52 protein-coding genes, 1 tRNA gene and 1 pseudogene (2 of these 54 cut by a window edge) are annotated in these 57,671 nt (G+C 41.3%); 35 read left to right on the forward strand and 19 right to left on the reverse strand.

The genetic code is table 11. The features are described 5' to 3' along the window. The 6 genes in view from NO991_RS12665 to NO991_RS12690 are tightly spaced (each overlapping or abutting the next) and all read left to right on the forward strand, a layout consistent with a single transcriptional unit that may run on beyond the window. A protein-coding gene (locus tag NO991_RS12665) for an RDD family protein (RefSeq protein ID WP_054553212.1) crosses the window boundary here: on the forward strand, positions 1–694 show its 3' portion. Its footprint begins 35 nt before the window's first position; the window shows 694 of its 729 coding nt (coding positions 36–729); the start codon falls outside the window, past its left edge; it ends in the stop codon at positions 692–694. Further along, entirely contained in the window at positions 691–1,641 is a 951-nt protein-coding gene (locus NO991_RS12670) for a stage II sporulation protein M (protein WP_187490205.1), read from the forward strand. The genes NO991_RS12665 and NO991_RS12670 overlap by 4 nt, the downstream gene beginning before the upstream one ends. Further along, on the forward strand, positions 1,631–3,091 hold the full coding sequence (locus NO991_RS12675; RefSeq protein ID WP_138599014.1) for a hypothetical protein: 1,461 nt from the start codon (positions 1,631–1,633) through the stop codon (positions 3,089–3,091). Before NO991_RS12670 ends, NO991_RS12675 begins: the two co-directional genes overlap by 11 nt. Further along, entirely contained in the window at positions 3,081–4,229 is a 1,149-nt protein-coding gene (locus tag NO991_RS12680; RefSeq protein WP_371352087.1) for a DUF4350 domain-containing protein, read from the forward strand. Before NO991_RS12675 ends, NO991_RS12680 begins: the two co-directional genes overlap by 11 nt. Further along, positions 4,226–5,209 carry a MoxR family ATPase gene (locus NO991_RS12685; RefSeq protein WP_199529221.1) on the forward strand — a complete coding sequence of 328 codons (984 nt, stop codon included), beginning with the start codon at positions 4,226–4,228 and terminating at the stop codon, positions 5,207–5,209. Before NO991_RS12680 ends, NO991_RS12685 begins: the two co-directional genes overlap by 4 nt. Beyond that, entirely contained in the window at positions 5,206–6,525 is a 1,320-nt protein-coding gene (locus NO991_RS12690; RefSeq protein ID WP_235373033.1) for a DUF58 domain-containing protein, read from the forward strand. The genes NO991_RS12685 and NO991_RS12690 overlap by 4 nt, the downstream gene beginning before the upstream one ends. A 69-nt stretch (positions 6,526–6,594) precedes the next feature. Here NO991_RS12690 and NO991_RS12695 read toward each other — a convergent pair whose 3' ends face one another. Further along, entirely contained in the window at positions 6,595–7,071 is a 477-nt protein-coding gene (locus NO991_RS12695) for a DUF4234 domain-containing protein (RefSeq protein WP_138599010.1), read from the reverse strand. Between the two features lie 208 nt (positions 7,072–7,279). Between NO991_RS12695 and NO991_RS12700 the strand changes: the two genes are divergently transcribed. After that, the gene (locus NO991_RS12700; protein WP_228482643.1) at positions 7,280–7,486 is read left to right on the forward strand and encodes a hypothetical protein; all 207 of its coding nucleotides are present in this window, start codon (positions 7,280–7,282) and stop codon (positions 7,484–7,486) included. On the opposite strand, the gene NO991_RS12705 is transcribed toward NO991_RS12700, so the two are convergent. Both NO991_RS12705 and NO991_RS12710 read right to left on the reverse strand, forming a co-directional pair. Further along, a complete protein-coding gene (locus tag NO991_RS12705) occupies positions 7,483–9,597 on the reverse strand; it encodes an EAL domain-containing protein (protein ID WP_371352126.1) in 2,115 nt (704 codons plus the stop codon). The genes NO991_RS12700 and NO991_RS12705 overlap by 4 nt on opposite strands. 176 nt (positions 9,598–9,773) lie before the next feature. Beyond that, positions 9,774–12,494: an insulinase family protein gene (locus tag NO991_RS12710; protein WP_371352088.1), complete on the reverse strand. Its 2,721-nt coding sequence runs from the start codon at positions 12,492–12,494 to the stop codon at positions 9,774–9,776. A 194-nt stretch (positions 12,495–12,688) separates the two neighbouring features. Here NO991_RS12710 and sixA point away from each other — a divergent pair, with 194 nt between their 5' ends. From sixA to NO991_RS12730, 4 genes are read left to right on the forward strand one after another with little or no spacing between them, the layout of a single operon-like run. Beyond that, the gene (sixA, locus tag NO991_RS12715; RefSeq protein ID WP_054553202.1) at positions 12,689–13,165 is read left to right on the forward strand and encodes a phosphohistidine phosphatase SixA; all 477 of its coding nucleotides are present in this window, start codon (positions 12,689–12,691) and stop codon (positions 13,163–13,165) included. Positions 13,166–13,214: 49 nt separating this feature from the next. Then, on the forward strand, positions 13,215–13,565 hold the full coding sequence (locus NO991_RS12720; RefSeq protein WP_054562122.1) for a RidA family protein: 351 nt from the start codon (positions 13,215–13,217) through the stop codon (positions 13,563–13,565). Then, positions 13,549–14,025, forward strand: a complete 477-nt coding sequence (locus NO991_RS12725; RefSeq protein ID WP_371352090.1) for an ASCH domain-containing protein — start codon at positions 13,549–13,551, stop codon at positions 14,023–14,025. The genes NO991_RS12720 and NO991_RS12725 overlap by 17 nt, the downstream gene beginning before the upstream one ends. Next, on the forward strand, positions 14,022–14,756 hold the full coding sequence (locus tag NO991_RS12730; protein WP_371352091.1) for an SDR family oxidoreductase: 735 nt from the start codon (positions 14,022–14,024) through the stop codon (positions 14,754–14,756). Before NO991_RS12725 ends, NO991_RS12730 begins: the two co-directional genes overlap by 4 nt. Position 14,757: 1 nt before the next feature. On the opposite strand, the gene NO991_RS12735 is transcribed toward NO991_RS12730, so the two are convergent. The 3 genes from NO991_RS12735 to smrB form a co-directional block, all read right to left on the reverse strand. Beyond that, the gene (locus NO991_RS12735; protein WP_371352092.1) at positions 14,758–16,074 is read right to left on the reverse strand and encodes a sensor domain-containing diguanylate cyclase; all 1,317 of its coding nucleotides are present in this window, start codon (positions 16,072–16,074) and stop codon (positions 14,758–14,760) included. Between the two features lie 232 nt (positions 16,075–16,306). Continuing rightward, a complete protein-coding gene (locus tag NO991_RS12740; protein ID WP_054553198.1) occupies positions 16,307–17,227 on the reverse strand; it encodes an AEC family transporter in 921 nt (306 codons plus the stop codon). A 24-nt stretch (positions 17,228–17,251) separates the two neighbouring features. Beyond that, positions 17,252–17,809 carry an endonuclease SmrB gene (gene smrB, locus NO991_RS12745; protein ID WP_054553197.1) on the reverse strand — a complete coding sequence of 186 codons (558 nt, stop codon included), beginning with the start codon at positions 17,807–17,809 and terminating at the stop codon, positions 17,252–17,254. Positions 17,810–17,910: 101 nt separating this feature from the next. Between smrB and prmB the strand changes: the two genes are divergently transcribed. Next, positions 17,911–18,846 (forward strand): 50S ribosomal protein L3 N(5)-glutamine methyltransferase, encoded by a 936-nt coding sequence (prmB, locus tag NO991_RS12750; protein WP_138599003.1) that lies wholly within the window; start codon positions 17,911–17,913, stop codon positions 18,844–18,846. A 65-nt stretch (positions 18,847–18,911) separates the two neighbouring features. After that, positions 18,912–20,012: a chorismate synthase gene (gene aroC / locus NO991_RS12755; protein ID WP_371352093.1), complete on the forward strand. Its 1,101-nt coding sequence runs from the start codon at positions 18,912–18,914 to the stop codon at positions 20,010–20,012. 85 nt (positions 20,013–20,097) lie between these two features. On the opposite strand, the gene NO991_RS12760 is transcribed toward aroC, so the two are convergent. From NO991_RS12760 to NO991_RS12780, 5 genes are all read right to left on the reverse strand, one after another. Continuing rightward, a complete protein-coding gene (locus NO991_RS12760) occupies positions 20,098–21,243 on the reverse strand; it encodes a lipase family protein (RefSeq protein ID WP_235373027.1) in 1,146 nt (381 codons plus the stop codon). After that, positions 21,233–21,883: a DUF6795 domain-containing protein gene (locus NO991_RS12765; protein WP_235373025.1), complete on the reverse strand. Its 651-nt coding sequence runs from the start codon at positions 21,881–21,883 to the stop codon at positions 21,233–21,235. Before NO991_RS12765 ends, NO991_RS12760 begins: the two co-directional genes overlap by 11 nt. Positions 21,884–22,059: 176 nt before the next feature. Continuing rightward, the gene (locus tag NO991_RS12770; RefSeq protein WP_235373024.1) at positions 22,060–22,614 is read right to left on the reverse strand and encodes a DUF6795 domain-containing protein; all 555 of its coding nucleotides are present in this window, start codon (positions 22,612–22,614) and stop codon (positions 22,060–22,062) included. A 296-nt stretch (positions 22,615–22,910) separates the two neighbouring features. Then, complete coding sequence (locus NO991_RS12775; protein WP_235373023.1) at positions 22,911–23,537, reverse strand: DUF6795 domain-containing protein; 627 nt, start codon at positions 23,535–23,537, stop codon at positions 22,911–22,913. An 87-nt stretch (positions 23,538–23,624) separates the two neighbouring features. Beyond that, on the reverse strand, positions 23,625–24,482 hold the full coding sequence (locus NO991_RS12780) for a LysR family transcriptional regulator (protein ID WP_187490215.1): 858 nt from the start codon (positions 24,480–24,482) through the stop codon (positions 23,625–23,627). A 101-nt stretch (positions 24,483–24,583) separates the two neighbouring features. Here NO991_RS12780 and NO991_RS12785 point away from each other — a divergent pair, with 101 nt between their 5' ends. From NO991_RS12785 to NO991_RS12815, 7 genes and pseudogenes are all read left to right on the forward strand, one after another. Beyond that, entirely contained in the window at positions 24,584–25,234 is a 651-nt protein-coding gene (locus NO991_RS12785; protein ID WP_194442565.1) for a glutathione S-transferase family protein, read from the forward strand. 174 nt (positions 25,235–25,408) lie between these two features. Further along, positions 25,409–26,572, forward strand: coding sequence for a GGDEF domain-containing protein (locus NO991_RS12790; protein WP_371352094.1), 1,164 nt, complete (start codon positions 25,409–25,411; stop codon positions 26,570–26,572). 927 nt (positions 26,573–27,499) lie between these two features. Next, positions 27,500–29,106 (forward strand): annotated as a pseudogene (locus tag NO991_RS12795) (HD-GYP domain-containing protein); the annotation flags it as partial. Between the two features lie 90 nt (positions 29,107–29,196). Beyond that, positions 29,197–29,766 (forward strand): elongation factor P hydroxylase, encoded by a 570-nt coding sequence (locus NO991_RS12800; RefSeq protein ID WP_058586361.1) that lies wholly within the window; start codon positions 29,197–29,199, stop codon positions 29,764–29,766. After that, on the forward strand, positions 29,756–30,898 hold the full coding sequence (locus NO991_RS12805; protein WP_371352095.1) for an ATP-NAD kinase family protein: 1,143 nt from the start codon (positions 29,756–29,758) through the stop codon (positions 30,896–30,898). The genes NO991_RS12800 and NO991_RS12805 overlap by 11 nt, the downstream gene beginning before the upstream one ends. Before the next feature lie 2 nt (positions 30,899–30,900). Continuing rightward, on the forward strand, positions 30,901–31,179 hold the full coding sequence (locus tag NO991_RS12810) for a YfcL family protein (RefSeq protein ID WP_054553188.1): 279 nt from the start codon (positions 30,901–30,903) through the stop codon (positions 31,177–31,179). Between the two features lie 148 nt (positions 31,180–31,327). Next, entirely contained in the window at positions 31,328–32,887 is a 1,560-nt protein-coding gene (locus NO991_RS12815) for an AbgT family transporter (RefSeq protein ID WP_054562105.1), read from the forward strand. A gap of 132 nt (positions 32,888–33,019) precedes the next feature. Here the strand turns inward: NO991_RS12815 and NO991_RS12820 are convergent, their stop codons facing one another. The 3 genes from NO991_RS12820 to NO991_RS12830 all read right to left on the reverse strand — a co-directional run bounded on the left by NO991_RS12820 (position 33,020) and on the right by NO991_RS12830 (position 35,806). Then, positions 33,020–34,825 carry a DEAD/DEAH box helicase gene (locus NO991_RS12820; RefSeq protein WP_138619858.1) on the reverse strand — a complete coding sequence of 602 codons (1,806 nt, stop codon included), beginning with the start codon at positions 34,823–34,825 and terminating at the stop codon, positions 33,020–33,022. A gap of 147 nt (positions 34,826–34,972) precedes the next feature. Beyond that, positions 34,973–35,236: a GrxA family glutaredoxin gene (locus tag NO991_RS12825; RefSeq protein WP_371352096.1), complete on the reverse strand. Its 264-nt coding sequence runs from the start codon at positions 35,234–35,236 to the stop codon at positions 34,973–34,975. A gap of 111 nt (positions 35,237–35,347) precedes the next feature. Beyond that, positions 35,348–35,806, reverse strand: a complete 459-nt coding sequence (locus tag NO991_RS12830) for a TlpA disulfide reductase family protein (RefSeq protein ID WP_248527758.1) — start codon at positions 35,804–35,806, stop codon at positions 35,348–35,350. 328 nt (positions 35,807–36,134) lie between these two features. On the opposite strand from NO991_RS12830, the gene NO991_RS12835 reads away from it, so the two are divergent. Then, entirely contained in the window at positions 36,135–36,584 is a 450-nt protein-coding gene (locus NO991_RS12835) for an Hsp20 family protein (RefSeq protein WP_054553183.1), read from the forward strand. A 39-nt stretch (positions 36,585–36,623) separates the two neighbouring features. On the opposite strand, the gene NO991_RS12840 is transcribed toward NO991_RS12835, so the two are convergent. From NO991_RS12840 to NO991_RS12855, 4 genes are all read right to left on the reverse strand, one after another. Next, on the reverse strand, positions 36,624–37,148 hold the full coding sequence (locus NO991_RS12840; RefSeq protein ID WP_054553182.1) for a hypothetical protein: 525 nt from the start codon (positions 37,146–37,148) through the stop codon (positions 36,624–36,626). Next, positions 37,145–38,311 carry a peptidyl-prolyl cis-trans isomerase gene (locus NO991_RS12845; protein WP_371352097.1) on the reverse strand — a complete coding sequence of 389 codons (1,167 nt, stop codon included), beginning with the start codon at positions 38,309–38,311 and terminating at the stop codon, positions 37,145–37,147. Before NO991_RS12845 ends, NO991_RS12840 begins: the two co-directional genes overlap by 4 nt. A gap of 17 nt (positions 38,312–38,328) precedes the next feature. Beyond that, positions 38,329–39,342, reverse strand: a complete 1,014-nt coding sequence (locus NO991_RS12850) for a phospholipase (protein WP_371352099.1) — start codon at positions 39,340–39,342, stop codon at positions 38,329–38,331. A 117-nt stretch (positions 39,343–39,459) separates the two neighbouring features. Next, positions 39,460–41,010 (reverse strand): cryptochrome/photolyase family protein, encoded by a 1,551-nt coding sequence (locus tag NO991_RS12855; RefSeq protein WP_138598990.1) that lies wholly within the window; start codon positions 41,008–41,010, stop codon positions 39,460–39,462. 105 nt (positions 41,011–41,115) lie between these two features. Here NO991_RS12855 and NO991_RS12860 point away from each other — a divergent pair, with 105 nt between their 5' ends. Continuing rightward, the gene (locus tag NO991_RS12860; RefSeq protein WP_199529210.1) at positions 41,116–41,907 is read left to right on the forward strand and encodes a DUF4124 domain-containing protein; all 792 of its coding nucleotides are present in this window, start codon (positions 41,116–41,118) and stop codon (positions 41,905–41,907) included. Here NO991_RS12860 and NO991_RS12865 read toward each other — a convergent pair. After that, on the reverse strand, positions 41,898–42,362 hold the full coding sequence (locus NO991_RS12865) for a globin (protein ID WP_138598988.1): 465 nt from the start codon (positions 42,360–42,362) through the stop codon (positions 41,898–41,900). The two genes, NO991_RS12860 and NO991_RS12865, sit on opposite strands and share 10 nt — an antisense overlap. 243 nt (positions 42,363–42,605) lie before the next feature. On the opposite strand from NO991_RS12865, the gene NO991_RS12870 reads away from it, so the two are divergent. The 13 genes from NO991_RS12870 to NO991_RS12930 all read left to right on the forward strand — a co-directional run. After that, positions 42,606–42,682, forward strand: a tRNA-Met gene (locus NO991_RS12870). A 289-nt stretch (positions 42,683–42,971) separates the two neighbouring features. Next, a complete protein-coding gene (gene rimP, locus NO991_RS12875) occupies positions 42,972–43,427 on the forward strand; it encodes a ribosome maturation factor RimP (protein WP_054553177.1) in 456 nt (151 codons plus the stop codon). 38 nt (positions 43,428–43,465) lie between these two features. Then, positions 43,466–44,965, forward strand: a complete 1,500-nt coding sequence (nusA, locus tag NO991_RS12880; protein WP_054553176.1) for a transcription termination factor NusA — start codon at positions 43,466–43,468, stop codon at positions 44,963–44,965. 25 nt (positions 44,966–44,990) lie between these two features. Continuing rightward, the gene (gene infB / locus NO991_RS12885) at positions 44,991–47,648 is read left to right on the forward strand and encodes a translation initiation factor IF-2 (protein WP_054553175.1); all 2,658 of its coding nucleotides are present in this window, start codon (positions 44,991–44,993) and stop codon (positions 47,646–47,648) included. A 110-nt stretch (positions 47,649–47,758) separates the two neighbouring features. Continuing rightward, the gene (gene rbfA, locus NO991_RS12890) at positions 47,759–48,163 is read left to right on the forward strand and encodes a 30S ribosome-binding factor RbfA (protein WP_054553174.1); all 405 of its coding nucleotides are present in this window, start codon (positions 47,759–47,761) and stop codon (positions 48,161–48,163) included. Next, positions 48,163–49,107 carry a tRNA pseudouridine(55) synthase TruB gene (gene truB, locus NO991_RS12895; RefSeq protein WP_054553173.1) on the forward strand — a complete coding sequence of 315 codons (945 nt, stop codon included), beginning with the start codon at positions 48,163–48,165 and terminating at the stop codon, positions 49,105–49,107. The genes rbfA and truB overlap by 1 nt, the downstream gene beginning before the upstream one ends. Before the next feature lie 110 nt (positions 49,108–49,217). Then, positions 49,218–49,487, forward strand: a complete 270-nt coding sequence (gene rpsO / locus NO991_RS12900) for a 30S ribosomal protein S15 (protein WP_054553172.1) — start codon at positions 49,218–49,220, stop codon at positions 49,485–49,487. 242 nt (positions 49,488–49,729) lie between these two features. Continuing rightward, complete coding sequence (pnp, locus tag NO991_RS12905) at positions 49,730–51,859, forward strand: polyribonucleotide nucleotidyltransferase (RefSeq protein ID WP_054562096.1); 2,130 nt, start codon at positions 49,730–49,732, stop codon at positions 51,857–51,859. Positions 51,860–51,987: 128 nt separating this feature from the next. Continuing rightward, positions 51,988–52,866 (forward strand): lipoprotein NlpI, encoded by an 879-nt coding sequence (gene nlpI / locus NO991_RS12910; protein ID WP_371352101.1) that lies wholly within the window; start codon positions 51,988–51,990, stop codon positions 52,864–52,866. Next, entirely contained in the window at positions 52,850–54,052 is a 1,203-nt protein-coding gene (locus NO991_RS12915) for a hypothetical protein (protein ID WP_371352102.1), read from the forward strand. The genes nlpI and NO991_RS12915 overlap by 17 nt, the downstream gene beginning before the upstream one ends. 210 nt (positions 54,053–54,262) lie before the next feature. Beyond that, a complete protein-coding gene (locus NO991_RS12920; protein WP_371352104.1) occupies positions 54,263–57,055 on the forward strand; it encodes a monovalent cation/H+ antiporter subunit A in 2,793 nt (930 codons plus the stop codon). After that, on the forward strand, positions 57,055–57,399 hold the full coding sequence (locus NO991_RS12925) for a Na+/H+ antiporter subunit C (RefSeq protein ID WP_054553167.1): 345 nt from the start codon (positions 57,055–57,057) through the stop codon (positions 57,397–57,399). Before NO991_RS12920 ends, NO991_RS12925 begins: the two co-directional genes overlap by 1 nt. Next, positions 57,396–57,671: the 5' end (the start) of a monovalent cation/H+ antiporter subunit D gene (locus NO991_RS12930; protein WP_371352105.1), read on the forward strand. It continues 1,242 nt past the right edge of the window; only the first 276 of its 1,518 coding nucleotides appear in the window; it begins with the start codon at positions 57,396–57,398; its stop codon lies beyond the right edge, outside the window. Before NO991_RS12925 ends, NO991_RS12930 begins: the two co-directional genes overlap by 4 nt.

The raw sequence follows: 57,671 nt of genomic DNA on the forward strand, positions 1-57,671 counted from the left end.
CAAACTCCCTGAAGGCGTTGATATCGCCATTACTCCCGCTGGCGTTGTTGCCAGAAGCTATGCCTACATTATCGATTTTATTATCCGTAGTTTGGTTCTACTTGCTGTTGGTACTGTATTGGCCTTCTTTGGTGATGCAGGGCAGGGGCTTATCTTAATTGCTTACTTTTTAATTTCATGGGGATATAACATCCTGTTTGAAATGGAAAATGGCCAAACGCCGGGTAAAAAACGCCTTAAAATCCGTGTTGTGCAAGACAATGGCTTACCAGCGAGCTTTTCGCAAATTGTAGTGCGTAACTTACTACGTCCAGCCGATATGCTACCTATAGGCTATTTCTTAGGCCTTGTGGTTATGTTGTTTAACAACCGTTTTAAACGCATTGGTGATTGGGCTGCAGGCACTATGGTTATTTACGACGATGAGTTAGCTATGCGCCCAGAATTATCACAAGGAGAAGTGCATATTCCTACCATTAGCTTAACCACCGAAGAGCAATTAGCGGTGCTTGCTTTTGCAGAGCGTCATGATGAATTATCGGATGCAAGGCGTCGTGAGTTGGCAGCTATTTTAGCTACTCCTTTTTCTGCTGCAGAGCATGAGATTGAGGCGCAGCTTGTTAGTTACGCACGCCACTTTGCAGGTCAAGTTCAACACGATAACGATTACCCGCAGCAGGAGGGTAAGCAATGAAGCAAACTCAATTTGTAAAATCAAATAGTGTCAGTTGGGATGAGTTTGAAGCGCTTTGCGAGCAAAATAGTGCAAAGTCTTTACCTGTTAATTTCCCTAACTTGTATCGCAAAGTCTGTAATGATTTAGCCATTGCGCAAAGTCGTCAATACAGCCCAGTGTTGATTGAGCAAATAAACAGGCTGGTGCAATTAGGACAAAAGCGCCTTTATTTATCTCGAAGCAATCAATTTTCTGAAATATGGCATGTGGCCCGCACGGCATTTCCACGTGCACTGTATGAAAATCGTTTAATGCTTGGCATTAACTTATTGGCATTTTGGGGATTGGCCTTAGTTGCTTTTATTTGGGTGACAATTGACCCTGATGCCGCTTATACATTTTTAGGGCAAGGAACAGTGCTTAATATCGAACAAATGTATAACCCTAGTGGTAGCGTTCAATCGGCTGAGCGCGGCGCATCACAAGATCTGATGATGTTCGGGGTCTATATCTACAATAATATTGGCATTGCATTTCAGATGTTTGCAGGTGGTGTTCTGTTCTGTGTTGGTGCTGCTTTTTTCTTGTTGTTCAATAGTTTTTATTTTGGTGCCGTTGCGGCTCACATTGTCAATGTTGGATTTGAAGGGCCGTTTTTTTCATTTGTAATAACCCATGGCTCATTTGAGTTAACCGCTATCATCATTGCCTCAGCGGCCGGGTGTCAAATAGGTTACGGCTTGTTAAATCCTGGGCAGTATACTCGCGCATATGCGATGAAACAGGCTGCACAAAAAGCACTTCCACTGATTGTTGGCGCATTTTTAATGTTAGTCATTGCCGCTTTTATCGAAGCATTTTGGTCACCCCGTGATATTGCTAACGAAATTAAATATTTAGTTGGCAGCGGCTGTTGGGCTTATGTCATTTTTCGCTTGTACAGGGGAATGCGCTATGGAGCTTAATCGTCTTAGCTTCAATCCTCGCAAGCGCAGTGCTTACGAAACCTTTGATTTAACAGTGTTGCTAGTTAAGCAGCATGCTGTCGCATTGGTCTCTTTGTATTTGATGATGGCCGTGCCCGTATTTTTAATTGTTGGCTTTCTAGTAAACTGGGGCATAGGCGGCTTTGTTGTTTGGTGGCTTAAACCTGTATTTGAGCGACCATTACTTGATTACATGTCAAAAGCGGTTTTCAATCAGCCAGTCAGCATAATGAGTAGCTTAAAGTTACTCAAGCAGTTAAAAATCGCTGATATGCTTGCGCATTTAACCGTTTTTAGGCTCAGCCCAAACAGAGCATTTTTAGCCCCCGTAGAGCAACTTGAGCGACTATCAGGTGAGCGCAAAACCAAACGTAAGCAGGTGTTGTTTGCTTCAAATAAGCCTAAGCAGACATTGTGGATGCTGTTTTGTGTACATTTTGAGTTTATCTTATTGATGGGAATATCGGCACTGACAATTGCACTTGTGCCCCATTCATTCTCTGCACAAGAAGCCATGTACCAAATTTTTGAAGCGCCAATCTGGGTTGAGATAGCGTTTAACTTTATTTATATCTTCAGTATTTCATTAGTGGCGCCGCTTTTTGTTACTGGCGGTTTCCTTGCTTATTTACACCGCCGTGTTGAACTAGAGGGCTGGGATATCGAGCTGGCATTTAAAAATATTCGCACCCGTCTTGCAGGCGTAGTCAGTGCTGTAGCACTTCTTCTGCTGACAACATTTACGCTGCAACCATCAACAAGCTATGCAGAGCAAATCGATAAGCAAGCGGTAAAAGAGCAAGTTACTGCTCTTTATAATGAGCCTAATGTCATCGAAACTGAGACTACGTGGGTGCCAAATATCGAAGCCAAAGCGAGTTCATCAGATAGTGACTGGTCTTGGCTTATCGATGTATTTACTGCCATTGGTGAAGTGTTTGGCGTGTTAGTTTGGGTATTGGTCGGCTTATTAGTTATTTGGCTAGTGTATTACCTGATGCAAAAACGTGGCTTTTTTGCCAACTTAAGCTTGCCTGAGCGCAGTAAAGTGAATGAACAGCCAGTTATTCCAACCTTATTTGCAGAAATTAAAAGTAAGGATTTACCTACTGATTTAATTGCTGCTGCAAAGCAGTGTTTTGAGCAAGGGCAGCACCGCTTGGCGCTGGCGTATTTGCTTCATCATGCGCTGAGTTGGGCGCAGCAACGACATGAAGTGCGCTTACACCGCTCGATGACTGAGCGCGAATGTAAACGTGCAATTGATGCTAGGGTGCCAAATCAAGGGCAAGCAATTTTTGCTCGCTTATTTTCTGCGTGGGTCACGGTCGCTTGGGGCCATAAAACCCCTGATATCGACTTTATCGAGCTGATTGAGCAAATTACAGCTATGACAGCAGAGACTAAGGAGCAAGCCCATGAAGCTTAAGGTTGTGCTTATTGCGGCGCTCGTATTGTTTAGCTTATTTGTTATTGCGGGTATTGCCTCTTTAGATTGGCAGAAAAAAGAAATAGAGATTGGCTTTCATAGTGATGTCGCAAAAGATAACTTTACGATGGCTCAACGGCTACTTAAAGCCAATGGTATCGATTGGAATAAAAACAAGCGCTTGGCAGAGCAAGCTCAAAGTGATGAGTTAAACATAGACCCACAAAGTATCTTAATTTTAGATGAGGCAGTGCTTGCTGATTCTTACCTGTTAGATGTACAGCTGGCTGATTGGGTCGCTGAAGGCGGACGCTTGATTTATGTATTAAACAGGCAACGTGATGAGCTGGCAATTGATAGCACCGTATTTTTTAGTCAGCTTAGTATTAATGTAGAAAGCCAAGAAGATGTGTTTGAATATGATTTTGCAATGCTCAAAGAGGGGCATAAAAATAGTACGCTCTCAATTGATGAAAACACTCAGCTTGACCTTGAGCTAAGCCGTGCCTTTTTTATTGAAAACTGCCCCGGTGTGAGTACCAATAATGATAACGGTAACACCCTAATGTGTGACTTTGCGTTTGGTCAAGGTCGAGTCATTGTGATGCCATCGCTGTTACCTTTTACCAATTACCGACTTCGCCACCTTGATCATGGCAGTTTATTACTTTGGTTAAGTAAAGGGGCTGAAAAAGTAACCTATGTCCCTTACCTAACTTACCCAAATTGGTTTGCCAAATTATGGCACTGGAGCTGGCAATGTGTGGTGACGTTGCTGTTATTAATTGTGCTTGCAGTATGGCATATCAGTAGTCGCATCGGCCGCTCTTATGCTCCTGACTTCGATGTAAAAACCAGCTTTAATCAGCATATTCGAGCAGTAGCAAACTTTTATTCTGAGCATGGTCACGAAGCCGTGTTATTTACTGCTCTAGAAAAAGATTTTTACGCCAAAGTTGAGTCGCGAGTGCCTAACTTTAAGATGCTTAGTGCTGAAAAACAGGCGCAGATCATCGCTAATTTAACTCATTTTGAAAAACAACAGGTGGCAGAGTTGCTTGCGAGCAAGTTGCCTGAGTCAAAAGAACAACGAACAGAATATATAAAACGATTTAAACAATTAAGGAATGCCTTATGAGCACGGAATTAGACACTAATCGCATGAGCTTAGTTGAGGCAGCTGATGCAGTAAAACAAGTAAAGCATAACATTTCGCGTGTGTTAGTCGGTCAAGATGCCATTGTTGAAGATGTGCTTACGGTACTCTTTGCGGGCGGTCATGTGTTACTTGAAGGGGTTCCAGGGCTTGGTAAAACGCTACTGGTTAGAGCCTTAGCAAAAAGCTTAAATGTAGACTTTTCGCGAGTGCAGTTTACACCGGATTTAATGCCTTCAGATGTTGTTGGTCATAGTTTGTATGATATGAAATCAGGTGAATTTAATATCAAAAAAGGCCCAGCATTTACTAATATTTTACTGGCTGATGAAATCAACCGTGCACCCGCAAAAACGCAATCAGCCCTTCTTGAGGTGATGCAAGAGCAACAAATCACCATTGATGGGGAGTCATTATTTATTGATTCACCGTTTATGGTATTAGCGACTCAAAACCCATTAGATCAAGAGGGGACGTATCCACTGCCAGAGGCTGAGTTAGACCGCTTTATGATGAAAGTTGAGCTTGGTTTTCCTTCTCATGAATCGGAAGTTGAGCTTTTAAAACTGAATACACAAATTGTGTCTAATGAAACCAAAGTAGAGCAGCTGCCAGCAGTATTAGATGCTAAGCGTATTGCGGAAATTAAACAGCTTTGTGCAGATATCTTAGTCGACGAACAAATACTTAATTATGCCGTTGATATCGTGCGTAGTTCACGAACTTGGCAGGGCGTGTTGCACGGTGCAGGGTTACGTGCCTCAATTAATATTATTAAAGCCGCAAAAGTAATGGCATTAATGAATGGTCGTGACTTTGTAACCCCAGATGACGTGAAGTCAGTGTCAGTGAATATTTTAAGGCACCGATTAATTTTATCGGCTGATCTGGAGCTGGAAGGAGTGTCATTTGATGAAGTGATCAATGCCATTTTAGCCAGTGTTGAAGCGCCGCGCTCATGAATCGCATCAAGCATAGACCTGCAAAACGCTTAGTACAATTAACAGCTTTGTTGCTGTTATTGTTGTTTGTCTGTGCCATTGCATCGGTTGACAGCTTAGTGTTAACGGCCTTGCTCCTAGTGCCTTTATTGGTCGCATTTTTCGATTATATGGCGGCAAAGTCAGAGCCTTTACTTGAAGTAAGCGCACAAACGAATCTCAACATGGCTTTGTATCGACGCCAACCCTTGCAGATAGTGATTAAAAACAAAGCGAAGCATGCGACCATGCTAGATGTCAGTGTTCATTTGAGCAATGCAATTGAGCTGCAAAAGCCACAGCAAACGGTGTTTATTGATGCAATGCAACAAGCAAAGCAGAGCTTTACATTACGCGCTCACAAGCGAGGAGATGCGCAGATCAGTGCCATTGAACTTAGGGTTGGGTCGCCATTTGGCCTTTGGCAAACAAACTGGCTAGCTGCGCAAGCGATTCAACTAAAAGTGTATCCCGATTTTAGCCGTGTGACTTCAAAGCAGCATTTAAATGGCGTAGTGAATAAGCCTATTTCAGGGTTAAAACTCACTAAAAAGCGCGGTGATGGTATTGAGTTTCAGCAGTTACGCGAATACCGCCAAGGTGATAGTGTTAGACAAATAGACTGGCAGGCGACTAGTAAGCGTCGAAAACTCATTTCTCGAGAGTATCAAGAAGAGCAAAACCAACATGTTATAGTGATGCTCGATGCCTCTAAAAAAATGGCCATCGAAGCCAATGAAGGTAGCCACTTTGATCATGCTTTAAATGCATTGTTACTGCTGTCGCATACAGTTTTAAAGCAAGGTGACTGGTTTAGCATGCAAAGCTTTAACCAAAGCCTGCGCTGGTTACCTGATGTAAAGGGTGCGCAGAATGTATCACGGGTAATGAATCACTTTTATGATCTATACCCAGATAAGAGCAGCAGTGACTATTTAGTGGCTGTGAATCAATTAATCGCTAAACGCAGTAAACGTTCTTTAGTGTTATTAGTTACCACCCTTGATGAGCAAAGCATTGATGAGTTAATGCCTGCAATAAAGCTATTACAAAAACACCATTTAGTGGCACTTATTAATATTAATAACCGTGCTGTAAATGAGGTGCTCGAAGAGCCTATAGAAAAGTACGAAGATGCAACCAGCTATTGTGCAGCTTTAGCACTGTTAAATTCACATAAAGCCAATATGGCAAAGCTGAAAAAACAAGGGGTGATAGCCATAGACTGTAACCCTGAGCAGTTACTGCCGCATGTGCTTAACACCTATTTAAATGTGAAGCACTCCGGGGCATTGTAAAACCCTAATAGCAACTGGCAATAAAAAAGGCATTGAATTCAATGCCTTTTTTATTAAATAACGAAACGATTATTTTTGATTATCAATAGCTTCGTTAATTTTGTATTGGAAATAAATAACGTTAAAGAAAAACGTTAAAATACCACCTAAATGAACTGGTTCATTGCTACCTTCATTAATTAACTCTTTAATCGATGTACGAAGAGAGAAAATTAATACAATGGCAACAACAAACGAAATCAGTGACACAATACCACCAATTTCAGGTGAAACTCCTGCAAAAGACAACACAATATTCACAATGTACAAAGCAACATAGCCATAAACTAAGCCTTGGCTTATCTGGTTTTCTGCTAATGCATTGGCTTTATTAGTTCGGCTCACTAACCAATAAACACTATAGATACCAAATGTGAAAAGGCATAAAAAGAACACGCCCCAAGCAGAGAAGCGGTCAAAGTTTAAAATAGGTTTATTACCACCGTTGTTTTGCTGAGTAAGCTCAGCTTCTGGTGCTTCATAGATGTTAGCTGATTCTTCAGACATAACGATTCCTCATAATTATTTTTTATATTCCTTTGTGCTGATAGCACGCATCGATAATAACAGTGAGGTTGCTTTTTGTACATCATTTCAACAGCCTAGAAAGTAAAGCTTTGTAACATAAAGGCCAGTATAAATTAGCCTTATAGAGGTTATAGCATGAGTGAAGTTTTAAAGCTTGCTGAAATTATGTACACTGCCGCTGATTTTTATGAGGTGCTGTGTGTTATTTATCTTTTTGAGTTGTGTATTTATTTTGGTGATGTATTTAGAGTCTTTGTCTAAAGGAATGCCGGTAAAGCGCTGGATGCTGTTAGGCGGTGTGCTTGGGCCTGTTGCTTGGTGTTTATTTAACATGCACTACCGCCGCGCATTTGTGCGTCACGTTGGTCATCAATCGTGTGGCTGGCGACCTTAAGCTTTTGCTGTTTTTAGTAGGCTCGGCGCAGATTTATCGAGTTGCTTTTGTAAGAAGGCGGTAAATTCTGGCTGTGATAGTGGCTTTGAGTAATAGTAACCTTGTACCGTCTGACATTTTAACTGCTCTAACATCATGACTTGTTCGGCTTGTTCAACGCCTTCTGCAACCACATGTAAATCAAGGTTATGAGCAATGGTTACAATCGAGTCGACCATATTCCGGCCACGTTCTGTTTGCATGTCGTCAATAAAGGCTTTATCAACTTTCAAAGTATTAAGCGGGAACTGTTTTAGATAAGCTAACGATGAGTAGCCTGTACCAAAGTCATCCATTGCAAGGTGAATACCTCGGGCACTGAGTGAGCGCATGACAGAAATAGCTTCGTTTGGGTCGTCCATAACCGTACCTTCGGTGATCTCAAGTTCAAGGAAGTAAGAGGGCAGCTCATTTTTTTGCAAAATCACATCAATACGGGTGGTTAAATCGGGCAAGCTGAACTGTTTAGCGGATAAGTTCACTGCAACACGACCGTTGAATAACCCTTGGTCAATCCACGCCTTTACATCGCGGCATGCTTTGTTTAAAACAACTTCACCAATTTCGATAATTTGCCCAGTTTCTTCAGCAATAGGGATAAACACACCTGGACTAATTACACCTTTTTTCGGGGTAATGAAGCGTACCAAGGCTTCCATACCATCTAGTTTACCTGTACGAATATTCATTTTTGGCTGGTAGTACACTTCAAAGTGGTCTTCTTTTAGACCGTAACGCATTAAATTTTCGATTTGTAAGCGTTTAACCGCTTCACGGTTCATTGTGTCGTTGAAAAACAGATAGCTATTACCTTTTTTCTTAGCGTGATACATGGCTGTATCCGCATTTTTAAGTAATAACTCGGGGGTATTACCATCTTCAGGAAACAGCACAATACCGACACTTGAGGTGATCACCAGTTCATGGCCTGCCATATTAAAAGGTGTAGCAATTGCGGCTAAAAAGAGTTTAGCCATGCGAGTGATAGTATGAATATCGTTGGTGCCCGACATTACGAGCGCAAACTCATCCCCGCCAAGACGGTAAAACACATCTTTTTCGCGGGTTAACTTATTCAAGCGCATCGCAAGCTTAGACAATAAGCTATCACCAAGTTGGTGACCCAGAGAGTCGTTAATCTTCTTAAAGTTATCTAGGTCAAACACTAACAAAGCGTGATGATTATCTTGCTTAGCGAGCTTTTTCAGATTGGTGAAAAACAAGTTTCGGTTAGGTAAGCCCGTTGTACGGTCACGGTTTGATAAGTTATGTAATTGTGATTCCGCTTTTTTACGCTCAGTTTCATCTGAAAAAACAACTACGTAGTTACATATTTGATTGTGCTCATTTTTGATTTCATCAATTGAAATTTCAATTGGTAACAGCTGTCTTTTCGCATTGCGAAGTTTTACCTCTTGCTGCCAGTGTTCTGTCGCTTTTACGGTGGCTTTAATTTCATCTACATAGCTTTGGTCATAGCCATTTAAGGTAAAATCTTTCTTTAAGTATTGCTCTCGTGTACCACCAAATAGTGTTAAAAAACTCGGGTTTAAGTCAACCAATTTGAAGTTTTTATCGTAAATAGCGATGGCGTCAGTTAGCGACTCAACGCATTTAGCGAATAGGTTTAAACGTGCTTCTGTTGATTTCAGCTGAGAAATATCTCTTACAGTGCCAGTCATACGCAAAGGGTTGAGGTTTGCGTCTTTTTCGATGATCTTGCCGCGATCTAGTACCCAGTGCCAACGACCAAAGCTGTCTTTAATGCGGTAACTCGCTTCAAAAAAAGCGGTATGCTCGGCGAAGTGTTTTTTAAGGGCTGTTTCGACGTGTTGTAAGTCGTGTGGGTGAATTAATTCGCGATTAGGGGGAAAGCCGCTGCTACTATTTGTATCTGAAGTGTATTTATCATTAATTCGTAGCACCTCGCCGGTTTTAATATTCCAGTCCCAGAGGGTGTCACCACTACCTTCTACGGTACTTTTTAAACGATGTTCTGAGATACGAAGTTGCTGTCGAGAGCGTTTTAGTTTAAAAATTATGAATAATAAGTATGGCAATAACAGCATCATGATAGCACTTGGAATAAGCAACAATGTGCTCTGTTCAAGCTCTATGGGGCTGGCGGATGCAGAAAAAACCCCAGCCATACTTATTGTTAAAAAAGCAGAAATCATTTTTATTATTTTTGTCATTAATGCATTACTTTAATTCGCAACAATTAATCTAATCTAAGCTCGCGTTCGAGTCAAAGAGAATGCGAAGAAAGGATTGTTTTTGACTGTTTTTTGGCCTTTGGCTCACTTAAAAGTTCTATTCTTGGCCTGTTTTCACTAAAGGTTTCGGTAATATACTGCTGCATTTGAGCAAGGCTTAACTTATCAAGTGCCTCTAAAAGCTGCCGTTGCATATTAAATTCAGTATCGCGATTACCGATTGCCAACCATAAACGTTGCGAGCGTAAGCGTAAATTTTTATCTTTTTCAGCAATATGTGTGACAAGACCCGCTTTGGTATCTAACCATTGCTGCTCAGAAATGCTGTTTACTTGTGATACATAATTATTAATAAATTGCTGGTGACGCTGAAGTATCTCATCAGCACTGTGCTTAGGTGACTGCACATAAAATGCGATACCCGCCCGGGTATTAAACGGAGCATAGCCTGCACCAACTAAATAGCCGAGTTGTTGCTTTGTTCTTAGCTCATTAAAGTAATCTTGATTTATTAAATGGTTAAGTACCATCATTTGCACTTTTTCGCTGGTGTCATCCGTTTGTGCTTGATAGTACAGTACCATTGCATGATCGCTGCAATTTAACATGAAGCGCTGTTGACCTACTTCGGTTATATCGTTTAGTGGTCGCGTTAAATCAATAATTGTGGTGCTGCCAGCTAAGTGCTCAGTCACTTGTTTTTGGAACTTAAGCGCATCAGAGCGTTGCCAGTTACCATGTAAAAAAGACTCAACGTGCAAGGCTTTAAAAAACTCATTTCTAAAGCAATTAAACTGATGGAAACTCGTATCCTTTAAAGCCTGCGCTAAGGCATTCGGCTCTGGGTTCCATGGCATAATTTGCGCACCCAAAATACTAAATAGCTCGCTAACAGGTTTGTTTTGATTGCTGTTTCGCCAATGTCTAACTAGCTGCTTTTTGTACTCAGCAAAACGTTTTGCGCAGATCTCAACATTAAAGAGTGCTTCAAGTAACTCATTAACTAGCTCCAACTGACTCGATGAAAGACCGGCAGTGTGTAGAGTTAACCCGCCTTGGTGAGAGGTTAAGTGATAACTAAGGCCAGCAAGCTCAGCCGGATAAAACTGCTCAGCTACACTGTCCATAAACAAGTCTGCAAATAAGCGGGTAAGGGCCATGTGCTTAACATCTTTAATCGCAAAGGTTGAGTCCATCGCTAAGTAAAAATGCCCTTTTGCCACTCTGAAAGTCGCATCTTGTTTAAACCAAAAATCAAAGCCCTCTCTTTTGACTAAAAGCTCTGGTGATTTAGTTGGCTTTTCTAAAGGCAATAACTCAACCTCTTTGGTGAGGTATGGGTTAGCACTTGGTAAGCACATCTGTGGTAATGGCGTGTTTATTTCGCTTAGCGCTTCTAACCAACTTGTTGAAATGTCCTCTACTTTATAAGGGGTGTTGTACCAAGCTGTAGTGTGCTCAGGCTCAACACCTGGATGAATGAGTACCAAGCGCATGTTATCAGGTGTTAGCCATTGCATGGCAATTTCATGAGCGCAGCGGTTAAAGCCTTCCATTAAATAATCGCCTTGCACATAATTGGCTTCATCGTAATGCTGCATATTAATGCTTAAGTTACTCACCCAATCAATTAAACGTGCTTTTTCTTGGTTATCAAAGGCAATTTGCAAGAGGTTCTTTTTGTCTTGATAAAGACGCGGCAATTTATCGCAGTTTTGGTTAATTAAGCAGATATACTCAAACACCATTTCGACGATATCTTCATAGTATTCAATACCTTCATCAGTCAACGCCATACTGATATTAAAATCTTTGAAGTTACTGCCATTAATGCCACCACCTGCTGAGAGGGCATTGATCCAGCCTTGCTCTTTTAGAATAGAGTACAGCGATCCTTTGCCTTCGTAGCCAAGTAAGTGAGCGATAAAACTAACGGTTTTGTGACGATAAAAGTCATCTATATTTGGCATCGCAAAGCTAATAATGAGCTTTTGCATATGTTTATGTGGCTCAATGTGTAACACCTTACCTAAGTCTTGTTTACGGTAAAGTGGCTGCTCTATGATCTCTTTACTTTTTGGCTGACCTTTTATTTCGCTAAATAACTGTCTTACCCAAGTGGTCATGGTCGCAATATCTTCATTGCTGCAGACCACCAGTGTCATCCACTGAGCCTGATAATGACTATCGAAGAAAGCACGTAGCTCATCACTGATGCAGCCCTCACGATCCGCCAGGGTTTGCTGGTTACCAACCGAAAACTTTGCAAAAGGGTGTGCTGGGTTCACCGTTTCTTTGTGAGCCTGATAAATTCGTCGGCCATCATCTTTTATTTTTAGTTTGAATTCTGCGTCTATGGCATTGCGTTCTTTTGTTGTCTCTTTAGGATTTAGTAGTGGTGCGATAAAAAAACGACTGAACTGTGCTAGTGCTTCAGCAAACTGCTGGCTGTTTATATCAAAGAAGTAGCAAGTGTGCTCAGTGCCAGTCCAGGCGTTGGTGTTGCCACCAGATTGTGATACAAAATTAGAAAAACCGCCCGATTCTGGGTACAAGTCAGTGCCTAAAAAAAGCATGTGCTCTAAAAAGTGCGCTAGGCCTTGTCTGTCAAGAGGATCGTCGAAATGGCCTGCGTTAATCGCCATAGAAGCCGCTGATTTTGTTGACTCTAAGTCTTGCACTAAAAGTACTTTTAGACCATTGTCCAGTGTTAGGGGTTGATATGTTCTGTTATCATTGCGGCTGATATTCAAAAGATGCTCCTGAAAGAGTGCGTTAATGTCCTAACAACAGATGATATTTTCAGGAAAGCTAAAAAGACAGAGCTACGAAAATCTACCTGAATATCATAAGCGGATGTTTAATGTATCTAGTGATGATATTCTAATATAGCGAACAATCAAGCAAACTGGCTACTGTTTTATATTCTTTAATCGGTTGATTTTTTATGAAAACAATCTTAATCATGCGCCATGGCGAAGCTACGCCAATGCAAGCAGATGATGCAGCAAGACAACTGACCGAGACCGGTCACCAAGAAGCTAGTCGAATGGGGCAATGGTTAGCAACACATCATAAACCGGATGCTCTGTTGGTAAGTCCTTACATTCGTGCTCAACAAACAGCTGCCGATGCTACGCAACATATTTCGTTACAATTTAATGAAACCTGTAACGACATTACCCCTGATGGTGTGCCGCAAGTTGCTGCTGATTACCTCGAAACCTTGATTGCTATGCATCCAGACTGCAATACCTGGTTGGTCGTTGCTCATATGCCTATTGTTAGCTATTTAGTTGATCAGTTAAGTCCAGGCCATATGCCTATTTTCAATACCGGGGCGATTGCTGTTATCGAATATGATGAACACAAACAGCGCAGTCACTACCTTAGTATTCACTCGCCAAATAACGTCGAAATCTAACAGTGGATTTGCTAAATTAGCGCTACTGTTAATTTTTTAAGTTCTTACTATGACAATCGAACGTTTACAAACCGGTGCCCGAATGAGCCGCATCGTTAAGCATAACGGCACAGTTTACTTATGCGGCCAAGTTTGTGCTGATGCCGAAAAAGATATCACCGAACAAACTCAAACCATGCTGGATAAGGTCGAAGCGCTACTTATTGAAGCAGGTAGTAGCAAAGAGCACATGCTAAGCGCCACAATCTACTTGAAAAGCATGGAATACTTTGCACAGATGAATGCAGTTTGGGATGCTTGGGTACCACAAGGTCATGCGCCTGCTCGCGCTTGTGTTGAGGCAAAAATGGCGCGTGACGCACTACTTGTAGAGATTTCTGTCGTTGCAGCAGTTAAGTAACGAGCAGCGTATCGCGCAGTTGATTGCTCGCTTTAATGAGCAATCAGGCCGCGCAGTGACTGAACTACCAAGTTGGCATTTTTGTGACAATGAGCAAGATGCTAATGAATGCGCATTACTGGTTTTAAATGGCGTAAAACAAGCCACAACCCCTTCACTTTATTGGTTTAAAGCCAATAATGAAACCCTTCCTGAAGTTGGTGATTTAGCTATTTTTACCAATTGGCAGGGACAGCCCCTCGGCATTATTGAAACCGTCTCTGTAACCATCACCGCATTTAATCAAATAAGCGCCGATTACGCCGCATTAGAAGGTGAGGGCGACAAAAGCCTTGAGTACTGGCAGCATGTGCATTGGGATTATTATCAGCGAGAGCTCGCAGGTACAGGCTATCAATGTCACCCTGAGATGCCGTTGGTGTGTGAGCAGTTTAGATTAGTTTTCAAGGAGTCAGAATGAATACGAATCCAGTGGTTCTTATTACCGGAGGCGGCCGCGGTATAGGCGCAGCGACAGCAAAGCTATTTGCTAAACATGGCTACGATGTGTGTATTAACTATAAGTCAGATCACGCAAGTGCAGAGCAGGTCGCTGATAAGCTAAAAGAGCTTGGTGTGAACGCCTATTTGTTGCAAGCTGATATAGCCGATGAGCAACAAGTTCTCGCCATGTTCGCTAAATTAGATACTCAGGTTTCGCGGTTAGATGTATTGGTTAATAACGCAGCGATGATGATGCCGCAAATGCCGTTATTAGAGATGGATGCTAAGCGAATCAACGCTATTTTAAGTTGTAATGTTACAGGCGCCTTTCTGTGTGCGCGAGAAGCAATAAAGCGTATGGACAAAGGCAGTATTGTGAATGTTTCATCGGGTGCTTCACGCACAGGTTCACCAAATGAATATTTAGATTATGCCGCATCAAAAGGAGCGCTTGATACCTTCACGATAGGCCTTGCTAAAGAAGTAGCGAGTAAAGGTATTCGGGTTAATGGGGTAAGACCAGGCCTTATTTATACCGATATGCACCGCGATGGCGGTGAAGCAAACCGAGTTGATAGGTTAAAATCTAAGTTGCCGCTAGGGCGTGGTGGTGAAGCAGAAGAGGTCGCCTCAGCGGTTTACTTTTTGGCAAGTGAGCAAGCCTCATTCACAACAGGCAGTTTTATCGATGTATCAGGCGGGCTTTAAGTTAAAAAGCTTTACGCACACGATTGCGGCCTTGCTGCTTTGCTTCATACAACGCTCTATCAGCATCAGCTACAATGCTCTCAAGTTTTTCAGCTCTTTGTGCTTGAGTAACTCCGAAACTTGCCGTCACCTTTAATGATTGACTATTTACGGTAAATAAATTTAACTCAATGTCTTTTCTAATTTTTTCAGCTAACTGGCTCGCAACCGATAGACTTGTGTTAGGCATAAAAATAATAAATTCTTCACCTCCCCAACGGCTAGCAACATCTTGCTCTCCTAAGTTGCTTCTGAGTATTTTTGCTACCTCTTTAATAACCTTATCTCCGGTATTATGACCATACAGATCATTAATGTTCTTAAAATGATCAATATCAACCATGATTAAAGCGAGGCTATTCTCTTTTTCGGTATGTTCTTCAAACCAGTGGTTTATTTTGTCTCTATTCGCTAGTTTTGTGAGTGGATCTATGTTTATTCTTGCCTCAATACTTTTACGTTGATAAGCAAATGCAGCATAAATAAACAATAATAAGAAAAACAAAATTGCAGCCAATTGAGCGCTGTGACTGAAAAATGCATAGTTAATTTCTGCTTGCCTTTTAGCCATAGGCGATATTAAAAAAACTCGCCAATCTAGCTGGGGCAAGTTGAATTGCGTAACAACATGATCATCCTGTTCTATTTGGATAATGATACTGCTCAAATTCTCCATGTTGGCCAGCTCTTGTGCCGCATTTTTGAACCAACTAAGTTCATTTAAGTTAACAATATCAGTAAACTGTGCTTGAAAGTCTCGATGAGAAGAAAGCACCACCTCGTCAACGTTATTGACAAAAAGTAAGTCGTAGCCATGTGTAGCTTTATATTGTTGAAAAGCTTCCCAAAATGACTGAAGACTTTTACCTACACCTATAAAGCCTAAAAAGTTGCCTTGCTCAGAATAAACTTTGATATCTACGTATAAATGTACGTTCTCGCGGTTTCCTAAGATAGCAACGGTATCGCCTTGCATTGCTTTTACTTTTGGATACCACTCGATATTCTCTTTTTGTAAATCAATCGTTGTGCCATCAGAATTAAATTGCATTTGTTGTTGCTCACTTGCTACAAAAACGAGCATATTTAAATTTTCCTGAAGCTGTTCTAAGTGGTTTAGAATGGCGGCTTGGTCTAGTTCACTATCAGTAAGTAAGTTACTTAAGCTTCCTGTGCTCGCTAAGGCTTGAGCAGTATGAACAGGCTTGTAGAGTTCTTCGACAACCAATGAAAAAACAGGGGCAATAGACTGTTGTTGTAAGCGACTTTGTTCAGCCACTATATTACTTATAGTGAGATAAGATGCGTAACCAATGACGAAAATGATGCAAATTAAAATGCTATATAAGTTTCGTTGATGCCGTAAAATCGTTTTCACTGAAAGCCTTTCTAAAGTGGTGCTTATAAATTTGTGATTAGTTAAAAGACGATGTTGTGCAATTATAAGTCAAGTTCATTATAGCGAATATATTAAATACTGCTTTTTCAATATTTTTAGTAATGACTTCTAGCTAGAGTAATACGTTTAACCAAGCACTAAAGCTCACTACACTCAATACTGTTGAAAGCACGACGCTACTTGCCAGTGTCGCTTGGTGTTGCTTAATTTGATTGGCGATTAGATAAGCGTTGACCCCTAAAGGAGAGGCGCTTAAAAGTACTAACACGTTCAGTAATGATTGCTCTAGGTTGAATACGCTGCCTGCAAAAAAGTAGACCCCGCACGGTAACACTAAAAGCTTGATGATGGTTGCAATGAGTGATGCTTGTAAGTTGTCGGCCACTTTATAAAATGCAAGGTTTGCCCCTAATACAAATAACGCACAGGCAATGGCAGGTTTCGCAAGTAGACTCAGGCCATTTGCAAAATCATCAAAAAGTGTAAAGCCAAGTAGGTTAACAGCCAAGCCGCTACTGATGCTTAACACGACTGGATTGAGCAGCATGTTTTTAGCAAATGCTCGCCAAGAGAATGTTTGCTGCGATTTAGCGCTGAGCAAAAAGGTGAGGGTAAACAAAAGTGCGCTATGAAAAGTGATGATCATAAATACAATACCGACCATCTGTTGCCCAAGTGCTGCAATAATAATAGGCAAACCTACCAGTACCGTATTTGAGTAACTACTGCCAAGGGCAAATACAGCATGACGTGACGGCGCAGATTGCTTGCTAATGAGGTAGCGGTCAATAACATAGCCGAGGGCGTAAATGGCCAATACCGGGATGTAAAAACTCAAAAAGCCTGCAATAGATACACTATTTTGTAAATCGGCTTGGGCCATATTTAAAAATAGAAAAGCAGGCACGCTAATGTAAAAAGTAAACTTACTTAACCCTGCAATATGCTCTTTCGATAAAAACGTGCTTCGCGAGCTGATATAGCCACTTAACACGATAAAAATCAGTGGAAAGATAATCGAAAAAATATGCACTTTAGGCCTTATGACAAGAAGACGTTAGCGTCTGAACTCATCACTTTGTGGAAGATTAATTAAAATAAGTACCGCACCTTTACCACCAAATTCAAGAGGCGCTTGGTGCATAGCAATCACATCTGGGTGTTGAACTAAATATTGCGGTACCTTGTGTTTAAGAATGCGCTCACCAATGCCATGCACAACACAAGCGCAATAGTAATGCTGTTTTTTACACTCATGAATTAAACCCGCCAACTCATCTTTGGCTAATTCTTTATTTAAGCCATGTAAATCAAGGGTTAACTCAGGTGGGTAATCTCCACGGCGAAGTTGCTTTGCTAAAAAGCTATCGTGACCTGGTTTGACATAACTTACGGTGCCATGAGTGTCGATGTCTGGTACATATTCATCAGAAAAGAAAAATTCTGCCTGATGTTGCTTTTTTTGCTGGGAAAATTGCTTCGCTTGTGACACTTTAGGCTTATTGGTGAATCGAATAGTGTCTTGTTTAAATGCTTTGGCACCACTGATACTCTGACGAAATAAGTCAATATCGTCAGTGCTAATGTGGTTGTTGGCGTGGGGATCTTTTTTCATGGCGGCAGTCTAAACAAAAAAACGCTAAAAATCGAGTAAAAACCAACTGAAAAGACGGTACAATACGCGTCAGAACAGACTTTGAAAGTTAAGGAACATACATGAACCATTTCCAGATAGAAGACGCAATTTTAGACGAGGCAATTGCAGAACTTTCAACGTTGCATGATTGGTTACGTTGGACAACCAGTCAATTTGCCAGCAGTGGTATTTTCTTTGGGCACGGCACAGATAATGCGTGGGATGAAGCAGTTAGCTTACTATTACCAGCACTAAGCTTGCCAATCGATGCGCCAAAAGAGCTTATGCATGCGCGTTTAACCAGCACCGAGAAAAACCGCTTAGCTGAACTTATTGCAGAACGTATTAATGATTGTACGCCAGTACCGTACCTGACCAACACCGCGTGGTTTGCAGGTATGCCGTTTTATGTTGATGAGCGCGTGTTAATTCCACGTTCGCCATTTGCAGAGTTAATTAATAATCGCTTTGCACCTTGGTTAGAAGAGCCAAGCTCAGTAATGCGCATACTTGATTTATGCACCGGCTCTGCATGTATTGCTATTGCACTTGCGCAAGCATTTGAAGATGCACAGGTTGATGCGGTTGATATTTCATATGAAGCGCTCGAAGTTGCTGATATTAATATTAGCGATTACATGCTAAATGACCGTGTACTGCCAATTCAGTCAGACGTATTTAGTGGTGTCCCGGGTCAAAAATATGACCTGATCGTAGCTAATCCACCGTATGTTGATGCTGAAGATATGGCTGATTTACCACGTGAATTCCATCACGAGCCTGAGCTTGGTTTAGCATCGGGTCATGATGGTCTTGATGTTACTCGTACCATCCTAGCTGAAGCTGCAGAGCATCTAACTGATAACGGTTTGTTATTTGTCGAAGTTGGTAACTCTATGGTACATATGGAAGAGCTGTACCCAGGCGCACCATTTGAGTGGGTTGAATTTGAACAAGGTGGTCTTGGCGTGTTTGTGATCAGCAAACAGCAACTTGTTAACTATTTCGCAGATTAACAGCAGATTTTAAAAGCCGAGCCTGAGGGCTCGGTCTCAGTAGTCATTAGGAATGAGGAAAATTAATGGCAGGTAATAGCATCGGGCAACTATTTAAAGTGTCCACCTTTGGTGAGAGCCACGGCGTTGCATTAGGCGGCGTTGTTGATGGCACACCAGCAGGTCTTGAAATTAGCGAGGCCGATTTACAAATTGATTTAGACCGTCGCAAGCCGGGGCAAAGTCGATATACAACACAGCGCCGCGAAAGTGACGAAGTAAAAATTCTTTCAGGTGTGTTCGAAGGTAAAACCACTGGTACTAGCATTGGTTTACTGATTGAAAACACCGATCAACGTTCAAAAGATTACGGCAAAATTGCCGATGTATTTCGCCCAGGTCATGGTGATTATACCTATTGGCATAAGTACGGTATCCGTGATTACCGAGGTGGTGGTCGCTCTTCTGCCCGTGAAACGGCGATTCGTGTAGCGGCGGGTGCAATTGCAAAAAAATACCTAAAACAATTTCACGATATTGAAGTGCGTGCTTGTTTGAGCCAGCTTGGGCCAATTAAAGCTGAAGATTACAACTGGGATGAAGTGGAAAACAATGCATTTTTCTTTCCAGACACCAGCAAGCTAGAAGCGCTTGATGAGTACATGCGCGACCTAAAAAAACAAGGTGATTCGGTAGGCGCTAAAGTTAAAGTGGTTGCTAAAAATGTACCTGTTGGTCTTGGTGAGCCAGTATTTGATCGCCTAGATGCAGAGCTTGCACACTCATTAATGAGCATTAATGCGGTAAAAGGCGTTGAGATTGGTGATGGCTTTGATGTGGTAGAGCAAAAGGGCTCTGAACACCGTGATGAGTTAACTCCTGATGGTTTTACATCAAATCATGCGGGTGGTGTACTTGCAGGTATCTCGACAGGGCAAGACATCATTGCCTCTATCGCACTTAAGCCAACTTCAAGCATTACCATACCGGGTAATAGCATTAATACCAGCAACGAAGCGGTAGAGATGATCACTAAAGGACGTCATGATCCATGTGTCGGTATTCGTGCAATTCCTATTGCTGAGGCGATGATGGCGATTACTTTAATGGATCACTTATTGCGCCAACGTGGTCAAAATCCACATGTAAACCACGAACATGGACCAATAAAAGGTTCGATTGATTAACTTGGTTTGATTTAGCAAAGAACTATAAACTTAAAACGCGGCTTGATTTGCCGCGTTTTTGATTGCAGAAGGTCAATAAAGAAACTTAAATACGATCAATTGCCTGCTTTGCTACCATGTATAGCTTTTTGATCATTAAACCTAATACCCAACGAATAAATTGAGCGGTAAGCTCTTTGACTTCATATGATGCTTTACCAACAAACGCGAGCATATGGCCAATTAACCCTTTTAACTCTTCTGTAAGCTCGACAAATTTAACCACTGATTCATATAGGCAGCGGGCTAAAATATCATAAAAAGTTAACCCGACAGTTAAACCTGCCTGTGCAGAGATGAAGGCGTATTGTCCTGTTTTCTTTAAAAAAGTAATTAAGCCACTGGTAATTACTCGCTGCCAGTTAAGCGAGAATCTAACATTAAAGCGCTGATCATACTTTAATACAGTATGGTTGTAGTGAAGGGGCTTAATTGAGCTTTCCATGCTTGCGTAGTCTTTAAATACATCAACAGATTTGATATACCCCGGAGAACTTCCTTCCATGGAATGAGCCGCAATGTTAAAAGATGCTCCTTCATTCATTGCCGTTTGATATTCGCTAGATGTATGGCTAAACGGCCAAGCAGGCACACATGGGACGGGGTCTGCGCCATGTGTAACGCGATACTGGCCAATATTATGCGCGGCAGAATGTACGGAGTGGTTTAATACAACCCGCGGCGCACCAAAGGTATATAAATTTACAGGAATGCCTTTTTCACTTGCCCAAATTGCCGTAAGTTGTGCGATGGCACCACCAAGGCTATGCCCAACAAGGTGCAAGCACTTAGGTTTATGACTTTTTACATAAGCCTCAAACATGGGCTTCATACTGGTAAATGCTTTTTCGAAACCAGAGTGCACCTCTAAGTTTTTAGGTCCATGAGTAATGGCTACATTTAAATTGGTTAGCCAATCAGAACAGGAGGTAAAAACAGTTCCGCGGATACCTATAATATGATGACCTTTAAATTGTGGGGATATTCCTTGTGCTGTTAATGCAAATCCTGTTGTTCGGTTAAGAAGCTGATTAATTAAGCCACCACTAACGCCTTTGATTTGGTTCGAGGTGATTTCGAAATTCGCTAAAAAATCTTCGTGGAATATATTACTGAATTTGTTTGATTTTCTAATATCATATACACGAGCTGCAACACTGGCTGCTGTGCTTGGTGAAATACTATGGCTCATTTGGGATTTCCTTTCCTGTAAATCTATCCGTTAATTTATTGAAGTCACCTTCATGAATACGGTACTTCGGCTCATTATTCTCAATAATCCAAGTGGGTACATAGTCATCTTCCCATCTACAAATGCTTGAAGCTAAGTAATTGTAGTTAGAACTGCTTTTATCTGGGAACTTAAATTGCACCCATCGATTTGATAATTCACAATTCAAGAATGACAGCTTCTTACTGTACTCTGGAATTTCATTAATCCCAGACTGAGTTGCAACCCATAAAGGAGTTAGCTCATCACCTCTCTCAATAAAAATTTCTTGAGAAACACGGTGCTCAGCAATCAATTTATTAGGTATTGAGGATAAAATTGTTTTCTTAGGAAAGTGAAAGCACCCGTTTTCATCGGTTATTGCAGTGTCGCGATGAACTTTTTCATCTATGTAGATTAATGAGCGAATTATCTCTAAGTTAGCAACAGGTTGACCATTTTCAGTCACGATACCATTGACTTCTGGGCTTAAAAATACTTCTTTTTTCTTTCTGAACCAGCTAAACATATCGTCTCCTTGACCTATAGCTGTGGAAATAATTACACACGCAGAGAGGACTAGAATGATGTGGGTAATTTTATTTGTAATTGATTTTTTCATAAGCAATCCGTGCGTATTTAGGGAACACTAATAGATTGAAAAACAGATGTAAAGTTGATTCTTCCTATTCGTTGCTCGGCGTGCTGCAGTTCCTATTATCTGGTCGGGTAACAGGGGCTGCTGAATTTATTCGACGATGGTTATAGTTATGGTTGCTACGTTTGCTATTTTGAAACTCATAATGCAACTTTTTTCCCTGTAAAACGATCAGTTAAAATCTTAAAGTTTCCATCATGAATCTTATATTTTGCTTCTCCATTTTCAATTATATACGTTGGGATATAATCCACTTCCCATCTGCAAATACTTGTCGCAATTCTATTGAGGTGTTCATTAGTATTATTTTTAAACTCAAATCTCACTAATGGGTTAGTTAGTTCACAATTTAAAAACTTTAGTTTTTCTGTGTATTCTGGAATTTCGTATATGCCAGGCTGAGTCGTCCCCCATAAACCAATGATTGACTGATCATCTTTTTCTATAACAATTTTCTGGTGTATTCTGTCTTCCGAAATTAATTTATTCGGAATAGAGGAAAATATTGTTTTCTTTGGAAAGTGAAAGTGACCATCTTTACCTGTTGTGACTGTATCACGGCGCTCTACACCATCTATATAAGTCAGTGCGTGAATTATCTCTAAGTTAGCAATGGGTTGACCATTCTCAGTCACAATACCATTGACTTCTGGGCTTAAAAATACTTCTTTTTTCTTTCTGAACCAGCTAAACACTTCGTCTCCTTGACCTATAGCTGTGAAAATAATTACGAGCAGAGAAGGCTATAATGATGTGGGTAATTTTATTTGTAATTGATTTTTTCATAAGCAATCCGTGCGTATTTAGGGAACACTAATAGATTGAAAAACAGATGTAAAGTTGATTGTTCCTATTCGTTGCTCGGTGTGCTGCTGTTCCTATTATCTGGTCGGGTAACAGGGGCTGCTGAATTTATTCGACGATGGGAATGGCCATGGTTGCTTCGTTTGCTATTTTAAAATCAGTGACTCAATCTTTTCCCACGCTAATTTTACTTGATGTTACGTTCAGTTAAGTTATTAAAATCACCATTATTAATTCTATATTCTCTATCTCCGTCATATAACCAGTATGGCATATAGTCCGTTTTCCAACGACAAATACTCGATGCGACATAATTCAAATGCTCGTTATTATTATTTTTAAATTCAAAAGCAACGCGTTTATTAGTTAACTCACACTCTAGGAATGCTAATTTTTTACTATACTCAGGAATTTCTTTAATTCCTGATTGGTTTGCAACCCATAATGGAATTAAAGTACTTTCGCTTTCAATAAAAATTTCTTGAGAAACACGATGCTCAGCAATCAATTTATTAGGTATTGAGGATAAAATTGTTTTTTTAGGAAAGTGAAAGTGCCCATTTTCATCGGTTATTGCAGCGTCTCGATGAACTTTTTCATCTATGTAGATTAATGAGCGAATTATCTCTAAGTTAGCAACAGGTTGACCATTTTCAGTCACAATACCATTGACTTCTGGGCTTAAAAATACTTCTTTTTTCTTTCTGAACCAGCTAAACATATCGTCTCCTTGACCTATAGCTGTGGAAATAATTACACACGCAGAGAGAGCTAGAATAATGTGGGTAATTTTGTTTGTAATTGATTTTTTCATAAGCAATCCGTGCTTATTTAGGGGGACACTAATAGATTGAAAAACAGATGTAAAGTTGATTGTTTCTTTTTTATGCTTGTTAGAATTTTAATAAGGGGAGTAGGCTGTGTTTGCTATCAGTCCCACAATCTGTTTTAACTGCTCATGACTGAGAGGGTTGTGGGCATGATTACCATATAGCAGGACGATATCAATGACAGGCAGTGTCGGTAGGGAGTTGTCGCTCACCTCTTCCACACCTGATTGCATGCTTATTCGTGCCATACTGCTAATTGCCAGTCCCTGTTTAATCAAGCCATGTAACGCTCCCGCTGAGCCACAACAGGCAATAATATTAAAACGACGCTCGGTTTTTAATAGACCCTCAATACTGGCTTGGTGAAACTTACAGTCTCGTTGAAACAAGGCGATTGGAAGTGGGGTTGAATCGTTAATCTCAAAAGCAGGGCTTTTCACCCACACACCTTGGCTTGATTGCAATAAGTAGCCTTCTTCGCTGTCTGGCGAGCGAGTGGCAATCACCAAATCGAGCATACCTTGGTCTAGTTTGGCTCTAAGCTCAGTACTTGGGGCACAGCTTATTTGTAGATCCAGCGCATTAAACTGTTGGTGTAAAGCATCAACAAGCTCTGGTAGTAAAGAGTGGGCATAGTCGTCAGGACAACCAATGCGCACACGTAAATTGCCAGTGCCAGCTTTTAATTGCTTAAAGGCTTCATCATGAAGCGCTATCAATTGCTTTGCATAACTTGCTAGCTGGTGGCCTTGATGGGTTAGCACCAGTTGACGGCCTTGCTTTTCAAATAGCGGACTTGCGAGGTCTTGTTCCAGCTTTTTCATTTGCATACTTACTGCAGATTGGGTTCTGCAAATTTGTGCTGCAGCGCGGGTGAAACTGCCTGTATCAACAAAGGCGCAAAAAGTCCTAAGGGCATCAATATCCATAATGTATCAGCATTTCTTATAGTTAACATAAAAACAATTGGCGAGTAATTGCCCAATTGCTGTTTTATAGTGAGTCCAATCTAAACGTTAAAGGAAGTACAATGCAATTATTTATTGGCAATAAAAACTACTCAACTTGGTCATTACGAGCGTGGTATTTACTGAGTAAATTCAATGTTTCTTTTACAGAACAACAATTAGTTCTAGATACGCCTGAGTTTTATGAAGCATTAAAAAGTAAGTTTCCCGTGCAAAAAGTGCCGGCCCTTATTGATGCTGAGTTAATCGTGTGGGATTCACTCGCTATTTGTGAATACATCAATGATGCTTATCTAAATGGTGCTGCTTGGCCTAGTGAAATAGCCCAAAGAGCAAAAGCACGCAGTTTAGCGGCTGAGATGCACTCTGGTTTTGCTGCACTTCGTAATGAAATGCCAATGAATATCCGCGCTAAAAGGCATGTTGAATTATCAGAACAAGCTAAAAAAGATATTGCCCGTATCGATGAGATATTTTCTACTCAGCAGCAAAGGTATCCTAATGCGTGGTTATTTGGTGAGTTCTCTATTGTTGATGCGATGTTTGCACCTGTGGTACTGCGCTTTAAAACGTATCAGGTTACGCTTTCGCGTGCTGCACAAGCTTATTGTCAGCATGTATTTGCGTGTCCAGTCATGCAAACCTGGATTCGAGAAGCGTTAAAAGAAACCGATATAGTCAAGTCTGATGAGGCCGGCGAGAATGCTTGGTAAAAAAATAAAGAGTATTTTATTAATACTTTGTAACCAATCCCTGCTTTTTAATGGCTAATTTGAGGTATTTCTATACAAAATGACTAGTTTAATTAATGAACTATCATTCTATAATAGGGGAATAGCTCTTTATTTGAACATTCCTCTGTTACTCATTTCATTAGGCACGTATATATGGGCGCATTTGCTGCAAAGTTATTAAACAAAGATCTGACAATAAAGCGCTTTGCTTGCCAGTTTAATTCATTGCAGGTCGAGCAAATATTTTTACAAAGCAAATTTAAACAGGATAAAAAAATTGCCCAATTCTTGTGTTGCACCATCGCGCTTCTCACTATTTTTATAACCTTTTTTGATAAAATGATCATCCAATCATTTTTTTGGCCAAATATTGCTTTGACTGGTCGTAGCATTATTGTCTCAGTTTGTATCTTTAGTGCTGTTGTTCTTGCTTACATTCAAACTCTAAGGCAGTTTAAGCTTGCAATTTCTTTGTTTATGGTTTTTTTATCAATCAGCATGCAATCAATGGCTTATACTTTTGACCGCGCCTATGTTTTACATCTGTTTTTTGACGTCATTATTCTTATTACGTTTTACTTTTCGGCGTTACTGCCTTTCAAATTGTCGGCATTTTTCGGGTGGGCTTACAGCTTAATAGCTTTATCTGTGATCTTTTTTACAAAAGAAATTAATAGCCATACCTCGTATATGGTTATTTTGGCACATGTTGCAGCGAACTTAACGGGTATGATTATGTCAGCCCATCAGCACCTAATGCGCCGCGAACTTTTTGTTCGAAATACGCAACTAGGTCAATTAGCGCAAGAAATGCAGAGCCAAGCATTTAAAGATGCACTGACTCAATTACCGAATAGAAGAGCTTTTGATAATAGTTATGAAGACTATCAACGGATAACTAAGCAACAGCAGCAAAAAATGAAGCAAGTGTGCGTTATTTTGGCTGATATAGATTATTTTAAACAGGTCAATGATAACCATGGTCATGAAGTTGGCGATGGTATACTTGAGCTTTTTTCTACTTTCTTAACTCAGTCATTACGCACTTCCGATGATGTTTATCGTTTTGGTGGTGAAGAGTTTGTTATTGTTTTACCGCTTTGTTCGGTGTCTGATGCTGCAAAAATAATCGAAAGTATGATCACCAAGCTTAATACTGAACCATTTGAAGTTGGAGAGCTTTCATTATTAATTAGAGCTAGCTTTGGTTTAACAGTAATGCGAGAGGAGCAGCAAAAATCAGTGATAGCTAGAGCTGATGCTGCACTCTACGAAGCAAAAGGTAGTGGTAGAAATCAGTTAGTAGTAAAAATTTAACGAGTCTAGATTATTTGGTTTATGTGTAAGTTTAGCAAAATGTATTAGATTTATTTATATCTGGATAATTATTTAGAGCTAGCAGGGAGTCGCACATTGTTTTCACAGAATGAAAGAAGATTTAAAATTTCAATACGCGTAAGTGTGTTATTAATATTTGCACTAGCGAGCTTGCTAACTGGAATCGTGGCGATCAGTCTGCACTATTATTTCAGTGAAAAATTAGTCCTTCAAACCAAAACCGAACAATTCAAATCAACCAGCCAACAAATAGCTGACCACATCACTCGAATTAATCAGCGGGTAGATAATACATTAAGTGTTATGATCCACGATAACAGACTGTTTTCAGGGAACTTTGATGAAAATAATTCTTTGCGAAATATTCTAATAGAAGTATTAAACAAACACCCAGACTTTCATTCATTATTGTTAGGGTATGCTAATGGTGACTTCATTGAAGTTGTGAATTTACGTGGTCATGCTCAATTACCAAAACCTAACGATCTTAGAGCTGAAGATAGATGGCTTATTTTTAAGGTGTTAGGGCAGGGTGAGTCTCGTCATCAAACTACATATTATTTAGATGAAAACCTATCATTAAATAGGAAATACAAACAAACTCCAGATTACGACCCTCGAAAGCGGTTATGGTTTAACGATGCAAAAGTTGGCACAGTTACCAAAACTCAACAGTATATTTTTAATCTACTAAAGATACCTGGTTATACGTACACAATAAAATCTGAACAAACGGGAGGAGTGCTTGCTATTGATGTTGCAAGTTCTAGCTTGAGTGCATTTTTAATTAAACAACAGCAAAAAATGCAGTTTCTAGTTTCTTCCGAAATGTACGTTTATCGTGGAGATGGTGAAATAATCGCTAAAAGTAAAACACAAGGTCATCATCACTCGTTTGATGACTTATCCAAGATAATCAAAACAAATGAGCAAACCATAGGACTCGCTAATGGACAACATCAATTTGGCAAAATGCTAAGTGTGAATGAGGATGGTGTTGAGAAATATATGTTTGTATTGCAACTGCCACTCAGTAGTGAAATGCAATCTGATGAAATTGATTATTTTGCGGTTCTTGTGGCTAAAAACGATGTACTAGCAATTATTAAAGAAAAGATTCAGATCTCAATATTAGTTACAGGGTTATGTTTGCTCTTGCTTCTGCCCGTCTCTTGGTTTTTTGCCTCTTCAATCGTTAACCCAATACTTAAACTAGTGGGTGAGAATAAAAAATTCAACAGCGTGACTACAATGAGGTTTCAACGCTTTCGAGTCATATTTTAGAAATTCATTATTTAGCTAGTTCGATGGTTGATATGAGTCGCTCGATTGAGCAACATGAAAACTCACAAAAAGCGTTGATGGAGTCGTTTGTAGAGCTTATAGCGCAAGCCATTGATGATAAATCGCCATATACGGCAGGGCATTGTGAGCGGGTGCCTGAGTTGGGTATTTGGCTTGCTGATGCAGCATCAGGTTCAACAGATGAGGCGTTTTCTGAGTTCAGTTTTAAAACCCCGGATGAGCGACGAGAATTCCGCTTAGCAGCGTGGCTACATGACTGCGGTAAAATCACTACACCAGAGCATATTGTTGATAAAGGCACTAAGCTCGAAACCATTTATAACCGTATTCATGAGGTACGCACCCGATTTGAAGTGCTACTACGTGATGCAAAAATTACCTACTATGAGCAACTATTAGCGCATCCAGAGCAGCAATCTGTGCTTAAACAAAAGCTTGAGCAACAAACAGAGAAGTTACACGCAGACTTTAGCTTCATTGCCGCTTGTAATGTTGGTGGTGAGTTTATGGATGAAGCGCAGTTGTCTCGTTTACATGAGGTTGCTAGCATCAAGTGGCAGCGTCATTTTGACGCAAGTTTAGGTTTATCGCCCCTTGAAGAAATGCGTATGGCTGATTTGAAAAATCAGCATTTACCTGTTGAAGAGTCACTCCTGAGCGATAAGCCAAGTGATTTAATTCCACACGAAAAAGCCGTTGAGTACCCAGAAAGTTTAGGCATTAACATGGCAATTCCTGAGTATAAATATAACCTTGGTGAAGTGTATAACTTATCTGTGGCACGAGGCACGTTAACAGCGGAAGACCGATTTAAGATCAATGAGCATGTGATCAGCACAATTCGTATGCTAGGTAGTGTGCCATTCCCGAAAGAACTAGCGAAAGTTCCGCGCTATGCTTCTACTCATCACGAAACTTTAAAAGGAACAGGCTATCCGCGAAAATTAACCGCTGAGCAGTTATCAATACCCGAACGTGTGTTAGTACTTGCTGATATCTTCGAAGCATTAACCGCGGCCGATAGGCCTTATAAAAAAGCCAAGCCACTCAGTGTTGCCATTGATATTTTAGCCAAGATGGTAGCCGATCAGCATGTTGATGAAGATGTATTCAAATTATTCTTAACATCAGGTATTTACCTAAAGTATGCAAAACGCTATTTAAACCCAGAGCAAATCGATGATGTTGATATCGCAAAATACCTGTAACTGAGGGCGGTTGCTTTTACTTTGGAGTGAAAAGTCCGTACAATTCGCCTCGTTTTTAGTGACGCTTTTAACGAGATGAATTCAAGCCGTATGCATCAGATTGCTGACTTAATCGCTATTTTTGAAAGCACCTTTTATCAAAGCCATAACACGCGTTTGATAAAGGGTGATGATGAACCTATTTACCTGCCTGCTGATGAGCAAACGCCTTATCACCAAATTGTGTTTGCCCACGGTTTTTATGCCAGCGCCTTACACGAAATTGCCCATTGGCTGGTGGCTGGTGAGGCACGTCGGTTAAAAGAAGATTATGGCTATTGGTATTGCCCAGATGGTCGTGATAAGCACCAGCAAGCTGAATTTGAAGCAGTTGAAGTAAAGCCCCAAGCTATTGAATGGGCGCTCAGTACTGCAGCAGGTTTCGATTTTAATGTATCGGTTGATAATTTAAATGGCGAGCAAACCTGCCGATTCGATTTTCAAGCGCGCGTTCACCAGCAAGTGTTGAGCTTTTTAGCATCTGGTTTTAACCAGCGCACGACAGCACTGCTTAAAGCATTGAGTGATTTCTATAAAACCCCATGGCCACTAACGGCTGCTCAGTTTACGTGGCAGCGCGATTTTCATGGCAACCCAGGAGCTTTATCTGATGCAGTTTAAATTAGGTTTAATTGTAAACCCGGTTGCCGGCTTAGGTGGCAGTGTCGCACTAAAGGGCAGTGATGGCGCAGATACCGCAGCAAAAGCAATGCAACTTGGTGCTGAGCCAAAAGCAAACCTACGCACCCGCGCGGCACTTGAAGTGCTGCTTGCCCATCAAGATGACTTAATCATTTACACTGTAAACGGTGAAATGGGCGAGCAAACGGCAAAGCAACTAGGCTTTCAAAGCCAAGTTATTTACCACACAAACGATATCACCACCCCAGATGACACAGAGCAGGCTGCCAAGCTATTAGTTGAGCAAGGTGTCGACCTTATTTTATTTGCGGGTGGCGATGGTACTGCCCGCAATATTTGCCATGCGGTTGGCGATAGCACTCCTGTATTAGGTATTCCTGCAGGCTGCAAAATTCATTCTGGGGTTTATGCTATTACCCCAAAAGCAGCAGGGCGTGTTGTTGAGATGCTAGTTAAAGGTGAACTTGTAAGCCTTGGTGATGCTGATGTGATGGATATCGACGAAGAAGCATTTCGCGAAGGCACGGTAAAAGCTAAGCGCTATGGTGACATGCAAGTGCCTAGTGAAGTACGTTATGTACAGGCCGTTAAAAATGGCGGTAAAGAAACCGATGAATTAGTGCTTGCCGATATAGCTGCCTATGTTGTTAGTGAAATGGATGAAGACTGCTTATATGTGATGGGCAGTGGTTCTACAGTCGCGGCAATTATGGAAGAAATGGGTCTTGAAAATACCTTGCTAGGTGTAGACTTAGTGGCAGACCAAGAGCTTATTGCGCAGGATTTAACTGCTCAGCAATTACTTGAGCTCACAGAAGGTAAAGAAACCAAATTGGTGATCACCTTAATTGGTGGCCAAGGCCATATCTTTGGCCGAGGTAATCAGCAATTAAGCCCTGCACTTATTCGTGCTATTGGCCGCGACAACATTATTGTGGTGGCCACTAAAACTAAATTACAGGCCTTGAATGGCCGACCACTGATTGCCGATACGGGTGATAGTGAGTTAGACGATGAATTAAGTGGTTATATTCGCGTAACCACCGGTTTCAATGACCATATTATGTATGCAGTGGGTCATCAAGATGGGCTGCACCCAGAGGAGAAGTAACAATGAGTTTAGTAAGTTATATTGATGCAGCGCAGCAATATTTTGATGATTTAGTCGATAAAGCAACTGACGACGAGCTATTTGCTGGTGGCTATTTACGTGGTCACTTTGACTTAGCAGTAGGCTATGCACAAGTAGAAGAATTAAACTTATCGATTGATGAGTTAAACAATCAAGTTGAATCTAGCCTAGTTAAAGCTTACCGCAACGGTGAGCTAAACGAAGAAGATAAAGAGCTTGTTGTGCGCCTATGGGATGAAGTGAAAGCACTTGCAGCTTAATCTAATTAAATAAAACTCTGTAAAGCGACCTGTGTCGCTTTTTTTACATTATCACTTTACCTTTATCAGGTAATTTCATTAACTTAAAATTTACCTTAGTAGTTAGATACGTTAAGGTTAACGAGATATTTTTCCAGGGAATTTGAAAATGAATAACAATAATGATGTGCAGGCACCAAGTGGTGCAATCGCACGTTTTCTAAATACCATAGAAAGGGTGGGTAATAAGCTGCCTGATCCGGCGATTATATTCTTAGTCGCCATGCTACTTATTTGGTTTTTATCTTGGCTTTTCTCGGGCACTACATTTGATGCAATCGACCCGCGTACTGGCGAAGCCATCGTTGTAAATAACCTATTAGCAGGGGACTCCCTTGCCACCTTCTTATCTTCGATGGTGAAAACCTTCACTGGCTTTGCGCCGCTTGGTGTGGTGCTGGTTGCTATGTTAGGTGTTGGTGTTGCTGAGCATTCTGGCTTTATCAATACCGGCCTCAAATTAATGTTAAAAGTAACGCCTAAGCAGCTTTTAACACCGTCTATTATTTTAGTAGCGATTGTCAGCCATACCGCAACTGATGCCGGTTACGTACTAGTTATCCCTCTTGCTGGAGTTATCTTCTATGCGATGGGGCGTCATCCGCTTGCTGGTATTGCAGCAGCGTTTGCTGGGGTAAGTGGTGGCTTTAGCGCAAACTTTATTCCATCAGGGATTGATCCGTTACTGCAAAGCTTTACCCAAAGTGCCGCGCAAATTATTAACCCAGATATGGCGATTAACCCGCTCAACAACTGGTTTTTCACCTCAGCTTCGAGCCTGTTTATTATCTTATTAGGCTGGTATATCACAGATAAAATCATCGAGCCGCGTTTACAAAATACGCCACTTGATGGTGATACAGAAGACCTACCTGCCTTTGATGAAGCACGCAGTGATGAAAAACGTGCGTTCTATATTGCAAGCACAGTGATGATTGCAGGCCTTGCTCTACTTTGGTTTGTCTCAGCGCCAGCCGACTCTGCAATGCGAAGCAGTGATGGCTCATTAACTAATTTCCGTTCACCGTTAATGCAATCAATTGTGCCACTTATCTTCTTACTGTTTTGGATCCCTGGTGCCGTCTACGGTTTTGCCGTGGGTACCTTCAAAAGCTCTAAAGATATGATCGATGCAATGAGCAAAGCGATGAGCGGTATGGCTTACTATATTGTTATGGCGTTCTTCTGTGCGTTATTTATTGCTGCATTTAGTAAATCAAACCTAGGTGCATTACTTGCAATTGAAGGGGCGCAATTATTAAAAGCAATGGCTCTGCCAAGTTCAGTCACGGTGGTCGGTATTATCTTCTTAACGGCGTTCGTGAACCTATTTGTTGGCTCAAGCTCGGCAAAATGGGCGCTATTAGGGCCAATCTTTGTACCCATGCTGATGCAACTGGGTATTTCACCTGATTTAACACAAGCTGCGTACCGTGTAGGTGACTCAAGCTCGAATATCATCACGCCACTAATGCCATACTTCCCACTGGTTGTTGTGTACTGCCAAAAGTATGTAAAAGGCACCGGTATCGGCACCTTAATCGCGATGATGTTACCGTACTCAATCGCCTTCTTAATCGGTTGGAGTATCTTCTTACTCGCGTACTGGGGCTTAGGCATTCCACTAGGTCTTCAATCAAGCTACGCATACCCAGCCATTGGCTCATAATGACAAAGCCTCAGCAATCCAGCGTGAGGCTTTAAAAACTGAAGTCTGACGGCTGACAGCTTTACTACAGACACAAAAAAACCTTGTCACTCTCATGACAAGGTTTTTTATTGCTTACAGCTTAATCTTGAATTAGTTCGCAGTGAAGCTCACAGGACGACGCTCTTTACGAGGGCCACCACGTTTTTCACCACGGTCTTTGAAGTTACGCTTCTTATCACCACGATCACCGCTTGGGCGCTCTGAGCGAGGAGCCGCAGGACCTTGGTCTTGCGTTAGCGTCATATTCATCGGACGTTTACAGATAAATACCTTTTGGAAGTGATCAAGCACATCTTTTGGCATGTTTTGTGGTAACTGTACCGTACTGTGATTGTCATGTAAGCGAATATCACCAATGAACTTGCTTGAGATATCAGCTTCGTTAGCAATCGCACCAACGATATTTTTAACTTGTACACCGTGCTCACGACCTACTTCGATACGGTAAGTATCCATAGGACCCATGTTACGGCTGTTGCGCTCACGCGGCTCACGAGGTTTACGCTCGCGTCCTTGGCGGTCGCCACGATCACCACGGTCATTGCGACGACGCTCGTTGCGCTCGCCACGCGGTTGAACTTTAACTTCTTCAACCTTGATTGGTGATTGTTGCTGCGCTAAACAAAGTAATGCACCTGCTAAGTCTTCAGCACTTAATTCAAGTTTTTCTGCCATATCAGCAGCAACTTGATTAAAGAAAGTGATGTCTTTGTTTTCAAGCGCAATTGTAAGCTTGTCTTGAAGCGCTTTAATGCGCTTTTCTTCAACAACTTTAGCTGTTGGTAAATCAACTTGTGCGATATCAGATTTCGTATGACGAATGATATTTTTAAGTAAATAACGCTCGTTATGTTTTACGAAAAGAATCGCTTTACCTTGACGACCCGCACGACCAGTACGGCCAATACGGTGAACGTAGGCTTCTGAATCTTGTGGAATATCGTAGTTAATTACTAAGCTTAAACGGTCTACATCAAGACCACGTGCAGCAACGTCTGTTGCAATAACGATATCAACTAGGCCGTTTTTCAAACGATCTACTGTACGTTCACGTGCTTGTTGGTTCATGTCACCATTAAGTGGTGCCGCAGAGAAACCTTCGCGCTCAAGTAATTCAGCTAACTGTACCGTGTCGTTACGTGTACGTACGAAAACAATTGCACCATCGTATTGTTCTGCTTCTAAGAAGCGAACGATAGCTTTGTTTTTGTGTACGTGTGCATTCCAAAATACTTGCTCAACCGTTGATACAGTTGAGTTACGCGCAGAAATATGAACTTGCTCAGGCTCATTCATGTACTTGCTGCTGATATTTTGAATTTGCTTAGGCATGGTCGCAGAGAAAAGACATGTTTGCTTTTCACGTGGCGTTTTCTCCATGATGCTTTCTACATCATCAATGAAGCCCATGCGTAACATTTCGTCTGCTTCATCAAGAACAAGGGCTTGTAAGCTCTCAAACTTGATTGTGCCACGGTTAATGTGGTCAATTAAGCGACCTGGCGTTGCAACAATGATTTGCGCGCCACGACGAAGTGCACTTAGTTGGATGCTATAGCTTTGGCCACCATAAAGGGCTAAAACTTCAACACCACGAGTATGCTTAGCATATTGTTCGAATGCCTCAGCTACTTGGATCGCAAGTTCACGCGTAGGCGTTAAAACAAGGATCTGTGGCTGCTTCACAGACGGGTCAATATTATTTAGTAACGGCAGTGCAAATGCTGCTGTTTTACCTGTACCCGTTTGCGCTAGTCCCAGTACGTCCTTTCTTTCTAGCAATAACGGTATACATTGAGCTTGGATTTCAGATGGAGTCTTGTAACCCAACTCTTCAACTGCTTTAAGGATTGCAGGAGAAAGATTTAGAGATTCAAACGTGACTGGTTCTGACATTAATACGCCTCAACGAATTTAAAGAGGCGCGCATTGTATAGGAAATACAAGGCAATTGCTTGTATAAATTACAACTAATTTGTATGTGGTTGATGTTGGTCATAATTTAATCAGTTTAAATTTACCAAAATCAACCACGTTTACAATTTATTGATATAACCCTAAATTTTCTTTAGCGTACGCTTCGAATTCAGTGAAGCCACCAATGTGGGCTTGGTCAATAAAAATCTGTGGTACGGTTGGGCAAGGTTTGCCTGCAGACTGTTCTAAATCTGCTTTGCTGATGCCTTCTTTAATGATGTCGATATAACGGTATTTAAAATCGTCACGCTCATTTGCTAGTTTTTCAGCAAGGTCTTTTGCACGAACACAGTATGGGCAGCCTTCACGGCCAAAAATTACAGTTAACATATCGCTCTCCTCGATGGTTTATCTGGTTATCATCTTAACGGATTAAATGAATAAAAACAGCGCATAAAATCGATTGCACTATTCTGTTTTTTCTCATTATTAGCGATTGAGCTAATCTAGAGTTCGCATTCTAAGGCCTAGTTCTGTTGAGTAACCCATAGAATGCGCAGTAATGGCCAACTGTTCATCAATAACATAATAAGTTGGGTAGGCACTGATTTTATAATCTTGACCTGTACTTTTACTGCCAAGTAGCACCGGCATTGTTAATTCGAGTGAATCAGTAAACTGTTTAACTTCAGCAATGTTTTGGTAATCGAGGGCAATTGCTATGGCATTTAACTTACCTTGCTGATGAGCCTTTTCTAAATTTGGCATACTGTAACGACAAATTGAGCACCAAGGCGCAAAGAAATACACCACTGTTTGCTTGCCTTGTAATTGTGCAATGGTCATCCGCTCTGTCGGGTCTTTTAAAGTTGCTAAATTAAAATAGGGGGCAGGGGTTTTATCAGTTGAGAGTAAATTACGTTGCTGAAATGCGGTCACGGCATACACAACGACTGCCATTAAAACGACACTTTTTAGCACACGGATAAATTTTTTTAAAAAAGTTGGATTTTTTTTCATTGTTATTTTGTACGTGGTTAGCCCTTTAAAATCAACCTATTCAGACCAGTTTGAGAGCACTTAACTTTCATTTAATTTAAAAAATTACAATTTTTTTTGCTAAAAATCTTGAAAAGATTTTACCCGCCCATAAATAGTTTAGTGAGGACGCCTGATGGGTCCCAAACAAACTAAAGTAATTGAAATATATAGTATTAATTTAACTTTGTTAGCACTGGTTCAATAGAAGAGTACTAACAGAATATCGCTTAAATATGAGGATATAATTATGCGTACAGTAGACTTATCACCACTTTATCGTTCATTCATCGGTTTCGATCATTTAGCATCATTAATGGATGCGGCAGCTCGCACAGACAAGCAGCCAAGTTTTCCTCCGTACAACATCGAGGCACTCGATAAAGACAAATATCGTATCACTATGGCTGTAGCAGGTTTTAGTGACAGTGAATTGACCATCGAGTCAGAAAACAACACATTGAAAGTCAGCGGTACTAAAGCTGATAAACAAGATGATAATGCTGAACGTAAGTTCATTCACCAAGGCATTGCAGAGCGTAACTTTGAACGTAAGTTCCAATTAGGTGACCACGTTAAAGTACTTGGTGCAGACCTTGAAAACGGCTTACTAAGTATCGATTTAGAGCGTGAAATTCCAGAAGCTTTAAAACCACGTAAAATTGAAATCGGTAACGGTAAATTACTCGAAAACAAGTAATTACCAATAGCATTGTTTCCCCTAGTTAGTTTTGCCGCCTCATTTGAGGCGGCTTTTTTCGTTATGTTTAGCAACTAATTCCGCTTGCATCGTCTTTAAAGCCGCAATTTTATCTTCGGCTTCATTAAGCTTATCTTCTGACAATCCCGCTTGCTTACCACGTTCTAAAAGGGATTCGAGAGTAGCAATTTTACTTTCTGCGGCATCAATAAAGCGAAGTTCTAATTCAGTTTGTTGTGTTTGATGGTATGCCTCATACGCTTTATGGTCATTAAGATCACCTGTAAACCGCTTCGTCTGCTGGGGTTGTTTTGCAATGGGTGGAAAGTAATCGGGAGTTGTGATTGCCGCATTTGTAACGGCCTCATCGATTGTTTCACTGACAATTAAAGTTGGCTTTACGTGCATACTGGTCATTGCTTGTTGATTACGAACATCTTTTTTCTCAACCTCAACGGGCAGCAGTGCTTTTTCAGCAGGCACTAAAGCAATATGTTTTGATTGCACATGCATAATAACCGCAGCACTAAAAAGCACACAAAGTGCTAAAGCTAGCCATTTCATAACTTAATCCCATGCGCTTTTTGCCACGCCAACCAACTCTGTTGGTAGTTAATTATGGCTTTTTCAACCGCGATGGCCTTTTTGGCTTGATAGCGTACTGTTTCGTCATTTGCGTCAAAGTAGCCAAACGCATGATCATAGCTCATTACTACCACCCATAAACCATTCGGTGAGCGTATTACCTCACTTAACTGTTGAGGCTTTTGAGTGAATGCTAATTGTACTGCCCAATTTCGTTTATGCTCTCGGGTTAAGTAGTTATTATATTGAGCGTAAATATCGGGCTGATTTAATTGCTTTAGTGCGTGTTGTATTGAGCTTGTTTCAGCTTGCTTTTTAAATGCTAAAGCCGCTTCTCTATCGGTAAATTCGCCGCCATGGGCCTTAACCGATTTTAGATAATGAAATCTTTCTTTGTGTTGTTGGTAATATTGCTGGATTTCAGCGTCAGTAACCTTGTTCTCTAAGCGAGTTAACACAGGGCTCTCTACATGCATAATACCTTTTACCCCTAACCAGCTTTGAATCGAAGGCCTTAGGATATCGCCCTTGGCTATAGAATAAAGATGGGGTAGCGAAATTTGCTGTGTTTGTATGACCGCATCAGCTTGCTTTAAATGCAAAAGAAATTGTCGATGTTTTAAAACTTCGGTTTTGAACAGTTCGCTATCTCCTTGATGCAAACGAAAGCGAGTCTGCATAGAAAGAGATGCAATAAATTCGTACAGCGTCATTGGGTTTTCAAACAAATCGAGTTTAATATCATTGAACTGTTTGATTTGGGCATCACTGTACTGACCATCCAGAGGATATAGCCCTAAGTTGGTTTTCAGCCAGTGTTTATCAAATGGTTCAAGCCCAGTTGTAGCTGGTTTACCGGTGAGATTTAACTGATGAATAAACAGATTATCTAAGTAGCGTATTACATGGTAATGAGTTGAAAAGCCTACACTCGCTTGGCGCTCTACAAGCTCAGGCATGTTTTTCTGTGCGTACTTAAGTAAAAATTGATTTTCGTAAAGGCGTTCACGTGTTTGCTGTTTGCTAATATCTGGGCTTTGTTCTTTGTAGACCTGCCACATGAGATCAATTTCAGATTCTGTGTATTGATTAAACGCAGCAACTGCTAGGTTGCTAAAAAGCAAACCTAGCAGTGCTGTCAAAATGTAAAGCCCACGCATTATCGAGCAACCATGGCATGATTAAGTAGGTGAACCACCATTGCAATCGCATGGGGAACCACTTGTTTTGCAGTATCGAGTCGGTCGTAATGATCTTTTGAATTTAACACGATCCCACCTTGTGCATACGAAAATGCACCGCCTTGAGTTAACAAAGGGCGTACATCAGTTGATTGTGTATCTAATGCAGCAAAGGTTGCCATGGCTTGTGAAACGAGTGCTGGATCGTTGAGGTTTTCTTGGTCGTAGTAGTCATTCACCCAACTTTCCCAGCTTGAGTGATTTAGATCGGAGGTTGTCCAAGTATGATGAGGTTGGAGTAAATCGGTGGTGTGAAATACAAAACCTAAAATCTGTGGATTACCGCTTTGTAAGTAACTTTGATACCAGTATTGCCCTAAGTTATCGATAGGTTGGAATGGCATTTCCTCAAAGTCATCATACATGCTGTAACTTGATTGGCTATCTATACGGTAATGGGCTTCAGTAACGCCATAGCTATTATATTTTGAAGAGTCAGCATTGAACCAGCCTGTTTCACCACCTTTACCATCATCAAGGTAATCACCTTTGAGCCACGTTGCGGCAAGATTATCAACAGCTCCCCATACTGTTAGTTTTTGATAGTTGTAGCCGCCAAAGTCGTTGCCATGTTGATCAGCACCTTGGGTGTGATTTTGAAAGTGCCAATAACTGGTGTATTTCACAATACTTTCTGCAGCACCCCAAACTGGTGCTTGTACGCAAGAACCTGTAATAGCACCACAAAAAAACGTGTCCTCAAAATCATCGACGTCATAGGCTGCTTGCCCAAGTAGCTCGCCAAGCTGAGTGACAGTCATATTATTTTGCTGAGCATAGCTGACTAACGCAGCGTATTGTGTTGTGCTTGGGTGTTGTTGCATGTAGTTAACGGCATCAATCACGATACGTTTGTGGGTTTCTTGACTAAACGCATGTACGTTACTGCTGCATGCAACTAAAAACGCTGCGCTAATAAGTGTTTTTTTCATTGTGTCCTCAAAGTGTTATTTAATATGCAGCGCTATTAAAAAAGAGCGTGATTACACTAGAGTGACAAAATAATTAAACATTTAATTAACAAGTTTACCCAACATGGTACTTTGTCATTACAGTTTTTCTAAATTATCCAAACACCAATTAGCACGTTTAAGAGTGGCTTGCTGAACAGATTCATCTTGCTTATACCAGTTGTTATAAATCATACCGATACGAGGGTTTTGTGATAGCTGCTGTTCATGTTCTAACATAAAATGCCAATATAGGCTGTTGAATGGGCAAGCATCCTCAGTGGTTTTTTCTTTAATGTTGTAGCTACAGTGTTTGCAATAATCACTCATTTTGTTGATGTAATTTCCACTGGCAGCATAAGGTTTAGTGGCAATTAATCCCCCGTCAGCAAATTGGCTCATTCCCCGAGTGTTGGGCATTTCTACCCATTCTATGGCATCGATATAAATACCTAAATACCATTCATCTACTTCACTAGGCTTAATAGCGGTTAATAAGCAAAAGTTACCCGTGATCATCAAACGTTGTATGTGGTGTGCATAAGCCGTTTGCAGGCTTTGTGTAATGGCATGGTGCATACAATTCATGTTTGTTTTGCCGTGCCAAAAATAGTCGGGTAGGGCACGCTTTGCATTTAAGGCATTTTTGCTGGCGTAATCAGGCATATTTTGCCAATAAATACCACGTACATACTCGCGCCAACCGAGAATTTGCCGAATAAAACCTTCAACTTGAGCAATATCAATAGGTTGCTTATCAAAGCTAGTTAACACTTGTTCGATGACCTGCATCGGGTGCAGCATTTTCGTATTAAGAGCAAACGATAAACGGCTGTGATACAAAGACCATTGGTACTGGGACTGGCATGTCATGGCATCTTGAAACTGACCAAAATGCACCAGTAAATGGTCGCAAAAAAAATCAAGTAACTGCTTTGCTTCAGCGCGCGTGGTTGGCCAAATTAAGGTATCGCTGCACTCACCAAAGGTATTTATTTTGTGCTTTTCTATCCGTTTAAGGATGTGGCTAACATCGTGACCGAAGCACAAAGGTTCGGGAATTTCTTTAAGATCGCTTGGTTTTAACTTGTTTCTATTTTGCTGATCAAAATTCCATTTGCCTCCACGAGGTTGGTTATCATCGTCCATTAAAATATTAAAACGTTTGCGCATAGCACGATAAAAAAACTCCATTTTTACCGGTTTATTTGGCTTAAAGTGCTGGTCAATATCGTTAAAAGGTAACAAGAAGTGTTCCGAATCAACTGCATTGACATTAAATTCGCTCTGCTGTGAAAAATCTGCAAGTTGCTTTTTAAGGCGGTATTCGTCTGGATATTGATACTCAATATTTTGGCATTGATACTGCTTCGCTAAGCGGGTGAGCAATTCAGGTAGCGTGGCATCATCTTCTGTATTATCAAGTGTTAAATGCAGGCAGTTCAAGTTGGCATTTTTGAGTGCTGTAGCAAAGTTTTCCATTGCAGCAAAAAAAGCGGTCACTTTTTGCAAATGATGCTTTACATAGTCTGTTTCTTGTTTCAATTCGGCAATCACGTACAGTGTGTCTGGTTGTGATTTATTTTTAAACCAGCTATGACTTGCATTAAGTTGATCGCCAAAGATAAATCTCAGGGTGGCATATTGCACTTCTAAAAACCTTAGTGGATCATAATTGAATTAACTACGAAACAAACTAGGAGATAGATCGATAAAGTTAGTGTATAAATAAGGTATAACTATGGAAGGCAAAAAATGAAATCTAACACTATTAATACTCATATTATTTGGGCTACATGTTTATTTATAAGCACTGCGGCGAGTGCATCAGTGTATCAGTGCGAAAAAAATGGTGTGGTTGAGTTTAGTCAGTTGCCATGTGGGGAAGATGCTAAATTAATAACAATAAAAGAGCAAAACCCTTTCCTATCCAATGCTGTACAAGGAAAAAGTACTGAGTCAGTATATTCTCAAACGACTGGTCAAGTTGATAGCTATATCAGGACCAAACAAATAGCAGCAGAAATAGCTGAGCATAATAATAAAATAGATACCTTTAAGCTTCGTATGAATAATGAAATTGCAGCATTAAATAATCAGTCCGATGCGCAGTTACAAAACTTAGTTGGTGCAAAAAAACAAGCCGCTATTGCAAAGCAAATGAGTGCTGTATCTGAGCGTTATGCTGTTCTTATTGACAATGAACAGCGAAGTATTGACAGACTAATCGCCGAAAATAACAGAATAAACAATAGTTTCAATGAACTATCAAATAACGATGAGGTTGATAGCTTTATTCGCAGCAAACAAATCATGCAACAAATCGCTGAGCATGAAAATAAGATCGATACTTATAACGAACAACTAAACCAACAGATTAGCTTACTAGAAAAGCAAGTTAGTCATAGACCAAATAACTTAGCTGACGCAAATAGTGATCAAGCTTTAGTTGATAAAATGAGTGCGTTGACAAGCCGCTTCAATACACTTATCTCTGTTGAGCAAAGGCAAATTGATAGACTTCGAAATGAACTGAGTCAATTGTGAGCTTTATAAACGAAGCGTCTTGTTTTAATAGAAACCACGGTAGAGTGTGAAAATAAGTAACTTTTCACAATATTAGAAAAAATACGAATAGCCAGCTCCCAAGCTTGTTGCTGATGGCTATTGTAAGTCTTGATAAAGAGTAGGCGAGTCTCAATAAAAGCCTCACAAAGAATATCAATATCTTTTGACGCTACGTTTAAAAAGCTCAGGTTATTCGCTAAATAATGAATAAACGGCGTGACTTGCTGTAAGTCATCAAGGTGACTTACTACTTTGTTGAGCGCACAGTAAAGAATATAGCTACGCTTAGTTATGCTGTCTTGCTCAGGCACTGTCATGGTTAACTGACGAGCATTAAGGCTGCGATGATATGCGCTTGTAAACTGATGAAAATCGGGTTTTAGCAATTCAATATCTTGTAGTAACAGTCTTTTTTGAAATGAAGATAGACTCATAGTAAATCGCTTAATAGTCAAGGCTATAGGTTATTCTTATTATATGACTAAATATAGACGAGAATTTTCAGTTATGGGAAATTTTATGACAAGGTTGTCATAAAATTTTTAGGCAAAAAATAGTCTAACTAATTCATATAGGAAGGTTGCTAATTGAGCGCTACATGCTTATAATAGCCGCCATTGAATTGAGGTGTTTAGCACTCGATTAAATGATATTAAGTTACTTTTAATATCTATTGGCGCGGGATGGAGCAGCCTGGTAGCTCGTCGGGCTCATAACCCGAAGGTCGTCGGTTCAAATCCGGCTCCCGCAACCAAATACATGCTAAGGCATTGTAAGTGTACTTAGTATGCACAGTAATTTTTACTGTATGAAGTCGCGCATTCTGGTAATGCGCGTTTTGCGTTTAGGCTATCTAGTTTAATTTAGTCAGGTGACTGACTCGCAACCAAGCTTGGCCCTAGGCCACACAGTTTTATGCTTTAGGTGTGACGCCCCGCTTGGTTCGGGGCGTTGTTGTATCTGCTTGGCGGTGATTTTAAATCATTATTAAACTCAGTATTTCAGGGCTATATGCCCTTTTTTTGTTTGTATGGAGGATTTTCGTGACAAAACTTGAGCAAGATTTAGTAGCCATGCTCTCACCGGCCGTTGAAATGTTAGGCTTTGAGTTACATGGTCTTGAGTTTGTGCAAGCTGGTCGCCACTCTACATTACGTGTTTATATCGATCACGATGCAGGGATTACGGTTGACAATTGTGCCGACGTTAGTCGTCAAGTTAGCGCAATTTTAGACGTCGAAGACCCAATTACAAATGAATATGATTTGGAAGTTTCGTCTCCTGGTGTTGATCGTCCATTATTCAAACAAGATCACTACGAGAAGGCGCAAGGAGAAGAAGTACGCGTGCGTACTAAGCTTCCGCAAGATGGTCGTCGTAACTTTAAAGGCGATTTAGTATCAGTTAGCAGTGATATGATCACACTTTCAGCAGATGGCACTGAGCATATGATTATGATCAGTAACATTGAACGTGCGAACATCATCGCAAAGTTTTAATTCGAGTGCGAAGGAATAGGGCAAGCGAGGCATAACCCATGGCAAAAGAAATATTATTGGTTGCTGAAGCCGTCTCCAATGAGAAAGCGGTTCCAAAAGAAAAGATTTTTGAAGCGTTAGAGTTCGCATTAGCGACTGCGACAAAGAAAAAACACGATGGCGAAATTGAAGTTCGCGTATCAATCGATCGTAAAACAGGTGATTACGACACATTCCGTCGTTGGAAGATTGCTGAAGTTCTTGAAGATGGTTCTTTAGAAAACCCTTACAGCGAAATCACACTTGAAGCGGCACAGGTTGAAGACGAAAGCCTACAATTAGGCGATTACGTTGAAGAACAAATTGAGTCAATCAAGTTTGACCGTATTACAACACAAATGGCTAAGCAGGTTATCGTACAAAAAGTACGTGAAGCTGAGCGTGCATTAGTGGTTGAAGAATACAAAGATCAACAAGGCGAATTAGTAACAGGTGTTGTTAAAAAAGCAACCCGTGATGCTATCGTACTTGACCTAGGTAACAATGCTGAAGCGGTTATCTACCGTGATGATATGTTACCGCGTGAAAACTTCCGCCCGGGTGACCGTATCCGTGGTCTTCTTTATGAAGTTAAGCCTGAAGCTCGTGGCGCGCAGTTATTTGTAACGCGTTCTAAGCCAGAAATGCTAATGGAACTTTTCCGCATTGAGGTGCCAGAGATTGGCGAAGAGATGATTGAACTACGTGCAGCTGCACGTGATCCAGGCTCTCGTGCAAAAATCGCGGTAAAATCTAACGACAAACGTATCGACCCAGTAGGTGCGTGTGTTGGTATGCGTGGTGCACGTGTACAAGCAGTTTCAACTGAGCTTGGTGGTGAGCGTGTTGATATCGTTCTTTACGATGACAACCCAGCGCAATTCGTTATCAATGCAATGGCGCCAGCAGAAGTTGCGTCAATCGTAATGGACGAAGATACACACTCAATGGATATCGCTGTTGAAGCCGATAACCTAGCACAAGCAATCGGTCGTAATGGTCAAAACGTTCGTCTTGCTAGCCAGTTAACTGGTTGGGAATTAAACGTAATGACCGTTGATGACATGCGTGCGAAGAACGAAGCTGAATCAGATAAGCTAATCAACTTATTCACTGAGTACCTAGATATCGATGATGAGTTTGCAACATTACTTATCAACGAAGGTTTCTCGACACTTGAAGAAGTGGCTTACGTACCAGCATCAGAATTCTTAGAAATTGACGGTTTAGATGAAGAAACAGTTGATATCTTACGTTCACGTGCAAAAGACGCATTAACAACGAAAGCGCTTAAAACTGAAGAAAGCTTAGAAGGTGCAGAACCTGCAGAAGACCTACTAGCACTTGAAGGTTTAGAGCGTCACCTTGCATTTGTTATGGCAAGTAAAGGTGTAGTAACACTTGAAGACTTAGCTGAGCAAGGCATTGATGAGTTAGTAGACATCACTGAACTTTCAGAAGAAGAAGCTGGCAAGCTAATTATGGCTGCGCGTAACATTTGTTGGTTCGCAGACGAGTAATTTATTAACGGAGGTATTACACACTATGGCAGAAGTAAATGTTGAAAAACTAGCCGGAGATATTGGTACAACTGTTGATAAATTACTACAGCAGCTAGAACAAGCCGGTATTTCTAAAAAAGCAGGTGATATGGTAACTGAGTCTGAAAAGTCGACGTTATTAGATCACTTGAGCAAGCAGCACGGCGGCACGGGCTCAGAAGGCCCAGCTCGCATGACTTTGCAACGTAAAAGCAAAAGTACGCTAAGCGTAACTGGCTCTACAGGTAAAGCGAAGTCTGTGCAAGTTGAAGTACGTAAAACACGTACTTACGTTAAGAAAAGCGCCATTGAGCAACAGCAAGAAGAAGAGCGTTTAGCTGCAGAAGAAGCTGCACGTAAAGCAGCAGAGCTTAAAGCCCAGCAAGAAGCTGAAGAGCTTAAAGCGAAACAAGAGGCAGAGCGCAAAGCGAAAGAAGAAGCTGAGCGTAAAGCCAAAGAAGAGGCTAAACGTAAAGCTGAAGCTGAGCGTAAAGCGAAACAGAAGCAGATGACCCCAGAGCAAAGTGCTAAGTCTGAACAAGATCGCGCCGAAGCTGAGCGTCTGCAAAAAGAAGCAGAAGAGGCCGCATTGAGAAAAGCTGAAGAAGAAGCGAAACGTCAAGCAGAAGAGGCAAGAAAGCTAGCTGAAGAAAATGAAGCTCGCTGGAAAAAGGAAGAAGAAGAGCGTAAGCAGCGTGAAGAAAACGCTGATCACCACCTTACGACTTCTACTTACGCACGTGAAGCAGAAGATGAATCTGATGCACGTGAAGAGCAAAGCGCTCGTCGTAAGAAAAAGAAAAAAGGACCTCAAAAAGAGAAACAGCCTACAGGTCCTAAAGGCAAGAAAGGTAAGCTGAAAGCACCAACGTCTTTACAACATGGTTTCCAAAAACCAACAGCAGACGTGAAAAACGAAGTTCGTATCAGTGAAACAATCACTGTTGCTGAGCTTGCATCACGTATGGCTGTTAAAGGTGCTGAAGTTGTTAAAACGATGATGAAGATGGGTGACATGGTTACCATCAACCAAGTGATCGACCAAGAAACAGCACAACTTGTAGCTGAAGAAATGGGTCACAAGGTTATTATCGTTAAAGAAAACGAATTAGAAGAGAAAGTACTAAGCGATCGTAGCGAAGAAGGTAAAGCAATTCCTCGTGCGCCGGTTGTAACGGTAATGGGTCACGTTGACCACGGTAAAACGTCAACACTTGACTACATTCGTTCAGCAAAAGTTGCTTCAGGTGAGGCAGGTGGTATTACACAGCACATTGGTGCATACCACGTTGAAACAAATGGTCACATGATCACGTTCTTAGATACTCCGGGCCACGCCGCGTTTACATCAATGCGTGCTCGTGGTGCTAAAGCAACGGATATCGTAATCCTAGTCGTTGCTGCGGATGATGGTGTAATGCCACAAACTAAAGAAGCGGTTCAGCACGCCCGTGCTGCAGGCGTTCCTTTAATCATCGCAGTAAACAAGATGGATAAAGAAGGCATCGACCCAGATCGCGTTAAGAACGAACTAGCACAATTAGACGTTATCCCAGAAGAGTGGGGTGGTGACACGCAATTCGTTCATATCTCAGCAAAAACAGGTTTAGGTATTGATGACCTACTTGAAGCAGTACTAATGCAAGCTGAAATCCTAGAGCTAACTGCACCAGCTGAAGGTATGGCTGCAGGTGTTGTAATTGAATCACGTCTTGATAAAGGCCGTGGTCCAGTTGCGTCAATCCTAGTTCAGTCTGGTACGCTTAACCAAGGTGATATCGTACTATGTGGTCTTGAATATGGCCGTGTACGTGCGATGAAAGATGAGAACGGTAAAGATATCAAGTCTGCGGGTCCGTCTATCCCAGTTGAGATTTTAGGTCTATCAGGTATCCCTGCTGCTGGTGATGAAGCAACAGTAGTTAAAGATGAGCGTAAAGCACGTGAAGTAGCACTTTACCGTCAAGGTAAGTTCCGTGAAGTGAAGCTTGCTCGTCAACAAAAAGCGAAGCTTGAAAACATGTTTACGAACATGGCTGAAGGCGATGTATCAGAAGTTAACATCGTTCTTAAAGCTGACGTACAAGGTTCAATTGAAGCAATCGCTGATTCATTAACTAAGCTTTCTACTGATGAAGTTAAAGTGAAGATTGTTGGTTCAGGTGTAGGTGGTATCACTGAAACTGATGCAACGCTTGCAGCGGCGTCAAACGCAATCGTTGTTGGCTTTAACGTACGTGCTGATGCATCAGCTCGTAAAGTAATTGAGTCAGAAAACCTAGACTTACGTTACTACAGCGTAATCTACAGCCTGATTGAAGAAGTTAAACAAGCGATGTCAGGTATGCTTGCACCAGAATTCAAGCAAGAGATCATTGGTCTTGCTGAAGTTCGTGACGTGTTCAAGTCACCGAAGATTGGTGCAATCGCAGGCTGTATGGTTACTGAAGGTATCGTTAAGCGTAGCGCGCCTATCCGTGTACTTCGTGATAACGTGGTTATCTATGAAGGTGAACTTGAGTCACTACGTCGCTTTAAAGATGACGTTCAAGAAGTACGTAACGGTATGGAATGTGGTATCGGCGTTAAGAACTACAACGATGTTAAAGTTGGCGACCAAATCGAGGTATTCGAGACGGTTGAAGTACAACGTTCACTTTAATTTCGTTTAAGTTATTGCTTTAAATGGGGGCCTAGCCCCCATTTGTGTATTCGTAATTAAATTAACTTATTCTTTAACATCAATAAGTTATTATTTTAGAGTGAAATGAAATGAGAGAATTTTCTCGCACTGATCGTGTTGCACAGCAAATTCAAAAAGAGATTGCTGTTATTCTTCAACGCGAAATCAAAGATCCACGCTTAGGCATGGTGACAGTGTCTGCGGTTGAGGTATCTCGCGACTTATCTTACGCAAAAGTATTTATCACAGTGTTTAATACTGATGATGAAGATAAAGCCAAGCAAAGCGCTAAAATCTTAAATGAAGCAACGGGTTATATTCGTTCTTTATTAGGTAAACGTATTCGTGCGCGCATCATGCCTGAGTTACGTTTTGTGATCGATAACTCGCTTATGGAAGGTATGCGTATTTCAAACTTGGTTGACTCAGTTATTCGTGAAGACAATGCCAAGCATGTAGACGAAGATGACAGCGAAGAAGGCACTAAAGACTAATGGCTAGACGCAGTAAAGGTCGTGCTATTGACGGCATCTTATTACTTAATAAGCCGCAAGGTATTTCATCAAACAAAGCATTGCAGCAAGCAAAGGGAATTTACTTTGCACAAAAAGCAGGCCACACCGGTGCGCTTGATCCGCTCGCGACGGGTATGCTGCCTATTTGTTTTGGTGAAGCGACTAAGTTTACACAGTTCTTGCTTGATACTGACAAAACCTATGTTGTACGCGCCAAGCTTGGTGAGCGAACCACGACCTCTGATTCAGATGGTGAAGTGGTTGAAACGCGTGACGTATCGGTCACCCGTGAACAATTAGCTGAGCAAATTGCCAGTTTCTTAGGTGAGTCGGATCAATACCCTTCGATGTACTCTGCGCTAAAATACCAAGGCCAGCCTTTGTATAAATATGCTCGCGAAGGTATCGAAGTGCCGCGTAAGTGTCGAAAAATTAATGTATTTAGTTTAACGCTTGATGAGTTTGATGAAGCTAATAACGAAGTACAAATGACGGCACACGTCTCTAAAGGCACTTATATTCGTACTATTGTTGACGACTTAGGTGAAAAGCTTGGCTGTGGTGCGCATGTCATCATGTTACATCGCAGTGCTGTTGGCCACTATCCAAGTGAAAAAATGGTTACTCTTGAGCAACTTGAAGAAAAGCTACAGCAGGCAAAAGCAGACGATGTTGCGCCTTCAAGCTACCTCGATGAGCTACTACTGCCAATGGATACTGCTTTGGTTGATTTACCTGTGATTGAGATCACTCAAGAGCAGGGAGTGGCATTTAGTCATGGTCAAACAGTGGTGATTGGTAAGCCTGTACCAGATGGTGTGGTAAAGGTAATGGCTGATGGGGTGTTCATTGGTACTGGTGAGCGTCATAAAGACGGCCACTTAAAATCAAAGCGCGGCTTATCAAATCAACTGCCTGAGTAAAGATTACCTTGTAGTTATGAGCAAAGCTGGGTAGAATACGCCCCGCTCAATCGTTTTGGCTGAATTAGTGATCGGCTAAAACACAATTTAAATTAATTTTTGGAGTTACTATGTCACTAAGCAATCAAGAAAAAGTTGAAATCATCGCTAAATTTGCACGCGCTGAAGGCGACACTGGTTCACCTGAAGTACAAGTTGCACTTCTAACTTTCGATATCAACAAGCTTCAAGGTCACTTTGCTAGCCACAAGCACGACTTCCACTCACGTCGTGGTCTTCTTCGCAAAGTAAGCCAACGCCGTAAACTGCTTGACTACCTTAAAGGTAAAGACATTGCACGTTACACTGCGTTAATCCAAGAGCTTGGCCTACGTCGCTAAGAACTAGATTACGAGAAAAGGGGCTATTTAGCCCCTTTTTTTGTGCGCGCATGAAAGGTATACTAGCGCACACCTAGGTAGTGGATACTGCTTAGATATCAAAAAACATCATTGCCAATTGTAGTACTTAATCGTGTTTTCATAAGCACAATTAAGTACTGTAATTGGTACTTTGATGGACTGTTTTTTACCAATTCGGAGCACAGCTCTGAGTTGCTTTTACATTTAAAGGACATTTTTAAGTGCAAGCAATTATTAAAGAATTTCAACTAGGTCAACACACTGTGACCCTAGAAACAGGTGCTATCGCTCGTCAAGCAGACGGCGCAGTACTAGCAAGCATTGGCGATACTTCAGTATTAGTTACTGTTGTTGGTAAGCGTGATGCACAACCAGGCCAAGACTTCTTCCCACTAACAGTTAACTACCAAGAGCGTATGTACGCTGCGGGTCGTATCCCTGGTGGTTTCCTTAAGCGTGAAGGTCGTCCTAACGATGGCGAAACACTTATCGCTCGTCTAATCGACCGTCCTATCCGTCCACTTTTCCCAGACGGTTTCGTAAACGAAGTACAAGTAATCGCGACAGTTGTTTCTGTTAACCCAGAAATCCAACCTGACATGGTTGCTATGATCGGTACTTCAGCAGCACTTGCTATCTCTGGTATTCCATTCAATGGTCCTATCGGTGCATCACGTGTTGGTTTCATCAACGGTGAATACGTACTTAACCCAACACTCGCTGAGCTTGAAGAAAGCCAATTAGACCTAGTTGTTGCTGGTACTGATAACGCAGTACTTATGGTTGAATCAGAAGCTGAAACACTATCTGAAGACGTAATGTTAGGTGCGGTTGTTTATGGTCATGAGCAATCTCAAGCTATCATCAACGCAATCAACGAGTTCAAAGCTGAAGCGGGTAAACCAGCTTGGGATTGGACTGCACCAGAGAAAAACGTAACACTTGCTGAGAAAATCTCTGCAATTGCTGCTGATAAAGTAGGTGAAGCATACCGCATTACTGACAAAGTAGCGCGTAAAGAAGCACTAGGTGCAGCGAAAGAAGAAGTGGTTGCTACATTAACAGCTGAACTTGCTGAAGGCGAAGAGCTAGATACGCAAGAAGTTGGTAAACTATTCGGTTCTTTAGAAAAAGAAATCGTTCGTGGCCGTATCATCGCTGGTGAAAAACGTATCGATGGTCGTGAACCAGATATGGTTCGTGCACTAGACGTAATGACGGGTGTTTTACCACGTACTCACGGTTCTGCAATCTTCACGCGTGGTGAGACGCAAGCACTTGTAACTGCAACGCTTGGTACTGAGCGTGATTCACAGTTAATCGACGACTTAACAGGTACTAACAAGCATCACTTCATGCTTCACTACAACTTCCCTCCGTTCTGCGTAGGTGAAACAGGTTTTGTAGGCTCTCCTAAGCGTCGTGAAATTGGTCACGGTAACCTAGCTAAGCGTGGTATCGCTGCGGTACTACCTACACTTACTGACTTCCCATACTCAATCCGTGTTGTTTCAGAAATCACTGAATCAAACGGTTCATCGTCTATGGCATCAGTATGTGGTACATCACTAGCACTTATGAATGCAGGTGTACCAATCAAAGCATCTGTTGCTGGTATCGCGATGGGTCTAGTTAAAGAAGGCGACGATTTCGTTGTTCTTTCAGATATCTTAGGTGATGAAGATCACTTAGGTGACATGGACTTTAAAGTAGCGGGTACTTCAAACGGTATCACTGCACTACAAATGGATATCAAGATCGAAGGTATCACTAAAGAAATCATGCAAATCGCCCTTAAACAAGCGAAAGCAGCACGTCTACACATCTTAGGTGTTATGGACGAAGCGATTGCAGCACCTTCTGAAGAGTTATCTCAATTCGCACCACGCATCTACACTATGCAAATCCCTGCGAAGAAAATTGCTGAAGTTATCGGTAAGGGTGGCGCAACTATCCGTCAACTTACTGAAGAAACGGGCACAACGATTGAAATCGAAGATGACGGTACAATCAAGATCGCTGCAACTGACGGCATCAGCGCAAACGATGCAATCAAGCGTATCGAGCAATTAACTGCTGAACTAGAAGTAGGTACTATCTACACTGGTAAAGTTGTACGTATCGTTGATTTTGGTGCGTTCGTTAATATCCTTCCGGGTAAAGACGGTCTAGTGCACATTTCACAAATCAGCACAGAGCGTGTTAACAACGTAACTGACCACCTAAGTGAAGGCCAAGAAGTTAAAGTTAAAGTTCTTGAAGTAGATCGTCAAGGTCGTGTACGTCTAAGCATCAAAGAAGCTATGGAACCAGCTGCTGAAGAAAAAGCAGAAGAGTCTAAAGACGCTTAATGATGATTGAATAACCAGTTATTTGCTGGATATAAGAAAAAGGGGCTGTTTAGCCCCTTTTTTTATGCTTTAATGAAACCTATCCGCTTCGCCTTTGTCTACAGAGAATTCAGGTATTAAGGAATTTAATGATTTTTAAACACTTAGCATTGACCGCTGTGGCTATTTTTTCTTTAAGTGCATGTCAAACAACTTCACAACCTGAGTCAGTCCCTATTGTTAATGTGCCTTTTACCGCACCATTAGCGCCTGATTTTCGTAACGAAATTACGATTGCTCGCTATTCTGAATTACTAAACCGTGCTGATTTAAGTGCAGAGCAACAAGCCAAACTTTATTATGATCGCGGTGTATTATTTGACAGCTTAGGTATGTCGACCTTGGCGCGTATTGACTTTAACCGTGCGATTAAGCTCAAACCAGACCTAGCTGAGGTGTATAACTTCTTAGGTATTCACCACACACTAATGCAGCAGTATGAACAAGCTTATGAGTTCTTTGATTCGGCACTTGAGCTTAACGAGCAACACGAGTATGCCTATTTAAATCGTGGTATTGCCCTTTACTATGGTGATCGTCCATCACTTGCACAAGATGATTTACAGCAGTTTTTAAATCGTTCGCCAAGCGATCCTTATCGTGTGCTATGGCTTTATTTAGCTCAATCAGAAGCTGATAAAGCGCAGGCCTTAGTTGATTTAAAAGCTAACTCGCAGGGTGTTGATGAGTCTCAATGGGGTTACCAACTATTAGCACTTTATTTAGGTGACATTAGTGAGTTTGAGTTTTTATCTGGCATTATTGAAGGGGTGACTTCAGAGCAAGAGTATGCGCACCGCTTATGCGAAGCTTATTTCTACCTAGCGAAGATGCATCAAGCGGCGGGTGATAACTATCTTGCTACCGATTACTTTAGACTTGCCCTTGCCACCAATGTGCATGAGTTTGTTGAATACAAATATGCCCGTTTAGAGCTTGAGTTAATGGCTGGTGAAAACGCAAGCTAAGGTTTCTTTTACTGTTATTCTATTACTGAGCTTGGGTTTTGTTTCAAGCTCAGTATCTCGTTTTATTCCTGCTTACGCTTTTTACGCAAATACTACTCCTTCACAAGCAACAGCTATCTATTATTTGGCACCCAGTGCCATTAATTTGCAGCATTTAGTGCTGAGTAACTCACAGCTTCGCCAGTTAGCTACGTTTAATGATAGTAATGCTGCGTATCAGCTTGCGCTCAGATTTTTGCAGCAACATGATTACACCGCAGCAAAATTATGGTGGCAGCCTTACTTTGCTAAATTCAATTCAGCGCAGCAACAAACCTTAGCGGAGCAGCTAGTTAGAGCAAACCAGTGGCTCGATATAAGTTACCTAGGTAAAGCTGGCAAGTTACCTGACGGAGATGCTAAGCAAGCTTGGCTGTTGCAACAACAAATGCCGCTAGCTCAAATTTCCCCAGCTTATGCGCAGCAACAGCAATTCGCTTTATCAACAGCGACTTTACAAGCAAGTAGTCAGTGCCAATTTAATGTTTTAATGCTGACAGATCATTACAAAGGTATTGATACTTTAAAGCAGTATAAGCAGCAATATAGTAAAGCGCCTGAGCCTGCAAAAGGCAGCTTTTGTTTTACTGAGGTTGTTTATGTTGCCGATAAGTTTAGCTGTGATGGCAACGATGGGGCGCTTGAATGTAACTGGCAAAATGCGGCTGAGTATTCATGGCCTGAAGGTTTTGACTTTATTGTGATGATGTCAAAACAAGGGGCTGCTAATGTTCGCGGTGGCATTATGCATATAAACTCATCGCAATCCTACGCGGTATTTCTTCATGAGCTAATGCATTTTAATGGTTTTGAAGATGAATATGTTTTAGCAGAGCAAAAACAACAGTGGCTTTGTAAGCAACAGGGGCTAGTTGCGCCAAATCTATTTATTGCAAATGAGGTTCCCCCACCAAAAGGGTGGCAAAAAAGTATCGCTTGTAGCAACAAAAAAGCCTATAAACCAAGCCCTAATTGGTCGATTATGCAGTACCAAACTATGAGCCTGTCTGAGCAATACCGTGAGCTTTGGCAAAAACAAATTAACCAGCCCTTAACAAAGCCGATTCGGTTTTCTGAATATTTTGCCTTTTTAGGCTTAAAGCCAGTGTTTACAACAGCTTCCAAAGAGCATAAATTTTCTGACTAATCGTCTATTTATTGCTATTTTAGTATGCAAAGTGGTTAAATGTTGTGCGAATAGGTGTGTCTCCTATAGACAAAATAGCACCTGATCAGTATAACTATACGCATTGTAAGCTTTTTTTAAGCCAACTTTTAACCATCCAAATGAACAGTACGCAACTAATTAAAACTAGAGCGGTATTGATATTCTTATGACACTAAAAGGCTCCTAATTATGACTTTGCTCTGGATACCCCTGTTATCCTTAATCGGCAGTGTTATTTCATCCTGCACTTCAAAACTAACACGTAACCAAAGCACTGCTTTGACCATGTTAGCGCCTTTGATTGCCCTTGGAATTGTATTTTCGTATACCCCTGCAGTCTTTTCTGGCGAAACAATTCGCTACACTGCTGAGTGGATCCCTCTTTTAAACATGCAAGTCTCGTTTCGACTTGATGGTTTAACGTTACTCTTTTTATATATGATCTTGGGTATCGGTACCCTGGTGATTTTTTATGCGCGTTATTACTTGAGTAGTAGCGACTCAATGCCAAAGCTATACTGCTATTTAATGCTATTTATGACCGCAATGGTCGGCATCGTGATGTCGAATAATGTGATCCAGCTGTGGTTTTTCTGGGAGCTCACCAGTATTAGCTCGTTCTTATTGATTAGTTATTGGTGGCATAAGTCAGAAGCTCGCAAAGGCGCACGCATGGCACTTGCTATTACCGGTGCCGGTGGTCTTGCGTTACTAGCAGGTTTATTACTGATTGGTGATATTGTTGGTAGCTATAATCTTGATGTTATCTTAGCAAGCAAAGCACTTATTCAATCTCATGCACTTTATGAAGCTGCGTTGGTATTAGTGCTTTTAGGTGCATTTACTAAATCTGCACAATTTCCATTTCATTTTTGGTTACCACATGCGATGGCGGCACCGACACCAGTCAGTGCCTACTTGCACTCTGCAACCATGGTTAAAGCAGGTATCTTTTTATTAGCGCGTTTTTATCCAGCGCTATCAGGCACTGATACTTGGTTTATCTTAGTGGCAATGACGGGTCTGGCGACTTTATTGGTTGGCGCTTACATCGCGTTATTTAAGCATGATTTAAAAGGCTTGCTGGCTTATTCAACAATCAGCCATCTAGGTTTAATTACATTACTCTTAGGCTTAGATACTGAGCTTGCTACAGTGGCTGCTATCTTCCACATCATTAACCACGCAACCTTTAAAGCGTCGTTATTTATGGCAACGGGTATCATTGACCATGAAACTGGCACCCGTGATATGCGTAAACTTAATGGTATGTGGCGATTTATGCCGTATACCGCCACACTTGCTATGGTGGCAGCGGCAGCCATGGCGGGCGTGCCACTGTTAAATGGTTTCTTGTCGAAAGAAATGTTCTTTGCCGAAACTCTACATCAACAAGTGCTTGGCTCTATGTCGTGGTTAATACCAGTGTTAGCGACGATTGCTGGTGCACTCTCTGTTGCGTATTCAGCACGCTTTATTCACGACGTGTTTTTCAATGGCGACCCAATCGATTTGCCAAAACAGCCTCATGAGCCACCGCGTTATATGCGTGTACCAATCGAAATTTTGGTTGTGCTATGTTTACTCGTTGGTATGTTCCCGCACTTTGCAGTAAGCGATATTTTAGCTGCGGCGTCTTATGCTGTGCTTGGTGATGCAGCCCCTGATTATAAGCTATCAGTATGGCATGGCTTTAACTTACCACTGTTGATGAGCTTTATTGCAACAAGCGTGGGTGTGATGATTTATGTGCAGCGTAAGCATCTGTTCCATTTCCAAGCTTCATTGCCAACTTTGAATGCTAAGAAAGGCTTTGAGCGTGGCTTATATAGCTTAATTAAGTGGTCACAAGAAAAGATTAAACGTATCGAAAATGGCTCGTTACAGCGCTATGCCTTTGTAATGATTGCGGTGGTGCTCATGTGTGCGGGCTGGCCTTTATTTGAAATGCGCCTGTTAGCAGGAGCAAGTGAGTTAACGCCAATTGATTTCCATAATGCTATTGGTGCCGGCTTACTAATAATTGGTGCGCTGGCAACGGTTATTTGGCACCGCTCACGAATGATATCTTTGATTATGATTTCAATCGTAGGCCTGATGGTGTCTGTTGCATTTACTCGATTCTCTGCGCCAGATTTAGCGCTAACCCAGTTAACGGTTGAAGTTGTCACCGTAATGCTACTGATGCTTGCACTGTTCTTTTTACCACAGCGTACTCCGAAAGAATCAAGCTCACTGCGTATTCTGCGAGACTTGGGTATCTCATCGGCAATTGGTGTAGTCGTGGCGAGTATTTGTTATGCACTGCTGACAAGACCTCTTGAGTCAATTTCTGACTTCTTTGTTGCTAATGCAAAAACTGGCGGTGGTGGTACTAACGTTGTAAACGTTATCCTCGTTGACTTTAGGGGTTTTGATACCCTAGGTGAGATTACCGTATTGGGTATTGCTGCGTTAGGTATTTATAAGCTTCTTATTAACTTGCCGCTGTTTATGCCAGCAAGTGATAGTGAAGGGCGCCCATGGGCAAGAGAGCGTTACCCAATTCTACTGTCGAGTATTTCACAAAGCTTGTTACCACTTGCATTACTTGTGTCTGCGTATATTTTCTTACGTGGTCATAACTTACCAGGTGGAGGCTTTATTGCCGGACTGGTTACCGCGATTGCATTTATTTTGCAATATATGGCTAATGGTTCGCATTGGATTGCAGACAGATTTGACGTGAATTATCGTAAGATTATTGCGTCAGGTATTGCTATTGCATTATTTACAGGTATTGGAAGTTGGTTCTTTGAACGTCCATTCCTAACAACCTGGTTTGATTATTTTGATATTCCGCTAGTCGGCAAGACAGAACTTGCTAGTGCTATCGTATTTGATTTAGGTGTGTATTTAACTGTTGTAGGTGCAACGCTGATGATTTTAGCAAGTTTAGGTAAATTAACTGCTGATACACCCAAGCAAGAGGTAAATATTTAATGGAAGTATTGTACGCATCATGCGTCGGCGTGCTGGTTGCATGCGGAATTTACTTAATATTGCGGGCTCGTACCTTCCCAGTGGTACTCGGCCTTACTATGTTGTCGTATGCAGTTAACCTGTTTTTATTCTCTTCAGGTCGTTTAACTATTAACAAAGCCGCTGTACTTGGTACAGGTAGTGAGTATGCCGATCCACTCCCTCAAGCATTGGTTTTAACCGCCATTGTAATTGGCTTTGCGATGACCGCTTTTGTGGTTATTTTAGCGATTCGTGGCCGTGCTGACTTGGGTAATGACCATGTTGATGGCCATCTTGTTAAATCATCGAAGGAGCAAAAATGATTCAGCATTTAGCTTCTTTACCGATTTTAATTCCGATGTTGGCAGGCGTTATTTTACTCATGCCGCCATGTGGAAAAAACTTACATATCCGCCGTGTTTCGTCGGTTATTTTGTCGATTGTTACACTCTTGGTCAGTGCTTATTTATTATTTCACGTAAATAGTACTGCACCGCTTGTTTACGCAATTGGTGATTGGTCTGCACCATTTGGTATTGTGCTGGTTGCCGATAGGCTAGCAATGCTACTAGTGCTACTTACCAGTTTCCTTGGT

This window comes from Pseudoalteromonas sp. DY56-GL22 (assembly GCF_041414715.1).
GTDB classification, from domain to species: Bacteria; Pseudomonadota; Gammaproteobacteria; order Enterobacterales; family Alteromonadaceae; genus Pseudoalteromonas; species Pseudoalteromonas simplex.

Coding starts and splice junctions, on each gene's coding strand:
- NO991_RS12765 (WP_235373025.1), bottom strand. CDS start 21,883: ATGAAAAAATCAATTACAAATAAAATTACCCACATCATTCTAGTCCTC.
- NO991_RS12690 (WP_235373033.1), top strand. CDS start 5,206: ATGAATCGCATCAAGCATAGACCTGCAAAACGCTTAGTACAATTAACA.
- rpsO (WP_054553172.1), top strand. CDS start 49,218: ATGTCACTAAGCAATCAAGAAAAAGTTGAAATCATCGCTAAATTTGCA.
- NO991_RS12720 (WP_054562122.1), top strand. CDS start 13,215: ATGACAATCGAACGTTTACAAACCGGTGCCCGAATGAGCCGCATCGTT.
- infB (WP_054553175.1), top strand. CDS start 44,991: ATGGCAGAAGTAAATGTTGAAAAACTAGCCGGAGATATTGGTACAACT.
- aroC (WP_371352093.1), top strand. CDS start 18,912: ATGGCAGGTAATAGCATCGGGCAACTATTTAAAGTGTCCACCTTTGGT.
- NO991_RS12850 (WP_371352099.1), bottom strand. CDS start 39,342: ATGAAAAAAACACTTATTAGCGCAGCGTTTTTAGTTGCATGCAGCAGT.
- NO991_RS12820 (WP_138619858.1), bottom strand. CDS start 34,825: ATGTCAGAACCAGTCACGTTTGAATCTCTAAATCTTTCTCCTGCAATC.
- NO991_RS12670 (WP_187490205.1), top strand. CDS start 691: ATGAAGCAAACTCAATTTGTAAAATCAAATAGTGTCAGTTGGGATGAG.
- NO991_RS12775 (WP_235373023.1), bottom strand. CDS start 23,537: ATGAAAAAATCAATTACAAACAAAATTACCCACATTATTCTAGCTCTC.
- NO991_RS12680 (WP_371352087.1), top strand. CDS start 3,081: ATGAAGCTTAAGGTTGTGCTTATTGCGGCGCTCGTATTGTTTAGCTTA.
- rbfA (WP_054553174.1), top strand. CDS start 47,759: ATGAGAGAATTTTCTCGCACTGATCGTGTTGCACAGCAAATTCAAAAA.
- NO991_RS12700 (WP_228482643.1), top strand. CDS start 7,280: ATGAGGTGCTGTGTGTTATTTATCTTTTTGAGTTGTGTATTTATTTTG.
- NO991_RS12865 (WP_138598988.1), bottom strand. CDS start 42,362: ATGAGTCTATCTTCATTTCAAAAAAGACTGTTACTACAAGATATTGAA.
- prmB (WP_138599003.1), top strand. CDS start 17,911: ATGAACCATTTCCAGATAGAAGACGCAATTTTAGACGAGGCAATTGCA.
- NO991_RS12780 (WP_187490215.1), bottom strand. CDS start 24,482: ATGGATATTGATGCCCTTAGGACTTTTTGCGCCTTTGTTGATACAGGC.
- NO991_RS12730 (WP_371352091.1), top strand. CDS start 14,022: ATGAATACGAATCCAGTGGTTCTTATTACCGGAGGCGGCCGCGGTATA.
- nusA (WP_054553176.1), top strand. CDS start 43,466: ATGGCAAAAGAAATATTATTGGTTGCTGAAGCCGTCTCCAATGAGAAA.
- truB (WP_054553173.1), top strand. CDS start 48,163: ATGGCTAGACGCAGTAAAGGTCGTGCTATTGACGGCATCTTATTACTT.
- NO991_RS12805 (WP_371352095.1), top strand. CDS start 29,756: ATGCAGTTTAAATTAGGTTTAATTGTAAACCCGGTTGCCGGCTTAGGT.
- NO991_RS12790 (WP_371352094.1), top strand. CDS start 25,409: ATGGGCGCATTTGCTGCAAAGTTATTAAACAAAGATCTGACAATAAAG.
- NO991_RS12830 (WP_248527758.1), bottom strand. CDS start 35,806: ATGGCAGTCGTTGTGTATGCCGTGACCGCATTTCAGCAACGTAATTTA.
- sixA (WP_054553202.1), top strand. CDS start 12,689: ATGAAAACAATCTTAATCATGCGCCATGGCGAAGCTACGCCAATGCAA.
- NO991_RS12685 (WP_199529221.1), top strand. CDS start 4,226: ATGAGCACGGAATTAGACACTAATCGCATGAGCTTAGTTGAGGCAGCT.
- NO991_RS12760 (WP_235373027.1), bottom strand. CDS start 21,243: ATGAGCCATAGTATTTCACCAAGCACAGCAGCCAGTGTTGCAGCTCGT.
- NO991_RS12925 (WP_054553167.1), top strand. CDS start 57,055: ATGGAAGTATTGTACGCATCATGCGTCGGCGTGCTGGTTGCATGCGGA.
- NO991_RS12840 (WP_054553182.1), bottom strand. CDS start 37,148: ATGAAATGGCTAGCTTTAGCACTTTGTGTGCTTTTTAGTGCTGCGGTT.
- nlpI (WP_371352101.1), top strand. CDS start 51,988: ATGATTTTTAAACACTTAGCATTGACCGCTGTGGCTATTTTTTCTTTA.
- NO991_RS12835 (WP_054553183.1), top strand. CDS start 36,135: ATGCGTACAGTAGACTTATCACCACTTTATCGTTCATTCATCGGTTTC.
- NO991_RS12800 (WP_058586361.1), top strand. CDS start 29,197: ATGCATCAGATTGCTGACTTAATCGCTATTTTTGAAAGCACCTTTTAT.
- NO991_RS12860 (WP_199529210.1), top strand. CDS start 41,116: ATGAAATCTAACACTATTAATACTCATATTATTTGGGCTACATGTTTA.
- NO991_RS12695 (WP_138599010.1), bottom strand. CDS start 7,071: ATGTCTGAAGAATCAGCTAACATCTATGAAGCACCAGAAGCTGAGCTT.
- smrB (WP_054553197.1), bottom strand. CDS start 17,809: ATGAAAAAAGATCCCCACGCCAACAACCACATTAGCACTGACGATATT.
- NO991_RS12815 (WP_054562105.1), top strand. CDS start 31,328: ATGAATAACAATAATGATGTGCAGGCACCAAGTGGTGCAATCGCACGT.
- NO991_RS12810 (WP_054553188.1), top strand. CDS start 30,901: ATGAGTTTAGTAAGTTATATTGATGCAGCGCAGCAATATTTTGATGAT.
- NO991_RS12920 (WP_371352104.1), top strand. CDS start 54,263: ATGACTTTGCTCTGGATACCCCTGTTATCCTTAATCGGCAGTGTTATT.
- NO991_RS12785 (WP_194442565.1), top strand. CDS start 24,584: ATGCAATTATTTATTGGCAATAAAAACTACTCAACTTGGTCATTACGA.
- NO991_RS12705 (WP_371352126.1), bottom strand. CDS start 9,597: ATGATGCTGTTATTGCCATACTTATTATTCATAATTTTTAAACTAAAA.
- NO991_RS12675 (WP_138599014.1), top strand. CDS start 1,631: ATGGAGCTTAATCGTCTTAGCTTCAATCCTCGCAAGCGCAGTGCTTAC.
- NO991_RS12825 (WP_371352096.1), bottom strand. CDS start 35,236: ATGTTAACTGTAATTTTTGGCCGTGAAGGCTGCCCATACTGTGTTCGT.